We start from the raw sequence: 57,671 nt of genomic DNA, 5'->3' as shown, positions 1-57,671 counted from the left end.
TTTCTCTCTTTTAAACGGGGATAATGCACTCAACCCTTCAAAAAACCTAATCATTAGCTATCAAACCCTTTATATTTCTTTTCCAATTCTTTTAACTCTTTTCTATGTCTTTCTAGCTCATCCAAATATGCTTCATCGACATCACCTGTAATATAGTTACCAGAGAAAACACTATCTTCAAACTCTGTAATATCAGGATTTTGCTTTTGAACAATCTCTTTAAGATCAGTCAATGGCAAGTATATAAGGCCATCAACACCAATCCACTGGCGAATTTCCTCTAATGACTTACCATGAGCAACTAAATCTGACTTAACAGGCATATCAATACCATAGACATTTGGATAACAAACAGCCGGTGATACAGAAGCAAGATATACAGATTTTGCGCCTAAATCTCTAACCATTTCAATAATTCGCTTAGATGTTGTACCTCTAACTATTGAGTCATCAACCAGCAAAACATTCTTATCCTTAAATTCTGCTGGAATTGGATTTAGCTTTCTTCTAACGAAGTTCTTTCTATCAACATTTTCAGGCATGATAAAAGTTCTACCAACATAACGGTTTTTGACAAACCCCTCACGGTACTCAACACCTAATGCAGTTGCAATCTCCTGAGCAGATGCTCTACCTGTCTCCGGTACCGGGATTACAATATCAATCTCTTTATCTTTCCAAGTTTCTTTGATTCTTTGGCTTAAAACTTTACCAGCATCAACTCTAGCTTGATATACGCTTACGCCATTCATAACACTATCAGGACGTGCAAAGTATACATATTCAAATAAGCACGGTGCTAAAACTGGATTTTTTGCACATATTTTAGAATGGACCTGCCTATCTTCTGTGATAATTATCACCTCTCCTGGCTCAACATCTCTTAGTATCTTAAACCCTGATATATCCAAAGAAACGCTTTCACTAGCGACCATATAAGCTTTCTCGCCATTATCATACTCCTTGACACCTAGTATCAAAGGACGTATCCCATACGGATCCCTAAAAGCGACTAAGCCAAAATTCGCTATCATCGCAGTACAAGCATAACCACCCTTAGCATGCTCAAAAACAAACTCACATGCTTTATATACAGCTTCTGTAGTTGGACAACCTTTGGACTTATTCATACCACATGCAAAAAAATTCAGAAGCAATTCCGAATCGGAAGTTGTGTTTAGATGGCGTCTTTCGATATCATGTAACATCTGCGCAAGCTCATCAACATTCGTAAGATTTCCGTTATGTGCAAAAACTATACCATGAGGATTATTGACATAAAAAGGCTGACTATCTGCAGCTCCTAAGCTACCAGCTGTAGGATATCTCACATGTCCTATACCCATTTTACCTTTTGATTTTTCTAACTTCTCATCTGTAAATACATCACTTACAAGTCCTGTATTTTTGCGCATGAAAAAATGACCATCATCCATTGTTGCGATACCGGCAGCATCTTGCCCTCTATGCTGCAAAAGACTTAAACCATAAAATAATGCATAGCTAACCTGATTTGGTCCAGCGACTCCTATAACTCCACACATAAAACTACCAACTACTCTTAATACAATTTACTTTCATTAACAAACATATTATAGCAATATTTATCATGATAAATTAATCAAAATCTTCTAATACTACTAATGCGAAAAACTAGATCTTTCGATATCTTTAGATTTATTCTCTAAAGAATCAACAACATCTTTTAAGTCGCGAATCATTAACTCTGCCAAATCAAAGCTAAAACCTCTTCTAACTAGTACTCTCATAACAACCAAATCCTCTCTATGCTTTGGCATCGAATATGCGGCAATTTGCCAACCTTTGGCACGTATTTTTTCAGAGATATCAAACAAATCATAACTTTTGCTAGCTTTAAGTGACCAACTCACGGCTGGTATACCACCTTTACCAGCATGAATAATATCAAAGATACCCATATTTTTGATTTCTTTAGAGATATACTTTGAGACATCATAACTAAGCTTATGAATATTCTTATAACCTTCGAATCCAAGTTTGACAAAATTATAGTACTGAGCAACTATTTGTCCTCCAGGACGAGAGAAATTTAGAGCAAATGTTGGCATATCTCCACCAAGATAATTAACATTGAAAATCAAATCTTGCGGTAAATATTTCTTATCGGCCCAAACAACCCAACCTACCCCTAGAGGAGATAGTCCAAACTTATGTCCTGATGAGTTGATTGACTTGACTCTTGGTAACCTGAAATCCCATCTAAGCTTAGGCTCTATAAATGGTGCCAGAAACCCTCCTGAAGCAGCATCAACATGCACTGGAATATCTATACCAGTTTCTTTCTCAAATTCATCTAGAGCTTCGCAAATAGCCTCAACAGGCTCATACTGACCTGTAAATGTAACCCCCAAAGTAGGCACAACACCTATAGTATTTTCATCACAATACTCAAGCATCGTTTCTGGTGTCATTATTAGACTCTCTTTGGACATAGGGATTTCTCTAAGCTCGATATCCCAGTATCTAGCAAACTTATGCCAACATACTTGCACAGGTCCTGTAACAAGGTTAGGCTTTGAGTAATCTTTGCCTTGCGCCTTCATCTTATCTCGCCAGCGCCACTTCATTGCCATACCACCAAGCATAGCCGCTTCAGATGAGCCAGTAGTTGAACAACCGATAGCATTTTCTGCTGAAGAGTTCCATAAGTTTGCCAGTATATTGACACATCTTGATTCTATCTCTGCAGTTTGTGGATACTCATCTTTATCTATCATATTTTTATCAATACAATCATCCATAAGTTTGTGGATAAAATCATCCACTTGAGTTTGACAAAATGTTGCCAAATTTTGCTTTGAGTTACCATCCAACATCAACTCATCTTTGATTTCTTGATATGCTTCAAAAGCATTATTTGATTTTTTTGGAATCTCAAACTTTGGTAATGATTCTTTATACAACTTATCTTTTGTGCTCTTTTTAGCATGCAACGCCATAACTATCCCCCTAATAATTCTTACTTATAAAATTAAAATCCTGTATTTCATATAAATCTATCTTTTGATTCACAATATTTTGTGAGCAAATAGAAATTAATAACTCTTGATAGGTAAATGAAAAAAAATCCTCAGGATAGTTATTACTTACCCATTGAGTACTCTTCTTAGTAAATTTCGCATCAGAAAGCCCTCTAGCAATTCCAAGAGCATTTCTTTTGACTTGTGCTTCTTTGAGAGTCCATAATTTATAAAACTCGCTATAAACATCCTCACTATTTTCTATACTTTGATACTCCTGCTGAGTAAAATATCGCTCAGCTATCAAGAGAACATTTCTCTTTGCTGATACAATCTCAGCATCTATTCCAATCTCATTACAGGCAACAACCATTATCGCCTTGTTATGAGTATGACTTATATTAAAAAAAAATTTACTGCCATCAAGATATGGTTTACCATGCTTATATTCAAACTCTAGATTATCAATACCATAAAACCTTTCGAACACAAAGTAACGAATAAACTGTGAGAATATTTTTTGCTTATTAGTTAGCTTTTCTAAGTTGATATTTTTTTTAGAGGAAATATAGTTTTTAAGAGTCTCAGCTTTATATTTTTCAAAGTCTAAAATAAAAGCTGAAATTTGAGACATTACAATAATTACTCCGTAGCAATCTGCGAGATTATATCTGTTTTACCAAGGATATTATTTATATATTCAACATCCTTATAGGTCAAACCACCTTGCAACTGTTTCAACCTAACATAATCCTCAACATAATTAAATATAGCATCAGCGAATGAAAGCTGCGCCTGTACAAGTATCGCCTGTCGGTTAAGCAAATCAACAATAGTCTGTGTACCAGCCTCAAAACCGTCTAATATGGCTTTTACAGAAGCAATACCAGCATATACTGATTTCCTGAAGGCATCTATTCTCACAGCATCTAAAACAACTGTTTGATATGCTTCAACAGTCCCTGCATAAACTTCTCTTTGTGTTTGAAGTAGTGCGTAATTAGCTGCTTGATTATTATAGCTTGCCTGTTTAAGCTTCGCATAATCAGAGCCACCTCTCAATAGGTTCCAATTAGCCTCACCACCAATATTAGCAACATCATATTTAGTAGGAATTTTTTCTATCTGCTGTTGATTTCCAGAAAGAGCATTTCTTGACATCAACATACCACCTGTTAGGTTAACCTTAGGAAAGAAATTACCCCACTCTATGCCAACACCCTCTTGAGCTGCTTGATATTCAAATCTCTTCTGTGCAATATCAAGATTATACTTCTCTGCAGTATTCAGCCAATAGTTAATATCATCTGGTACAGGGTTACCAAATTCAGTATCTTTTGAAATATACAGAATCGAACTAATACGTTTACCTATAAGCTTTGCCATTACTGCTTTTGCATTAATGAAGTTCCTCTGAGCACTAACTCTATCAGCCACGGCTTGACGATACTGAGCATCTGTGGTCTTGAAATCCGCATAAGATACCATACCAGAATTATATTGATACTTTTGTGTCAGATATAGTTTTTTGTTCCATGCTTCGTTTGCAAACTGGAACTGTAACGCCTGCTCTGCTCTTAGAAGCTCAAAATATGCTGTAACCGTGTCTGTAATAAGAGTTTGCTCTGCTTTTGCGTAAATCATAGCATAAGATTTTTGCAAATATGTAGCTTGGGTATATGTCTTCCATTTACTCCAATCAAAAAGTACCTGTGAACCACTAAAATTAAGATTATTTGCAGTATCATTAACCCTACCACCAAACTGATTATATAGATCTCGTCTAAGGTTATAGTTAAAATCAATTTGTGGTAACAATGCACCCAAAGCAGCTGGTACTGTTTCAACATTAGCGGCAAAAGTTGATCTAGCGGCTTGGTAATCTGCATTATGTTCAGCAGCCAACTTATAAATATCGACTAAACTATAAAACTTATCTTCAGTATTACGAACCATCGCGACTTCATCAGCCTTTTTAAGATCATAAAACTTGTTATCCACCTTTATTTCATCAGCTTTCGCATATTGCTTTTCTACGCTATAGGGGTTTTGATTTATATTTGTACCAACAGGCCTTCCAGCATATTTATATTCTGGCACAGGAGTATCTTCGTTGGCAAATGCCGTAAACATCGAAAACAAACCAATAAAGCATAGAGTTAATTTTTTCATAATATTTTATCTATTATAAACATTAAAAAGAAAACTCTTTTGGTGCGTTTCTTTTACTGTTTTAGTTATAAGGTAAGCTTTGTCACACACATCAGTTCTTACAACAAAAACTAATCTACCACCAACCTCAAGAAGATCTAGCAGAGACTCATCCACCTCATTTTCTTCTACAACATTTGATATATATATACAATTATATTTCTTGGCATTCTTTATAATGTTTGTAAGATGCTCAGCGCTATTAAATTCGACATTATAAACATCTACTTTTGCTAAATTACGCCTTGCTATAGCTAGTCTTTCTTCATCATAATCAACAAGCTCAACGCTATTGCATAGATTTGCTATCAACGCTACTGGATATCCAGTTTCTAAACCAAGTTTTAATACATTATCAGTTTTTTTCATAGCCAAAGCTTCTATTAGCCTAGCTGTAAACATAGGGCTTCTAAGCTCTCTATCATCTATCACAAGATTAGTATCACAGTATGCTAAAGATTGATACTCCTTGGGTAGAAAAATCTCTCTAGGGATATCCGCCATAATCTCTGCAACACCATCTAAAGAAAGACCTTCCGTGAGGACTTGTTGCTTTACCATATTCTCTCTAGCAAGCTCAAAATTCATCATTAACCCCTGTTTATTAAGAAGTAAATTTCATCTACTATTTAGAAAAAGTATATTATCATAATACTACGGTAAAGGGAACTTGCTAATTTTTGCCATTTAATACTCTTAAGATACTTGAAAGAGATTTCCAATAGTATCAATCTTTGCAGACTCTTTTGTTTGATAAACATAATAGCTATAAAGACTGACTAACGATAACTCTGTATCCATATTAACTAAATCTTTACCCTCTTGAGATCTAACGAGAAATGTTGGTAAAAAACCATAACCAACTCCTTGGATAATAGCATTATAAACACTTAAACAACAATCAAAGCTTATTACATTTGATAGACGAAATTTATCTCGATATTTACTTTCTAAAATTAACACCGACTCTCTAAAAACTGTCTCTAAACTACTGTAACGCTTTAATAATTTTTTTGAAACATACATTCCAAAATCAATTCTATTGTATAACTTGACATTATAACCTTTACTCTTAAGGTCATGAACCTCTTCATCGCTCATTACTGTCAATACAACATCTAAACCATTATTCTCAAGCTTCTCTACTAATCGAGTTTTTTTACAAACTTTTAAATCATATTCAAATATAGTTTCTTTATCTATACATCTATTTATTGCATCAAAGATACTTTTTTCAAATATTGGTAACAGACCTATTCTAATCTTTGACTTTCTATTCCTCAAAATAGGTAGCTCTAATCTATTAACTTGATCTATTTTTTCAAGTATAGGCTTGACTAAATCATAGAAACGCTCTCCCTCATTGTTCAAATTTAGACTATTATTTTTTCTCTCAAAGAGCTCTAAATCTATGATATCTTCTAAATTTTGAAGTTGTTTAGTCACCGCAGGTGGTGTGATAAAAAGCTGTTCTGCTGCTTTTCTTAAACTCTTATTTTCAACCACAGCTGCAAATACTCTGAGTTGATGTAACGTATACTGCATAGACAAAGTAATTTAAAAACCCGGTGTTAACCAAAAGTTAACACAATGCTAAAAATTATTCAATTTATATGTTTAAGAATCTAATTTAAACTCTCAACACAACATAAACCTAGAGGTATTTAAAATGACTAAAACCAACCTTGAAATAATTCAAAACTTTATTGAGTATCAGCAAAATGGCAACCTAGATGCCGCACTAAACCTAATTGATGATAATGCAGAATGGCATTCCGATAGTATCAATGGTGCCTAGAGTGGCTCACACCTTGGCAAACAAGCGATCATTGAACACTTCAAAAACATCAAAAAAGATGTTAGTCAGTTTAATAAAACATCTATAGATTTAATAGCTAGTAAAAATACAAATCTTGTTTACGAATATGGGAAACTAAAGGTTATATTCTCACATAATAACCAAATCTTTGAAACTTACATTGTATCAATATATGAAGTAAAAAACCAGAAAATACTAAACTATAGAGTTCTTGAAGATTCTCACACTCTGTACCAGATCTACAATAGCAAAGCTTAAAACTTAAAAGCCTCAAAACTTATAAACAAATAGTGAACAATAGATTTTAATAGTGACTAAGTCTAATATCCAAACTCTTTTCAGGAATCTCACATGAGCAAAAATATTAAAACTCTTATTTACACATTAGCTTTTTTATCAATCTTAACAGCTAATATTTATTTACCAGCAATGCCAATATTACAGCACATTTTTTCGACAACAAAAGCAAGTATGAGTTTGACTATTAGCTTTTACATGCTAGGTCTCGCTATTGGTATTCCGATATATGGTGCATTATCTGATCACATCAAAACATCAAAGGTTCTAGCATTTGGGCTTATCTTGTATATTATTGCTAATCTTATAGCCATCTTATCACCTAATATTTCAACCTTCCTTATAGCTCGACTAACTCAAGGATTAAGTGCAGCAAGTGCATTGTGTCTATGGCAAGTTCTAGCATTTAGTTATTTTGAAAAGCATGCCGCACATATTATTGGTACAGGCTATATCCTCATTGGTTCAATGCCAGCTATAGCACCAGTATTTGGCGGTATAATTTTAACATTATCAACATGGTATGGGATTTTTATTTTTTTAATAGTAATAGCTGCAGTATTATTTTTAATAACTATAAAGCTACCTACCCCTCCGAAAAGTATCCATGATGTAAAAGAGCATAGCATTACTCAACAGCATATTATTTTAGCTGTACTAAATCAATACAGACACTTATTGAAAGATTTTAAATTTATCATCTTAACTTTAGCTAGTACTTCGATATATATATCTGTATATGTATACCTGTCTCAAGTTCCATTCTTGTTGACAAAACTTCATTTTGCGACAGGGGAATTTAGTTTATTTTTTATTCCGATATCGATTGCATTTATATTAGGTGGAATAATTTCTAAACTCATGTTGAGAAAGGGAGTTAAATTTGAAAATAGAATTATACTTCCTATTTGTCTATTCATAACATCTTTGACTATTGTTTTAGTTACCAAAATAATCAACCTACCTCTCTCTGGGTGGCTATTAGCAATACCATTTTTCATTTTCACAATAGGCTCTGGGATCGGAGCTCCTAACATAAGTAGTGAAGCACTATCTTTACATCCTCATAGACGAGGAACAGCAGCATCAGCATTAGGATTATTGCAAAACCTAGCAGCATTTACTTTTAGTGGTCTTGGAGCTTTTTTAACAAAGTATGGTTATGATGGACTAATAATATCTTATATTATATTAGCGGTCTTACCGACCTTTTGGATTATAATTTATAGGTTACTAATTTAGATATATCTAAATCTCCAAAATACCAGACTTTGACTGAATCCTACCATCTTATTTTTTTGTAAATTAGAATTAATTCAACAATTCTTTGTATCAAAATAAATCTTTATAGACAAAAAATAAAAAGTTAAAATATAGAGTTGAATCATTCGCTTTCTAAGAAAAAAGCTTAGTAAATATTAAGTCAAAGGATAAAAATACATGAAAAGACCTGAACTATTGTCACCGGCAGGCACCCTAAAAGCTATGCGCTATGCTTTTGCTTATGGGGCTGATGCAGTATATATTGGACAACCTCGCTATAGCCTAAGGGCTAGAAATAATGAGTTCTCAAAATTAGAGACTCTTGAGACAGCAATTACTGAAGCTCATGCGCAAGGCAAGAAGATAATGCTAGCTAATAATATAGCTCCACATAATGCTAAAATCAAAACTTACATCAAAGATATAGCTCCTGTACTTGCTCTTAAACCTGATGCGATGATTATGTCAGACCCCGGCATGATTATGCTAGTTAGAGAGAACTTCCCAGACCAAGAGATACATTTATCAGTTCAAGCCAATGCTGTGAACTATGAAACTGTTAGATTTTGGCAAAAATTTGGTATTACACGCGTTGTATTATCAAGAGAACTATCTCTAAAAGAAATCGCAGAGATCAAAGAGCATGTTCCAGATATGGAAATTGAAACATTTGTTCATGGCTCATTATGTATGGCTTACTCAGGTAGATGTCTACTATCAGGATACTACAGCCATAGAGATCCTAACCAAGGTGTATGTAATAATGCTTGTCGCAACAACTACAAAGTTGCTGAAGCAAAACAAAACGAGTGGGGAGATTTCGAACCTGTTGAAGTCAAATCAACTCTTGGAATCGGTACTCCATCAGATAAAGCAGTGCTTATAGAGAATGACAAAGAGCCAGGACAATATAACCCAATGTTTGAAGATGAGCATGGTACTTATATTATGAATTCAAAAGACCTAAGAGCTATACAGCATGTAGAAGCAATGATGAAAATGGATGTTGATTGCTTTAAGATAGAGGGGCGCACAAAATCATTTTTCTATGCTGCTAGAACTGCTCAGCTATATGATCAAGCTATCAAAGATGTTCTTGCAGGCAAACCTTTTGACATGACGCTTATGGATAAACTTGAAGGTCTCGCTCACAGAGGTTATACCGAAGGTTTCTATCGCCGCCATGTTCATGATGAGTATCAAAAGTATGAAAACTCAGACTCACGTAGTTCTACTCAGCAGTTTGTTGGTGAAATAACAAACTTCGATGAGCATACTGGCTATGCTGATATCAATGTCCGTAACAAAATGAAAATCGGCGATAGTATCGAACTTATGTTGCCATCTGGTAGTCGTGAGATAACACTAGACAATATGCTAGACAAAGATGGTAATCCTATGGAAGAGGCAAAAGGCAGTGGCTATCAAGCTAAAGTTAGATTTGATAATGTCACACCTGATGATATGAAGTTTGCCTTAATGATAAGAAATTTATGAAATAAATAGTGTCTAGATAGCTTTAGAGTATAGTTTTAATCATGGAGATTTTACGAGCAAACATTTTTTGATGGATCGTACTCTCTCCAAGGATCACCATTTCCTGGAGTATTTGAAGCATCTGCATACCAACAAGCTACATATGACATATAGTTCTTTCCTCCATCTACCGAATATATTACTTTAGGGTACAAAGTTGGATTATATTTGACTTGATATATTTTTGAACCATCCCAAACACCCGCATCGTAAGTATACTCAGCTATTGGCTCAGGAGCTTTACCTCCTGTGAGGGTAATATTAAGCTCGCTTGGTGCTACTTTTGATACTCTACAAGTAATGCCCTGCCCTTGGGTATCAATACTACATATGCCATTAGCTTGCTTTGGTGTTACAGTTTTGTATGAACCATTTGGAGATGAGATTTCAACATTCAAATTTTGATAATATTGTGGATTCATTGGAACACTCTGCATAGTAAAAAAGCTTGCATCTTGCTTCAATGATCCTATTATCTGAACATTTGGTATACGGATCTCATACTGATTTTGAGTATCAAGATTAAAAGTATTGATGCCTTTTTCAAGGTTCTTATCCCCATCAGTAGATGAATGAAGTTGCAATCCCTGTGCTTCAGATTGATTATCAATATTCAAAGTGAATGGTGTTGCTAAGGCTAATGTTGACGTAAATAGCGCCACTACAACAAGTGATGTTTTTTTCATAGTTTATTCCTTTGGTTTCTTATAAAATCAATTCTTGAAATTAGAGTATCTAACTTTTGCCTTTGATCTATAAGAACATCTATATTTATTCAAAAGGCAATAATTAAGGTTATGATGACTCAATACCAGTGATTCTAATTTATTTCAAAATAGATAAAAATATCTATATACGCATAGCTGTCATGCATATATGCATATTAAAGCTTAAAGATTGACAGAAACTAACCACAATTCATAAGACTATGCTTCACGAGCATTATTAAGTTAAGATTTAAAGAAAACTTCGTATATTATTATCAATATCATAAGAAAAATACCAAAGTATCTTATCGGAGTAATTCTTCTCCATGAATCCATATTCCAGTTCCAGTAAGAGCTCCATATCGATTTGACTGTACTAAATATAGTTTTTAATACTTTTAGCATAAGCAACTTCTAATACTTATAAGTACAAGCTATTCTTTTGTTTGTATGATTTTGACTAGAATTAACAATGAAGCCGCAATAATAGAAATAATAATCATTGTAATTGCTATTGGTAAAGAGCTAGTTGCTGGGAATAACATAGCTATGCTGCCTATAGTTCCACTAATAGCAAATTCCATAGTTCCAAATAATGCTGCTGCAACACCCGCCATTTCATAGAAAGGCTCCATGCTACCACTAGCTCCAGTACCTGCGGTAAGGGCACAACCAAATGTCGCTAAGAAACACGGAGCAAAAAAGCCCCATAAACTTAATCCCCATATTTCATATATACTAAATGACAAAACACCTGCAATAAATACACACACCACACCAAGAAAGGCGGTGTTATAGACACCAAGTGCATTAACAATAACTCCAGCAAATATTGAACCTATCAGAAATGCCACCCCTGCTGAGCCAAATACAATATATATCTCTGAGATTGGATAACCTAAATAGTTGATAATATATGGTGTCATTGAAAATAATATAAAAAATGAAACCATTCCTGATACCGCTGCTAAAGAGTACGCCCAAAATTGCAGAGACTTTAACACATGTAAATATCTCGCAAAAACACTCCAAGTCATCTTTTTGCGTCTTTCTACAGGTAAGCTTTCTTTGACAAAAAATACTATTATCAAAAATGCCACAAAAGCTAATATTGCTAGAAATATAAAAGCTGAATACCATGGAAAATGTATCGCCAACTGTACACCAATTAATGGCCCAATTATTGGCGAGACTGAAATTATCGCATTAATAAAACTATATATCATCGAACTAGTTTTACCAAAAAATGCATCTCTAATAATTGCAAAAGCACATACAGATAAACCACAACAGCCTACCGCTTGGATAACCCTCGAAAATATCAAAAACTCAATATCTTGAGAAATCGCACATAAAACTGATCCAACTAAAAATATAATTGAAGAAGTTAATATAACTTTGAACCTACCGAATTGATCAGATAGTGGACCTAAAATAAGCTGACCAATACCTGTAACAACCAAAAATAAAGACAATGTAACTTGTACCATTTGCTGAGTTGTATTTAGCGCTTCGCGCATATCTGGTAGAACGGGCATATAGACATCCATAGCCAATGCAAAAGCAAAGACCATAGGACCAAGAATAAGAATAGTTTTTATTGGAGAATATTTCCACATAGAAACACCCCTTGTATTTTATTTGTAAGTAGCGGGTTATTATATCAGAATAATATAAATATGTTACTCATTTAGTATAGTAGTGCTCCTGAAAGTAAAAGTATGTTTTATTCTTAACTCTCTAGCTGACAATGTTATAATAGCGCCATCAATAATTTTTGTTTAGATATGATGTATAAAAAACTCTCACTCATAATACTTATGAGTATCTTACCTATTTTGTCATTTGCCCAAGGGACAGAGTCTCTGAGTGCTGTGAGTGTTCATGCTATTGATCAGCCACTAGCTATAGCCGCAGTTGTGGTTTTTGTAATTGCTTACTTATTCGTTATGACAGAAGATTTCACAAAACTCAATAAGTCCAAACCTGTAATCCTCGCTGCAGGTATTATTTGGATACTTGTTGCAATAGTTGGAAAGTCACTTGGAGCGAACAATATTGTTCACTCAAACTTTGACCATATTATGACCGAGTATGGTGAGCTCTTATTATTCTTATTAGTCGCAATGGCATATATTAACCTAATGGAGGATCGCAATGTCTTTGCCAAGCTAAAAAGCACACTACTAAGAGCTGGTTTCGGATATCTTGCTACATTTTGGCTTACAGGTATTATATCTTTTTTCTTATCAGCAGTTGCTGATAACCTAACAACAGCACTAGTAATGAGCACTGTTGTGATATCTATTGGCAAAGACAATAAAAAATTTATAACAATGGCATGTGTGAATGTAGTTGTTGCAGCAAATGCTGGAGGTGCATTCTCGCCATTTGGTGATATTACAACACTTATGGTATGGCAAACAGGCATTGTTAAATTCACTGAGTTTTTCGCAATCTTTATTCCATCATTAGTAAACTTCCTTGTACCTGCCATTATCATGAGCTTCTTTGTGCCAAAAATGGAATCTCAATCGATAATAGAAGAAAAGGTAGAGCTAAAGCGAGGTGCCATTCCCGTTATTTTACTATTTATCTTAACGATCGCTACAGCTGTATCATTTGAGCATTTACTTCACTTACCACCATCTCTAGGAATGATGACAGGTTTTGGGTATGTAATGATATATAACTATATCTATGGATTGAAAATTGCTTATGAAAATAGGAATCCAAAGAAACACAAAATGCCTCCCCATGCTTTTGATATCTTTGATAAGGTCAAGGAAGCTGAATGGGATACATTGTTATTTTTCTATGGAATATTAGTTTCTGTACAGGGGCTAGCCGCTTTAGGTTATCTTGGCCTTGCTTCTCAATATATTTACACAGACATGCAGTCAATTGCTCCAAGCATATTCTCTGCTCACACTCAAGCCAATACCATCATTGGTATACTTTCAGCAATTATTGATAACATCCCTGTTATGTTTGCAGTACTTAGTATGAATCCAACAATGGAGCATGCCCAGTGGCTATTAATAACTCTAACTGCAGGAGTTGGTGGTAGCTTACTAGCTATAGGTTCAGCAGCGGGTGTTGCTGTGATGGGCAAATCCAAAGGTAAATATACCTTCATGGGACACCTCAAATGGACTTGGGTTATCGCCTTAGGATATTTTGCTAGTATTATTGTCCATCTTTTGATCAATCATTAGAAAAATCTAAAAAATTATTATGATACTCTCTTACTCTCTCACTATGACTTGTTGAAATATACGCAAAGCCCTTTTCTTGTAGAATTTCATATATTTTTCTTTCAGAGTTCACATCAATGTTTGAAGTTGCCTCATCAAGTAACAACAGATCATACTCCTTAACAAAAATCCTACAGAAATTGAGCTTTTGTTGTTCACCAGACGATAGAAAATTTCGCCAATCATTTATTGTATTTATATATTTGGTCAGGTAGCCAACATTTAATAATTCTAGTATCTCAATAAATCTATCATCTGATGGTAAACCTGTTTGTATTGGATAAAAAACAGCTCTCTTAAAATCATCTTCAGGATAGTAAGGCTTCTGAGGTAGTAAACAAATCTTGAGACACTTCCTAGCAAAGATAATATCTCCCTCATGACTACCACATCCTACCCCAGCAATGGCTCTTAACAAAGTACTTTTTCCAATCCCAGAATGTCCGCTTATAAGCAACCTTTCATGGTTCTTTAGCCTGAAACATATATTGTCTAACAAAAATGGCGAGTCTTGTGATTTCTGTAACGAAAAACTATTTACCTCTAAAATACTTTCTTCACAGTTTAGTAAATCTGTTTCATCATCACTCAGTTTTTCTGATGAAATTTCATGCTTTAACTCAGTAAGCCGTGACATACTAGCCCTTAGACTAGCTAATGTCTCATACACATATGTAAGATAAACCATAGGGAATATAACTTGCATTACTGCTGAGTTTACCTGCATCATCTGACCAAAACTTATCTGTTTTGCAAAATATCTAGGCAATGATAAGATTGTACCGATAATCGCATAGACTTGACTAAATAGCGTATTTACAACATCTATTTTTGCATTACGGAACATTAAACTATAGAAGTTAGTTACAATTGCTTTGAAATTCCTTCTAGAACGAGCATATTCATATCTTTCAGCGTTATAGTCTCTAACTGAAAGTCGATTGTTTCTAATGGTAGATAAGTGGTATCTAAAGTTAGCTTGTAACTTCTGCTTTTGATACACCAGTTTTTTCAAGGGTCTACCAACCCAAAATACTACAACAATATTCAAAAGACCTAATAAAAAAGCTACCCAAAAAAGATAGCCATAGATGGTAATATCTACACCTAAAATATTGAAAGTATAGTCTCCTGATAATCCCCACAAAACTACCGCAAATGAGAAAAAACTAAAAATACTTCTTGTAATTCCCAAAAATAATGACTGTGAATCGGTAATAAATCTTGTAACATCTTCATCAATCCTTTCTTCTGGATTATCAACCTGTTTACTTCTATAGTATGATCGTGAGTACAGCCAATTTTTAGTATAAAAATCAGTCATTGGTTTACGGATAAAAATAACAAAAAACTGCTTAACTAAATATGATAGAAAGAAGTTAAACATCATCAATGATATCAAGACTATAAAGATAATTAATTGATGTATCAGCAATGCTTTATTATATTCTTGAATTGAGTTATAAAACCCAACATTCCACGAGTTTAAGTAAACACTTAGAGCAACCCCCAAGCCCTCAAGGACCAGCAACAAAGCTACTATTGCCAGAGCTATTTTACCGTACTTACTTTTCCAGAAAAAATCAGATATATGCCAGAAATTTCCAAAAAATCTCAACATCAGCTACTCTGCCTTATACGGTACAGAGATAACCACTCTGGTAGCTGTCTTATTATCTTTTTTATCCATTGCAGCAATAGCTAGTTTAACCATTCGCGAATTTTGGTTATGTAATAAAAAGTGCCACCACTTTGTATTTACAACCTCAGGAATTATTACCACAGAATATCCTTTCTCAGGGTCTCTTAAATCATTCTTGTGTAAAATCTGCAGTACAGGTGTGATAAACGAATTATAAACTGGACGCATAACCAAGAGCTTTTCTTTAAAAGCAAGATTTTTCCACTCTGTTTTTATTTTTTCAATTTTCTTCTCATTTGCTGAAACAAATACTGGTGTTATATCATCAGAGATATTTCTCGCCAATGTCAACGCATCTATTGTACCCCGGTGAATACGAGATACTAATATAACTATCTTTGGCTTTAAGCTCTCATGTATACAAGCATTGACTATGGCCTCATCAACACTCTGCGCTAAGCTATGCTCTCTCTTGATATAATGCATTTTGATTGAATATAAGCCATACATTATTATCAATATAGCAATTATTACTATCCAAACACCTTCGAAAAACTTACTTTCAATAATAGTGATTAAGACAACAAAAGTTGCCACACAACCAAAAGCATTAACGAACGCTCTAATACCCCAGCTCTTGTAAGTACGTTTATTCTTATACCAATACTTAACCAAGCCAGCTTGACAAAGAGTAAATGCGATAAAAACGCCAAATGCATACAAAGGTATTAGCCTACTAACCTTAGCATCAAAAATAATAACTAAAATAGCTGACAGAACTGTCAAAATAAGAATACCATTTCTAAAAGCAAATCTATCGCCTAAACGCTGAAGCTGCTCAGGCAGATAATTATCTTTACTCATGATTGCAGCAAGAATAGGAAAACCTGTGAAACATGTATTAGCAGCCATAAGCAAAATCAAGCATGTTGATGCTTGTAAAAAATAATAAAAAAAGCCATTCCCTAATACTTGATGAGCTACTTGAGATAATACGCTTTCAGAGAAGTTAGGAAGTATCTCAGTTTTTGCAGCAATAAAAGTAACTCCTGCGAACATCACTATAGACAAAAAAACCATTAATAATAGGCCAATAATAGCCTTAGATAGTCCTGGAGACTTATAAGCAGCGACTCCATTAGCATAGGACTCTATACCAGTCAAAGCAGCACTTCCTGAAGAAAAAGCTCGAAGAACAAGAGTTATTGTTAAAACACCCATCGATGCTTGCATTTGATTAAGATAGTCTTGTTGGTAAGCAAATGTCTCTAAAGTGCCTTGATTATATTGATATATACCCACTATTATCATCACAATTATTGAGACAATAAACATATATGTTGGCCATACAAATATTTTAGCTGTAGACTTTACCCCTCTTAGATTCATAATCATCAAAAAAACCAAGAAAAATAATGCTAACTTAGTGCTATAATTTTCTAAGGCTGGGAATGCTGAGCTAATTGCTACCGCAGCTGTTGATACTGATACTGCTACAGTAAGTATATAATCAATAATCAATGATGCTGAGGTCAATAAAACTAATTTTTCACTAAAGTGTGCTTTTACTATTGAGTAAGACCCACCACCCTCTGGATGAGCTTTTATGACTTGAGCATAAGAAAAACCCATCAGTAACATTAATAATATAACCATCACAGATACTCCAATAGAGTACTGTGAAACAGCCGCAGCACCTGCCGTGGCTAAAACTATAAATACCTCTCCAGTGGCATAAGAGACTGAAGATAATGCATTTGATGATAATATTGCAAACCCAGCAAATAAGCCAATTTTTTGATCCTGTTGCTTTGCATTAGGAATTGGTGAGCCAAATATAAGATTCTTTATTTTCATCTACAGCCTATTCTTGTTTTTGTAAAAACTCATTAAGCTTTTTCGCTAACTCTTGTGTTCCTTTTTTCATAGCTGCTGATATCGTGTAATAATTACCTTCATAACCTATCTGTTTGACAAATTCTTGGCACCTTTCTTCTACCTCATCAGCAAGCAAATCAATCTTATTAATAACTAAAAATCTAGGCTTATCATATAGTTCTTCACTATATTTTTTAAGCTCTTTCTCAACTGCAAAATAGTTCTCTACAGGATCAGACTCGTTAAATGGACAAATATCTACAACATGCAACACGCATCTTGCTCGAGTTAAGTGCTTCAAAAATCTAAGACCAAGTCCAGCGCCTTCAGCGGCACCCTCAATAACTCCTGGGATATCTGCCATCACAAAACTATCTACACCAACCTTGACTACTCCTAAGTGTGGATACATTGTTGTAAATGGATAGTCTGCAACTTTTGGCGTAGCTTCAGATACAGAACGAATAAGTGTTGATTTTCCAGCATTTGGCAATCCTAGCAATGCAATATCTGCCAATAAATTTAACTCTAGGCGAACTTCTTTATATTCGCCTTCCTCTCCTAAGGTGAACTTTCTTGGAGCTTGATTTGTACTACTCTTGAAGTGCGTATTACCTATCCCTCTTTTACCCCCAGAAACTAGCTTGAAGATTTCACCATTATTTAGAACTTCGCCAATTTTTTTATTGGTTTCAGCATCAAATACGCTAGTACCAACGGGCACTACAAGATATAAATCTTCTCCAGCTTTACCATAGCAATTACGACCTTCGCCAGGACGTCCATTTTCAGCGTAGTACTCTCTTTTGTAACGATAATCAATCAGAGTGTTCACATTCTCATCTGCCTTGAGATAAATGCTACCACCATGACCACCATCACCACCATCTGGCCCACCACGAGGGACATATTTTTCTCTACGGAAGCTCACACAACCATTACCACCCTTACCGGCTTGAAGCTTAATAACGACTTCATCTACAAATCTCATAACTCTATAATCTTATACTTACAAAAATGCTTATCACACATTATATATGTTCTAGCCTAAATTATCATCGACTATTTAGAAACCAGTAAATGGATTAATATCAAAACACAAATTAAAAATTTGAAAAAGTATTACAATGCTTCCCATCGCAATCACATAAATATTTGAATAATATATTTTAAGGTCTGCTCTTCTACTTAAAAATGAAGGCGTGTACACGAATATTATCACAGCAAATATTGCTGCATACTGTAAAGCGAGTATAAAACCTCTGGGATAAAAAACTGTAAATATTAAAGGCGGTATAAAACAGATTAAGCCTAATACAATATTACCAACTTGCTTATTATAACGAGAGAATAAATCACGAATATAATGTAGTAAAGAAATTCCTACTCCAATAAAAGACGTAATAATTGCTATGTGCATAAATACATTTAATCCAACCTCTAAGGAAGCAGACTTTGAGACTTGTCTAATCTCTGAAGCAAGACCCATAGGTGTATTATTACCAGAGCTAAATAATATTTGATAGCTGTGTAAACCTTGCTGAGGAATAAGGGCTAAAGCTAAAAGAATCCATATTATATATATGACTAAAACACATAAACTGCCTATAAGTATACTTTTTTTTAAACTTTTAACATCTCCTTTTTGATACTCATAAATAACTGGAATTATATTATGAAAACCAAAAGATGGTAATAATGTCGGCCACGCAAAGATAAATGCTGAAAAGCTAAGAGGTGCTCTCTCCAAATAACCTGTATTGATATAAAACAGCATAATCACTATAGCAACCGCAAAAAACAGAAATTTAAGCATCACAAACAATCTATTAGCATAATCACTGACTCTGTAGCTGAACATTAATGCACCAAAAATTAGTGTAAAAATAATGGCTGCTATCGCTACTGATGTCTTAGAAGAGTCACCAACACCTCCAAGTGTGGCAACTAGTGATGAGCCCTGTGTGGTATATGCAGACATAAGTGAATAAAGTAGTAACAAATAGATAATACTAAAAAATATTAGATATCCCTTAGACACTCGAGCTTGCATCATTGTTGTGAAATTAACCCCTAACGGATACTCGGCACAAACTCTCAAAAGCTTAAGAGCAGTTGTGTACATCACACTCCAAGAAAGTATTAAGAGAATTACAGCCATGGTAAAGCCACATGAAGCAACTATCAAAGGCAAAGATAGCATTCCTGCTCCAATAGTAGTACCTATTATCAAAAAAACTGAGCCGATAGATCTGGAGTTCATAAGGTTTATTATAATTTCTTATTAAGCGCTAAAATAATAACTCTATTTTAACAACTAAGCAAATAATGCTGACTTATCCAAACATTTTTTCATTATAATCTATATTCATAAAAACCAAATTTACTAATACTATGGAACTATTCTCTAAGCTACTTAATATACGGCACTTTAAGTATGAATCTAAGAGTGGCCAAAACTCTCAAACAGGCTGGAATGGAGATGGATATGGTACTGTCATAACTCAACAAAAAGATAATTGTATATACTTCAAAGAAGAAGGTTATTTTATACTTGATAGCTCAAACAAACCTATAAATATTTCTAACGAATATATCTGGCAAAAGATAAATTCACAGCGTATAAGCTTATCTCATGCTCGATTTGGTTATAATAATCTTGTCAAACTTTTTGATTTAATACATATAGATGATAACTTATGGCAAAGTGAGCAGGCTCATGTATGTGTTGATGATTTATATTTAGCCCAACTTTACAATTTAGAGAGTGAGATTAGTCTAGTATGGAAAATATCTGGACCAAAAAAAGATGAAATCATAAGCTATAAGTATACTTCCTAATCAGCTGGTATAAAGCGATAACCTATGGCATTCTCTGTAATAATTAATGGTTGCTTTTTACAGGCAGAAAGCTTCTTCCTTAACTGTCCAATATACACTCTTAGATACTGAGCCCCGTCTCCATAGCAATCTCCCCAAACCTCATGTAAAAGAGTATTCTGCATTACCAACTTACCTGAATGTTTAACTAAATAGCTCAAAATCGAAAATTCTTTTTTTGATAAGTGAATTTCTTGATTATCCAAAATAACCTTATGATCATTTAAGTCAACTATGAGATTATCAAAGCTATATACATTAGCTATTTCAAGATCTTTTTTAATAACAGCAATCAACTGTCTTCTAACTCGAGCAATCAGCTCAGGCATATCAAAAGGCTTTTTAACGTAATCATTTGCACCATTTTCTAAAGCTTTGACAACCTCTTCTGTATCATTTCTTGCTGACACTACAATAATAGGTACGTCATTACTAACTCTTACAGCTTTAAGCCAATCTTGACCATCCTGATCAGGAAGTCCAAGATCAAGAATAACAACATCAGGATGATATTGCCCTAGCAGGCTAGTCGCTATTGAAGCTGTTGATGCACTCTCAACATCATACCCTAGTACCAAAAAGGTTTTTTCTAAAAGCTTCTTAATTTGAGGTTCATCTTCTACTATTAGTATTTTTTTTATCATTTCTAAAGCATCTATCTTTTCTTATTGTCTAATTTTGATTGCAAAGGCAATGTAACTTTAAAAACACTTCCTTTACCCTCGCCATCACTATAAACACGTATTTTACCATTATGTGCAGTAACAATCCCTTTACATATAGCCAAACCTAAACCGTTACCATGGGTATAGCTGTCTCTTTTTTCGATTCTATGAAAAATTGTAAATATCTTCTCCATATCAGTCTCTTTCAAGCCAATACCTTGATCTTTTACTTCAAAAAGACAAGCTTCGTTACCCTTTCTTACAAGAGAAACCATTACTTCTTTATCAAAATCAGCTGTAAATTTAACCGCATTATCAACCAAATTAAGAATAACCTGCTGGAATAGGATAGGATCCAACTGTATTTTAAATGATTCACGTGGGACTATAAATTTGAATTTCTGCTTGCTATAAACTCTTTTACAAACCTGTTCAATTTCTACAAGGAAATCATTACTATCAACATCTCTTATACTCAAAGAGAGTTTTCCTGAGTCGACTTTTAACATCTGGATTATATTATCTATATAGTTATCTAATCTTTTAGACTCTGTCAAAGCTAAGTCAATCATTTCATCTTGTTGCTCTTGAGTAAAAGATTCTTTAAATGATTTAACACTACTTAAGGCTCCCATTATAGACGCTAGAGGAGTCTTTAGGTCATGAGAAACAGAAGATAGCATCGATTTTTGTAGTCTTCTCTGCTCATCTAGAACTAGAGACTTTTTCTCTTCCTTTTCAAAATTTCTTTTAAGTAGTAAGTGCGATATATGAGATAGCATGCTACTTAGAATTACACTATCTGTGACTATTCTCTCTACAGCTTCTTCTGAACTTAGATAAACAGCTATTACACCAAGAACTCTACTCTCTATAACTAGTGGCTCAACCGCCCAGTCCAATCCCGCGAAAGTATTAGTCCCCTTACCGCAACTATCTTTATACTTAAAACTCCACTTTGCTGCTGCTAACTCTTTTTGGTTAAAATTTGGATGTTGTGGAAATGCTGAAGATTCTAATTCACCATTTGAAACACTTAAAAATACAAAATCACACTTAAAATATTCTTCCAAAGCATTTAAAAATATTGGACGTAAATCTTTATCTAAACTTTTCTCATTAAATATCTTTGTAAATCGATATAATACAGAAATATTATTTTCTCGCTCTTGGAGAAGATTGAATGCTCTTTTTGTACGTAGAATCACATGACTAGAAAAGATAACGATAGCCATAAACAAAGCAAATGTAATTATTCCCGCTAAGCTAGATATATGAAATACAAAGTTAGGCTCCAGGTATAAATACATATATAAGAACAGTCCCACTAGAGAGGATAATATAGATGGTATCAAACCATACCTATATGCAGAAGCGGCAAGAACTAACAAAAAACAGAGAGTCTGTGATACTAGTCCAGCCATATTCAAACTAAAAAATATAAATATTCCCGATATTGCAGTTATCGAGACCGACCTTATAGTATCTAGAACTAACTCTTTTATGTTTGCCTTATTATGTGGCTGTGGCTCTTCAGCCTTACATTCTTTTTTGTTTATTGAAACAATATGGATTTGCATTCCCGTATTGTTATTACGAACAACATCATAGACAAGAGATCCAAAAAACCTATCTTTCCACTTAGGGCGTATTGACTTGGCTATAACTAAATCAGTAGCGCCTATAGACTTTGCATATTCTAGTATCGTATCAGAAATCCTATCCCCAAGAATATGCTCAATATTATAACCTAAACTATTTGCTAACATCTTATAGCGTCTAATAACGGCAAAATTTAATCTAGTCTTTGTAACTTTATTTGGTTTTTGGACAAATATAGCTATTAATCGAGCATTTAATGTTGTAGCTAAAAGCTTACCTTTACGCAGTAAACTAGGGGTTGCTTCATCATAACCACAACAAACTAATACGTATGGTGATGTAGGTATCGCACTGCCATTTTGATACAACTTTCTATATTGTTGAATATCTTGACCAACATGGTTTGCTGCCATCCTAAATGTATAGTCTCTCAATATAGTTAAGTTCGTATACTGAAAATATCTTTCTAACGCCCTATTTATTGCATCACTTTTATAGACTTTACCTTGTTTTAATCTCTTGATAAGCTCTTCTGGGCTAACATCTACAACAACAAGCTCATCTGCAGACTGAATAAAATCATTAGGAACAATCTCATTCACATTAGCCTGTGTTAATTGAGTAACTTCATAAGATAAGCTAGCAATATGCTGAATATTTATCGCAGTATAAACAGAAATGCCTTCATCAAGAAGCTCTTCGATATCAATATATCTTTTTTTATTTCGCGATGTCGGCAAATTTGAATGTGGTAATTCATCGATTATTACTATATCTGGCTTTCTTGCTTTTATTGCATCTATATCAAGCTCTTCAAACGCCTTACCCCTATATGTCACTTTTTTAAGTGGCATTACCTCTAATCCCTCTAATAGCGCTTGCGTATCAGCTCTACCGTGACTAACAAGAAGCCCAACTACCACATCTTTATTATCTTTTTGTAGAGCTCTAGCATTATTAAGCATCGCATAGCTTTTACCAACACCAGGGGCATAACCTAAAAAAATCTTTAGCTTACCTTTCTTAGATTCTTGACTTTTATTTGCTAGATTTAGTAGTGCATCTACTTTTTGCTGATTATCCATAGAGGCCTTAAGCAATGCTATTAAAGTTGTTGAGAATATTCACAGAATATAATTATATCAGACTAGATATACCTTGAGAATTTTTACCTATCAGTTGTAAAAGAGCTATATTTAATGGTAAAACATTTACAGTAGCCACATTAAATAGATGCTCTTTAGTATTCTCTTTGATAAGTTTATTAACCTGATCTATAGAAAGGTTATTCTTTTGAGCTATATATGCTGATTGATATATCGCAGCTTGCACACTTATCTCTGGATCAACTCCACTACCAGATGCAAAAACTAAATCTTCTGGAATAGGCTTAACACCATACTTAGCTTGTAAGTCTTTAATTCTACTTTTAACATCTTGTAACTGTGTCTGATTATTAACTGCATAATTAGTACCTCCCGTAGCTAATGGATTATATCCTGATGCTGATGGTCTAGACTGGAACAGATTATCTGGCATAGTTTGTCCAATCAACTCTGAACCAGCTACATTACCATTATAATAAACTTGTGATCCTGTAGCTTGATCATGTGCGACACCATATCCAATTGCCATTATAAAAAATGGATAAACTAAACCAAGCACAATGGTAAGGAAAAACATCGCCATAAAAGATTTAAATAAGTTTTTCATAAGATTAACTCCTTGCTTAAACTATATGCATAGCTGTTATAAGCATATCTATCAGCTTAATAGCTATAAAAGGTACGATCACACCGCCTAAACCATAATATAGAAGATTTCTTCGTAATAAGGTTTGTGATGATGCTACAACACTCTTCACGCCAAGCAATGCCATAGGTATCAGAAAGATAATGATTAGAGCATTAAATATAACTGCTGAAAGTATTGCACTTGTTGAAGAATGTAACCCCATAAAATTAAGCGCACCAAGACTAGGAAATGCTGTCACAAATAGTGCTGGAATCACCACAAAATACTTAGCAATATCATTAGTTATACTAAATGTTGTCAATGCTCCTCTAGTTACAAGTATTTGTTTACCAATTTTAACTATTTCAATTATCTTCTTAGGATCTGAGTCTAGATCAACCATATTACCTGCTTCTCTAGCTGCAGACGTCCCTGTTGCCATAGCGATACCAACGTCAGCCTGTGCAAGAGCCGGCGCATCATTAGTACCATCTCCACACATTGCAACTGTTTTGCCATCTTTTTGTGCTTTGATTATAAAATCTAGTTTATCCTGAGGAGATGCTTGAGCAACGAAATCATCAACACCCGCCTCTGCAGCTATCGCAGCGGCTGTTAATGGGTTATCTCCTGTTATCATAACAGTTTGCACTCCCATTTTACGTAGCTCTTCGAAGCGCTCTTTGATATGTGGCTTTATAATATCTTTGAGATGGATTACACCCAAAAGCTTATCTTTATGAGCCACCGCTAGAGGAGTCCCGCCTTGCTCAGATATCTGCTCTGTTACTTTTCTAAACATTTTTAGAAGACCTTTATCAAGCTTATCTTTAAGATAATTTTCTATTGATGAAATCGCCCCTTTTCTTACTTCAAGACTTTGGTAATTTATGCCACTCATTCTTGTATATGCTGAGAAAGGTATGATTTCAGCTTTAGATATATCTACAGAGGATTGTTTAAACCCAAAGCGCTGTTCTGCTAACTTAACTATAGATTTACCTTCTGGTGTTTCATCAACAAGTGAACTTAACCAAGCAGCATGCGCTAACTCATCTGGAGATGTTGCTCCTAAAGCAATAAAATCCGTAGCAAAGCGGTTACCCAAAGTTATCGTACCTGTTTTATCTAAGAGTAATAAATCAATATTCCCAGAAGACTCAACAGCTCGCCCAGATAATGCCACAACATTAAACTTTAGAAGTCTATCCATACCAGATATACCAATAGCTGATAGTAGGCCTGCTATTGTAGTTGGTATCAATGTCACAAAAAGTGCAATCAAAACAACAGCTGATAAAACTGTATTACTATACATTGCCATGCCATATAAAGAGCAAATCGCAAATATAAAGATTAGTGTTAATCCTGACAATAAAATAGTTAAAGCAATCTCATTTGGAGATTTAAGACGCTTTGCCCCCTCAACAAGCTCTATCATTTTATCCAAGAAGCTCTCACCTGGATTAGATGTAACTCTAACTTTGATAGCATCTGAAAGAACTTTTGTACCTGTAGTCACAGCAGAATTATCTGAGCCGGCTTCTTTAACAACAGGTTCAGATTCACCAGTAATAGCAGATTCATCAATTGTTGCCATTCCTTCAATAACATCACCATCACAAGGAATTAGAGTATTTGCTTCAACAATAACAGTATCACCTATCTTTAAACTCTCTGCATCTACTTTTGTGACATTACCATTACTTTCAACTCTTAGAGCAAAAAGCTTAGATTTTGCAGCTTTTAGAGTATCAGCTTGAGCTTTACCTCTTCCTTCAGCGATGCCTTCAGCAAAGTTTGCAAATAGTATTGTAAACCATAACCATATTACAACTTGTAATGTAAAGCCAATATCTTGTTTATGTACAATTTCTGAAACTAGATACAGTGTACACAAAATAGTCACAACTTCGACACAGAACATTACTGGATTTTTGATCATTTGACGAGGATCACATTTTGTAAAAGACTTCTTTATAGCTGGAACTACAAGTTCTTTTGACAATAAATTAGGAGATTTTTTTGTACTCATAACTATCACCGATTAGAAATTTAAATTTAGTTGATCTAATATTGGTCCTAAGCTTAAAGCTGGGAATATAGTTAGGCCACCTATTAGCACTATTGTGAAAAACACTAAGACCGAGAAAATAAAACTAGTTGTATCAAGTGAACTTATTTCACTCATTTGTGAACTACGTTTTTTCTTAACTAATGATCCTGCTAGCATCATTACAGCAAATATTACTCCAAAACGTCCAATAAGCATACTCAATGCTATTGTAATATTCAGATAGCTAGTATTTGATGCTAAACCTGCAAAAGCACTACCATTATTATTAGATCCTGAGATATAAGCATAAAGTATCTCTGAAAAACCATGCGCACCACTATTAGTTAATGCTTGATGCACACTTGGAATAACTGCTGCCAAACCTGTAAATACTAATACACAACATGGTGATATAAGTAGAGCAAACATTGTCCATTTCATATCATTAGCTTCGATACGCTTACCCAAAAAGCTTGCTGCTCTACCTATCATCAATGATCCAATAAATACAGCTAACATCAAGAACATAAAGAAGCCATAAAATCCAGCACCAATACCACCAAAGATAACTTCACCAATAGCCATATTCAGCATCGTCATCATTCCACCTATAGCAGAATAACTATCCATGACACTATTTACACCGCCATCTGAAGCAGATGTTGAAACAGTATTATATAAAGTTGAGTTAAATATCCCAAAGCGAGTCTCTTTACCTTCCATATTTGATAAATGACCAACTTGCCCATAGATATCTTGGATATTTTTGCTATGTAAAAAATCTAAGCCATGAAGCTCTGATATTGTCATAACCATTAGAGATATCACAAATAGTACTAACATTACTGCAAATATCATCCAACCTTGCTTGGTGTTGCCAACCCACTTACCAAAGGTATAAGTTAATGCCGCAGCTATAGCAAATATTGAAGCCATCTGAATATAGTTTGTAATTATAGTTGGATTCTCATAAGGATGAGCAGAGTTTGCATTAAAGAAACCTCCACCATTTGTACCTAAAGACTTAATAGCTTCTTGTGATGCTATAGGTCCCTGAGCAATGATTTGATCACTACCAGCTAAAGTATGTACATGTAAATATGCCATAATGTTTTGTGGCACACCTTGGAATATATATACAATAGCGATTATGATAGATATTGGCAGTAAAATCCAAAATATAGCTTTACCCAAATCATTCCAAAAGTTACCAACTTTAGTAGCCTCATGCCTTGCTACAGACCTTATCAAGACTATTGCAACACATAACCCAACTGCTGCTGAAACAAAGTTCTGGACAGCAAGGGCAAGCATCTGTGAGAAATAGCTAACACCTGTCTCACCACTATAGCTCTGCCAATTAGTGTTGGTAACAAAACTTACTGCGGTATTAAATGCTTGAGAAAAACCCATTCCCTTAATTTCTTGTGGATTAAAAGGTAATAGGCCTTGCAAAAGTAATACTACAAAAACAAAGATAAACGCCATAATCGAAAAGCTTAGCAAACTAAAAAAATAACTTTTCGCTGATTGTTCTTTTTTTGAGCTCTCCCCAAGTATTAATAGATATACTCTTTGAAAAGGCTTTGCAAACCAATCAAGCCATGTTCTCTCATTATTAAATACTTTAAATATATAAGTTCCTAGTGGTTTAGTAATAATCACTAATGTAAATATAAAAACCACAAACAAAATAAAATTATAACTCATAGCTATACTCTCCTATAAGCTAAAATTTCTCTGGATATATAAGCGTAGCTGTCATATATATCGCCAAACTTATCATTGTAATTGCTGAAACAATAATCATATCAACCTCTTTAAACATATATTTTTAGGAGATAAATTATAATTTCAAGTGATATAAAGATTCTATTATGAACTTTAGCAAAGATATAAAAATTTTATAAAAATTAGTTACTTGCTTACAATTACTTTGAATTTAATTTGTTAAAGTCCACATTAGCTTGTTCAATCTTATTTTGATTTTCTTCTACCCAACGTATTATGTTTTTCGTATGAATTAGTAAAGATTTTCCAAGATCTGTAAGGGAATAAAAGACACTAGGTGGAACGGTAGGTTCAACCTCGCGAAATACTAATCCACACCTCTCTAGTTCTCTAAGCTTTAGCGATAATATTCTTGGGGATATTTCTCTAAGGTCTCTCTGAATCTGACTATATCTTTTAGTGCCATCTTCAAGTATTGATATTAATATAATACTCCATTTATCACCTATTAAACCTAAGATTTCTCTAAAAGGTTTACAAGAATCTCTAGAATATCCATCTTCAGTTACATTTTTGTTAGTAGCTATCATAGTTGTGCATTCTTGTTTTATTTGGTAAATACAGTGATAATTATAAGTATATATTTTTTTTAACCTCAGGCATGGAAATAAAATGAAAAAAGTACTACATATTAGATCAAGTATTAAAGAAGAAAATTCAGTTTCAAGAAAAATTGGTGATGATTTAATTAGCCATTTAAAAAGCAGTGACAAGGTGAAAGTTTCAGAGAGAGATCTTGTAGATAATTCTGTAGAACATATAAATCCAGACTTTATTAATGCCATGGCAAATAATAATCAAGATAGACTTGCTACCTCAAACAAGCTTATAGAAGAGCTTTTTGAAAATGATATTATTGTTATTGAATCGCCTATGTATAACTTTAGTATCCCTTCGACACTAAAATCTTGGATTGATAATATAATGATTGCAAGAAAAACATTCTTATATACACAGAATGGACCTGAAGGCTTAGTAAAAAATAAAAAAGCTATCCTTGTTCTTAGTAAAGGAAATATCTATAGTGAAGGAGCTGCAAAACCTTTAGATTTCCAAGAAAACTATTTAAAAACAATTCTTAATTTTATTGGTATAAATGACATAACTGTGATCTGTGCTGAAGGAGTTGATTTAAATGCTGAAATACGAGAAAAATCTTTAAAACAAGTTGAGCAACAAATAAAAGATCTAACCCTTTAATAAATATGGAGAGTTGTATGAGGAAGTATATCTCATTAGGAATTTTAGCCACTCTAATGCCTACAATATTATTAGCAGATAAACAAGATAATCCCGTACCAGAAATAATACCTAAATCTAATATTATCAAATGTAAATATAATGAAAAAAATGTTAACACTGTAATTGATTTTGAGAATGCTGTATTAAATGTAATATTTAATAAAGGTAGTGTAGATGAGGTCTCTAAATATTTAGGAAAAACATACATTCAACATTACCCTTCAGCAGAGGATGGACCAGATGGTTTAATTACCTATCTTAAAGGACTTGGTGATAAAAAAGTATTTACACGGGTTGAGACAAGAAAAATATTTGCTTGTAATGATTATGTAATATTAGAAAATATTTTTTACTCATCAAAAAATGATTTAGGAACAGCTGCAATTAACACATTTAGAGTAAAAGATGGAAAGATTATCGAACATTGGGAGCTTATGGAACCTATTCCAAAAGAAGCTAAAAATAATAATGGTATATTCTAGATCTCTATTTAGTTATGCCTTAGAATAATACTCTTTATTTCTTTTAATTTTTTTCTCTTCTGCAATAGCTACAAACATCATTAGCACGAAACATACAATCGCAGCTAAATATAATGCTATAAAAGTTCCATACCAACCATCAAATCCAAATAGACTAATTTTTTTATCGGCAATCATACCCAAGCCAAGTTTAGCAAAACTATCGCCTAGCAAGTAAGCAAAAGTACCTTTTATACCATCTGCTACTGCAATCCCCTGTTTTGGAACAAATCCCACAGCAGCTACACCTATAAGAAGCTGTGGCCCAAACACACAAAATCCTAAAAGAAACATAACCGTTAAATATACATACTGATTAGTAGCGGACTGATATAAAAAAATTAAAATAATAGTAGCTATAAGACATATAATGGCTGTCAATCCACGTCTACCATTAATAAGATCTGATAGTAATCCCCATAATAATGTCCCAGTTAAAGCTCCTGATTCAAATAATGCGTAACTCCATGCCGAAGTTTCTTTTGTAAAACCTAAAACTTCATGAGCGTAAACAGGTGACCATTGATCCACACCAATTCTAACTACATATAGAAAGACATTTGCAAAACACAAAACCCAGATTATCTTATTAAAAACCACATATTTCTTAAAAATTTCCCACTTTGAAATTTGTACTTTTTTAACATAAGCATCTTCTTCACTAATAGGTTCATCAAATATTTCTTCAACAGGTCCAAGGCCATATGATTCAGGAGAGTCATTACCAACCCTCAATCCAATAAAACCAATAATTAAGCAAAGAACTGATGGAAATATAAACATACCAACCACATTGCCATCAAATACTACATGTGCCCCAAAAAGTGCTACAGCCGCAGCTAATGCTCCACCAATATTATGAGACATATTCCACAGTCCCAAAAAAAATCCTCTTCTATTTCTAGGCGTCCATTTAGTAATAGTAGAATAACTACAAGAGCCTCCGGGACTTTGAAAAAAACCACTCATAGCATAAAAGGCAATCATAAGAAATATACTATATGTACTACTCCCTAAGCTTAGACCAAAGCCTATCATACATATCGCAGATAATATAAGCATAAAAGGCAATACTTGCTTAGTATTTTTACCATCAAAATAATAAGTTGTCATAGTCTTACCAAGACCATAAGTAATCGAAAAACCTAAGCCAATCAATCCTAAATCAGTAAAAGAAAGACCATAATCTTGAATCATATCATTCTGAGCTATATTAAAATTCTTACGAATCATGTACATACTAAGATAGCCTATAAATACAACCAAATATGATTTAATAAACTTATTTAGCCAAATTTTCTTTCTTATTTCTTTAGATAATTCCATAGTAGGAATTCTTTGTTGCTCAAATATTTTTGACAGAATCATAGTACATAAGTTATAAAGATAAATGTCAGGAGATTATAGATGAAAGTTGCTGTTTAATATAGGTGACATAAGTATTTAAATTTGGTAGTTATAAAAACACAAAGCCCCATATTTCTATGAGGCTTTTTGTATTGCTTATCACGATAAGTCTTTGATATTTGAATAAGATGGCGATTACCTACTTTCACCTGGCCGGAGCCAAACTATCATCGGCGTTTTGTAGTTTCACTTCTGAGTTCGGAATGGGATCAGGTGGTTCCTACAAGCTATTATCGCCAAAACTGTGTTTTGGATAATATATCTTATAAAGATATTTAACAATTCAGCATAGAAATAGACTTAAGTCTCTCGGATCATTAGTACTGGTAAGCTTCATACATTGCTGTACTTCCACACCCAGCCTATCAACGTCGTAGTCTCCAACGTTCCTTACTGATTTACATCAGAGAGATCTAATCTTGAAGGAGGCTTCCCGCTTAGATGCTTTCAGCGGTTATCCCTTCCGAACGTAGCTACCCGGCAATGCTTCTGGCGAAACAACCGGAACACCAGTGGTTCGTTCACTCCGGTCCTCTCGTACTAGGAGCAACTCTTCTCAAATCTCTAACGCCCACGGCAATAGGGACCGAACTGTCTCACGACGTTCTGAACCCAGCTCGCGTACCACTTTAAATGGCGAACAGCCATACCCTTGGGACCTGCTTCAGCCCCAGGATGTGATGAGCCGACATCGAGGTGCCAAACTCCTCCGTCGATATGAACTCTTGGGAGGAATCAGCCTGTTATCCCCGGAGTACCTTTTATCCGTTGAGCGATGGCCTTTCCATACAGGACCACCGGATCACTAAGACCTACTTTCGTACCTGCTCGAGCCGTCACTCTCGCAGTCAAGCGCACTTTTGCCTTTATACTCTTGGCACGATTTCCGACCGTACCGAGTGCACCTTCGTACTCCTCCGTTACTCTTTAGGAGGAGACCGCCCCAGTCAAACTACCCACCATACACTGTCCTCGAATTTCTCCTGAGTTAGAACTTCAAATATTCAAGGGTGGTATTTCAAGGACGACTCCACAATCACTAGCGTGACTGCTTCAAAGTCTCCCACCTATCCTACACATAAATATTCAAAGTCCAGTGCAAAGCTGTAGTAAAGGTTCACGGGGTCTTTCCGTCTAACCGCGGGTACACTGCATCTTCACAGCGATTTCAATTTCACTGAGTCTCTGGTGGAGACAGTGTGGCCGTCGTTACGCCATTCGTGCAGGTCGGAACTTACCCGACAAGGAATTTCGCTACCTTAGGACCGTTATAGTTACGGCCGCCGTTTACTGGGGCTTCGATCCAGAGCTTCGCTTGCGCTAACCCCTTCAATTAACCTTCCAGCACCGGGCAGGCGTCACACCCTATACTTCATCTTACGATTTAGCAGAGTGCTGTGTTTTTGATAAACAGTCGCAGCCACCTGGTATCTGCAACCCCCAACAGCTCAGAGAGCAAGTCTCATCACCATCAAGGGCACACCTTCTTCCAAAGTTACGGTGTCATTTTGCCTAGTTCCTTCACCAGAGTTATCTCATAGCCTTAGTATTCTCTACCTACCCACCAGTGTCGGTTTACAGTACGGTCACTTATACAATATACTTAGAAGCTTTTCCGGAAGCATGGTATCAATAGCTTTGTCAAACAAGTTTGACTTCGTCTCGTATCTCAGATCAACAAGATGCCGGATTTGCCTAGCACCTCTACCTACATACTTTCACTGGACAACCATCCGCCAGGCCTACCTAACCTTCTCCGTCCCTCCTTCGTTTATATAAGCGGCACAGGAATATTAACCTGTTTCCCATCGACTTCACTCTTCAGCTACGCCTTAGGGGCCGGCTTACCCTACGTTGATTAACATTGCGTAGGAAACCTTGGGTTTTCGGCCAATAAGAATCTCACTTATTTTACGTTACTCATGTCAGCATTCGCACTTCTGATACCTCCAGCAAACTTCTCAATTCACCTTCATCGGCTTACAGAACGCTCCCCTACCAATATACTAAATATATTCCGCAACTTCGGTGCATAGCTTAGCCCCGTTAAATCTTACGTGCAGGCCGACTCGACCAGTGAGCTATTACGCTTTCTTTAAAGGGTGGCTGCTTCTAAGCCAACCTCCTGGCTGTCTGGGCCTTCCCACTTCGTTTCCCACTTAGCTATGACTTGGGGACCTTAGTTGGCGGTCTGGGCTGTTTCCCTTTCCACTACGGACCTTAGCACCCGCAGTGTGTCTCCCGTGATTGAACTTCATCGTATTCTGAGTTTGCATCGAGTCAGTAAGGTCGTAAAACCCCCATCGTCGAAACAGTGCTTTACCCCAATGAGTTATACACGAGGCACTACCTAAATAGTTTTCGGGGAGAACCAGCTATCTCCGTGCTTGATTAGCCTTTCACTCCGATCCACAGCTCATCCCATACTTTTGCAACAGTATTGGGTTCGGTCCTCCAGTTGGTATTACCCAACCTTCAACCTGGCCATGGATAGATCGCGCCGGTTTCGGGTCTACTCCTAGCAACTATTCGCCCTATTAAGACTCGCTTTCGCTACGGATCCCTTATTCAGTTATCCTCGCTACTAAAAGTAACTCGCTGACCCATTATACAAAAGGTACGCAGTCACATGACTAAATCATGCTCCTACTGCTTGTATGCAAGCGGTTTCAGATTCTATTTCACTCCCTTTATAAGGGTTCTTTTCACCTTTCCCTCACGGTACTAGTTCACTATCGGTCATTCAGGAGTATTTAGCCTTGGAGGATGGTCCCCCCATATTCAGACAAGGTTCCACGTGCCCCGTCCTACTTGTTCATATGCTTAGTTCCACTGTGATTATTTCGTATACGGGACTATCACCCTCTATCGTCAAGCTTCCCAACTTGTTCTACTATAATTACAGCTAAATCATACCAGGCTCTTCCCACTTCGCTCGCCGCTACTATGGGAATCTCAATTGATTTCTTTTCCTAAGGGTACTTAGATGTTTCAGTTCCCCTCGTTCGCTCTACACTCTATGTCGAGTGAGTACCTAACTTGTGTTAGGTGGGTTCCCCCATTCGGAAATCTCCGGATCAAAGTTTATTTACCAACTAACCGAAGCTTATCGCAGATTATCACGTCCTTCATCGCCTCTGAATGCCAAGGCATCCACCGCTTGCACTTATTTTCTTAAGTCTATTTCTATACTAAATTGTTAAATATCTCTATCTTCATGTAAATAAATATGGTGGAGCCAAGCGGGATCGAACCGCTGACCCCCTGCGTGCAAAGCAGGTGCTCTCCCAGCTGAGCTATGGCCCCAAAAAACTGGTGGGTCTGAGTAGACTCGAACTACCGACCTCACCCTTATCAGGGGTGCGCTCTAACCAACTGAGCTACAGACCCGTATTTTACTTACACTAAAATATATTATCTACAAACACTATGCTAAATCACTTGAATATGTAATTAGAGCTTATTTCTATTTTTTCGTATTTCCGTTAAGGAGGTGATCCAGCCGCAGGTTCCCCTACGGCTACCTTGTTACGACTTCACCCCAGTCATGAATCACTCCGTGGTAAACGCCCATTCGTTAAGCTATCTACTTCTGGAGCAACCCACTCCCATGGTGTGACGGGCGGTGTGTACAAGACCCGGGAACGTATTCACCGCAGTATTCTGACCTGCGATTACTAGCGATTCCGACTTCATGCAGTCGAGTTGCAGACTGCAATCCGGACTAAGAGTACCTTTCTGAGTTTCGCTCCAGCTCGCACCTTCGCAGCCCTCTGTAATACCCATTGTAGCACGTGTGTAGCCCTGGTCGTAAGGGCCATGATGACTTGACGTCGTCCCCACCTTCCTCCGCCTTGTCAGCGGCAGTCTCAATAGAGTACCCAACTTAATGATGGTAACTATCAATAGGGGTTGCGCTCGTTGCGGGACTTAACCCAACATTTCACAACACGAGCTGACGACAGCCGTGCAGCACCTGTCACTGCGTTCCCGAAGGCACCAATCTATCTCTAGAAAGTTCGCAGGATGTCAAGACCAGGTAAGGTTCTTCGCGTTGCATCGAATTAAACCACATGCTCCACCGCTTGTGCGGGTCCCCGTCAATTCCTTTGAGTTTTAGCCTTGCGGCCGTAGTCCCCAGGCGGAGTACTTAACGCGTTAGCTGCGCCACTAGATCCTTTACACCGAATCCAACAGCTAGTACTCATCGTTTACAGCGTGGACTACCGGGTATCTAATCCTGTTTGATCCCCACGCTTTCGTCCCTCAGTGTCAGTATTGGTCCAGAATGTTGCCTTCGCCATTGGTGTTCCTTCTGATCTCTACGCATTTCACCGCTACACCAGAAATTCCCCATTCCTCTACCATACTCTAGTTTGCCAGTATCAAATGCAGTTCCAAGGTTGAGCCACGGGCTTTCACATCTGACTTAACAAACCACCTACAGACCCTTTACGCCCAGTAATTCCGATTAACGCTCGGACCCCCCGTATTACCGCGGCTGCTGGCACGGAGTTAGCCGGTCCTTATTCTTTGGGTAACGTCCTTCTTATGAGCTATTAACTCATAAGCTTTCCTCCCCAACTAAAGTGCTTTACAACCCTAGAGCCTTCTTCACACACATGGCATTGCTGGATCAGGCTTTCGCCCATTGTCCAATATTCCCCACTGCTGCCTCCCGTAGGAGTTTGGGCCGTGTCTCAGTCCCAATGTGGCTGATCATCCTCTCAAATCAGCTATGGATCGTAGCCTTGGTAGGCCTTTACCCCACCAACAAGCTAATCCAACGCAGGCTCATCCATCTGCGGCAGCACAAAGGCCACCTTTAATCCGCAGATATTATGCGGTATTAACAGTCGTTTCCAACTGGTATCCCCCACAGATGGGCAGATTCCTACGCGTTACTCACCCGTCCGCCACTCGTCAGCAAGAAGCAAGCTTCTCCTGTTACCGTTCGACTTGCATGTGTTAAGCATGCCACCAGCGTTCAATCTGAGCCAGGATCAAACTCTTCAGTTTAATTCTCAAATTCTGACTCTAACTACTGATACTCAAATTCTTTAACAAAGTGTTTGTATATAATATATCTCTTAAATATCTTAGAAGCCTTAGCTCCCAACCGTTAACATCACTCGTCAGCCGGTGAAGACATATAATACGCATCACTCTCACAAAATGCAACTACTTTCTTCAAAAAAATTAAAGTTTTTACAACTTTTTTATTTCAATAGCTATTCCAACCCCAAAAACTACCATCTACATAGCCTTTTTAAACCATCTTAAAGCTTATCCACTATGCTTTAGAACAAAAAAATCGCCTCTTCTTTTAAACTTTATTTAATCATTTCTTTTTCAATAAATATGCTTAATCTTCTCATTGCACCTTCTAAAGTGTTTAAATTATCTGCACAACTTATTCTTATACAATTTTTTAAACCAAAATAGCTTCCTGGAGTTATAGCTAAGGCCTGATCTTTTAATAAAGCTAAACAAAACTCTGTATCATCTTTAAATTTAGTTTTTTGTAACAACTTCTCTATTTTTGGAAAAAGGTAAAAGGTTCCTAATGGTTTAACTATTTCAAAATCCTCTAAACTCTCTAAATAATTATAAACATACATCACTCTTTCTTGATAAATAGATGTATATCTTTTTAAATACTCATTATCTAAGGATAAAGCTTGTATAGAAGCTATTTGAGATATTGAGCAAGCACCTCCAGTAGTTTGAGATTGTAGTTTTGCTATCGCATCTTTTAAAATCTCTGGAGCTATAATATATCCCACTCTCCAACCAGCCATCGCATAACCTTTTGACACTCCACTAGCTATAATAAACCTATTTGATAAATCTGGAGCAACTTGTAACAAAGAAATAGCATTACTATCAAATAAAGTTTGATCATATATTTCATCTGAAATAATCCATATATTTGGATATTTCCTGATTAACTGTGCAAAATATGCCAATGTTTCTTCTGAATAAACAACACCTGTAGGGTTGTTAGGGGAGTTTATAATAATAGCTTTTGTTTTGGATGTTATAGCTTTTTCAATTTCTTTAATATCTAATTGGAAATTATTTTCAGCATAGGTTTTTACTATAACTGATTTTGCTCCAGCCAATTTTAGCTGCTCTGGATAACATACCCAATACGGTGCGAAATAAATAGCTTCATCTCCATCATCAAAAATACATGTAAAAATATTATGTATACTTTGTTTAGTTCCACTAGTTACACAAACCTGGCTTTTATTAAAGTTTAAACCATAATCTCTTTTATATCTCTTAACTATGGCTTCTTTTAATTCAGAAATTCCATCTATTGGAGGGTACTTAGTAATATTATTATCTATAGCTCTTTTAGCAGCCTCTTTGACACAGTCCGGTGAGAAAAACCCTGGCTCCCCTATAGAAAGAGATATTACATTTCTTCCCTGCTGCTTTAACTCCGCTGCTAATTCAGACATTACAACAGTAGCTGATACCTCAATACTGTTTACTTTATTACTAATTTTTAGCATTATTCGACCTTATATTTTTTATACTAACCAGCTAGAAGATTTTTTACTTTGTCTTACAGTCTGAAGCTGTCCTTTATAACAGACTACTTCAGCGGGTAAACTATGACACAAGAAAAAAGGCATACTCTCAGTAAAACCATAAGCTCCAGTTTGTTTAAATACTAAATAATCATTTGGTTCGATATCTTTTGGTAAGTTTACTACACCAACTTTATCTAGACTTGTGCATAAAGGTCCATGGATTTGAAAGTCATTAGTCTCGCTACAAGATTCTTCTCTGAGTAACTCTATTGGAAAGCTTTCTCCAGTTAATGCTGGTCTGACTAAATGTTGAGCACCACCATCAGTTACTAGTAAATTAATATTATTTACTGACTTCCTATCGATAACCTTAGTTACATAGACTCCTCTTTCTGCAACAGCATATCTACCAAGCTCTAACCAATACTCTATGTCAGGAAATTCTTTTCTAAGATTATTAAAACAAGATATTAAATCATTGATTGACACCGCTTTTTGACTAGAGTTGTAAGGAACACCTATTCCGCCACCTAAATCTATAATTTTTAAAGAAACATTAATAGCCTCACTTAAATCTAGCAAAGCCTTAGTTATTGTCTTCCATATTTGAGATAGTTTATCTAAACAAAGAATATTTCCCCACTGAAAACAATGCATTCCAATTATAGACATATTATTAGAAATATCTGGAGCACTATCAAAAAAGTCTTTCCAATCATTTATTGATAATCCAAAAGGAGTTACGCAACCTCCTCCTCCAAGAACATTACTTTCTTGATCATTCCATACAAGCTGTATTCTCAAAAGAACTTCAACATTTATATTATTTTTTTCTACAAGGTCTGATAAATCTTTAAATTGATTTATGCTCTCGATTACAAAAATTCTAACGCCTTGAGCTAGAAAATATTCTAGTTGAGAATATGACTTAGCTGGACCAGTATGCAAAATATTCTTAGGATTTACTCCTTGAGCTAAAACCTGGTCCAACTCACCAATACTAGCAACATCAAAACTTATTTTTTGCTCATCGAAAATCTTAATCATTCTAGATAATGGATTTGCTTTTAGTGCATACCATAATTTTACTGGTAGTTTTTTCAGTTCTTTAGCATGTGTCTCCAACATATCCAAATCATAATAAAAAAAAGGAGCATCACATTCTTTAGAGATAATCTCCAAATTATCTCTATATGCTTCTATATTCATTAAACTACCTCAATATCTCTTCTAGTGTTAATGAAGCGTCACTTTTCTCATCTCTATATTTAATAATGATTGGACAATAAGCTTGAAGACCATTTTCTTGAGCCCAACTAGTTCTAATTGGTCTACTACCTGGAATGATTACTGCATTTTCTGGAATTTCTGAGCCTTTGGGTAAAACCTTATCATTCACAGCATCATAAACAGCTACACCTTTTGATAAAACAACAGATGGCGCTATAACAGCACCTTTCCCAACTACAATACCCTCAACGATAACAGCACCTGCGCCAACAAACACATCATCCTCAATAACCACGGGATTCATCCCTATCGGCTCTAAAACACCACCTATTTGAACTCCTGCCGATAAATGTACATTTTTACCAATTTGAGCACATGAACCAACTAGAGCATGGCTATCAACCATAGTTCCAGAATCAACGTATGCTCCTATATTAATATAAGCTGGAGGCATAATAATAACAGATGATGCTACATATGCCCCTGCTCTAACTGACGAACCTCACGGGACCAATCTAACACCATCGTTAGCACTAAATCTTCGCGCCGGCAGGTTATCCTTATCAACAAATCCATTATAGATTCCAGAAAGCTCAGTATTACTACCAGCTCTAAAAGCAGCTAATATACCTCTTTTTACTTCTTGATTTGCGACCCAATCTCCATTTTCCAATTTAGTTGCTGCTCTTAATGTGCCCTTTTCTAACTCTTTAATAATATTTTTCCAATCCATTTTAAATCTATCTCCTCTACTTATATATGACTAAACCAATCTTTAACTAAACTATCAGCTCCTATTAATAAACTTAAATCCTGAAGTTCATTAGCTAAAAGCGGTGCTCTTAAAGTGTTTGTCGTAATGACACCACTATATGCTAGCCATGCCTTAACAGGTATTGGATTTGAGACACTAAAGCAAGATCTCGCAGCAACTTCCCAGATTACCTTATCCGTTATTGCTATTTGATGAGCAAGACTTTGCTTAACATACTCTTTTGTTTGTTCTGGCCATATATTGGATATAACTGAAACAAGACCTTTTGCACCAACATTTGCCAACTCTGGCAATAAACTGTCCTCTCCACTATATATAATTAGATTTGGAGCTAGCTCATGATAACGAGCACATCTTTGGATATCTCCAGAAGCCTCTTTTAATGCCCAAAGATTTGGGTGATCTTTTAAATTGACCAGAACTTCTTCAGCTAAGTTAACACCGGTCCTTGAAGGAACGTTATATAACATACAAGGTCTGTCAGCTTTATCCAAAATAGTTTTAAACCAAATGGTTTGACTAGCAGAGCCTGGTTTTGCGTAAAGAGGTGTAACAACAAGAAAAGAATCTACCCTCTGTGTTTGACAAAACTCTACCCACTCAAGTTGCTTAGCAAGCTGAAATCCTCCTACGCCAATCATAATTGGAACATTAAGATTTAAGCTAGTAACAAATCTTACAACGTCACACTGCTCATCAAAGTCTAAAGCCAATGCCTCTCCAGTGCTTCCTAAAATCAGAACACCACATCCTTGATACTCTTGAATTCTTAACAACTTCTCAAAACCATCCCAATCAACTGAACCATCTTCAAGCATTGGTGTAATTAATGCTGTATATAATCTATTATTAATATCTATAGACATAACCTTTCTCCAACTAACTCATCAAAATAAACAAAACCGGTAATAGCTCTTTCAACAGCTTCTCTTGCCGCCCATATAGCTCCTTCAGCAAAGAGACTTCTATTATGAGCAGTATGCTTAAGCTCTATTGTTTCATGAGGTGTATTTACCTTCACTTGATGCTGTCCTTTTATGTCCCCCTCCCTAATAGACTCTATAGATACATCTCCTATACTTAACCAACTTCTCCAAGATACTGCTGTACCGCTAGGAGAATCAACTTTGTGAATATGGTGCTTTTCTGTAATAGAATAGTTTATTCCTTCATTTAATTGCTCTAACTGCCCCAGTGATGCCAACATGTTTTTTATAATTACCATTGATAAGCTGAAATTGTTCGCAACAACCCAAGTTTTTTGATTCTGATTTACAAAATTAATAAAGTTTTGATCCCAGTTATATCCTGTTGTACCACAGATTACAGGAACATTTGATTCTAGTAATGTAGGTAAAAGCTCTTGCAACACTTTTGCATTAACAAAAACTATAGCTATATCTATATTTTGCAAAGCTTCTAGCGTTAATATATTTTTTGAATCATATATACCAGCAACTTCTTCTTGTGATAATAAGTCTGATACTGCTGAACCAGTTTTTCCATTACCAACTATAGCCACTCTCATATTATCTCCCCCTAGCTAAAAAAACTGTTATAAACGTTATTAACTACCTTTTGAGCATCCTGGCTAGCAACTAACATACATATACTATTCTCACTAGCTCCGTGACTAAAAAGTCGAATATTATAATCCCTTAGGCTACTGAATAGCTCTCCACTAACTCCACTTATCTGATGCAGATCACTACCAACCACACTCACTAGAGACAAGTCATTCTCAACTTTAATATTTACATTACCTATAGACTCTATATCTTTTAAAAGTTCTGGAGTTACCAAATCATCTCCCATAGATTGACTCCCTAACTTATCTAAAGTGATCGCAATACTAACCTCACTAGTAGAAACCAAGTCAACAGCAATATTATGATTAGCAAGTATGTTAAAAACTTTCACTAAAAAGCCTTGTGAACCAAACATATTAAAGCTTTTAATAGTTAATAATGTTTGATCTTTTCTCTCAGCTACAGCAATGATATTTCTATCTTCATCCATTTTCTGTGTAATTAGTGTTCCACCAAGCTCTGGTTGAAAGGTAGATCCAATGTATATATCAAAGTTACTAGTCATCGCGGGCCAAAAAGTTTTTGGATGAACAACTTTCGCACCAAAAGTAGCTAACTCAGCAGCCTCACTAAAACCTAAAGTACTCAACGAACTTGCATTAGGAATAACTCTTGGATCAGCCTGATAGATACCTGTTACATCTGTGAAAATTTTCAATTGATTAGCTTTTATCGCTTGAGTATATAAGGAAGCTGAATAGTCACCACACCCCCTTCCTAAAGTAGTAGTGTTACCATAACTATCTGAACCAATAAAGCCTCCCATGACACAAACATATCCTTGATCAATTTTAGGTAAGATATGCTCAATAACATTAGTTTCTAAAGCAAGCAAATCTGGACTAGCACAACCAAAGTGACTATTGGTCTTTAAGATTTCTCTTGAATCCAAATGATAAGCATTTATGCCACTTTGATTAAATACATTTGTAACTAATATAGAAGAGATTATTTCACCGAAAGCTAGAATGGAATCAGATAATTGTTTACCACTAAAATAAGCAGCCATATTTGCAAACATTCTAAGCTCTGAAATCATATTATTAATAGAGCTCGTTACATCATTTGAGTTTATGGACTCTAATATTGGATTAATTATAGTTTCTATTTGCTCTATAATTTTTTCTGCTTCAGAGCCATCTTTACTATTATTTGCTAGCTGAATTAATAAATTAGTAATACCCGACTGAGCACTTACAATTACTAATTTTATCCTATTATCTGAATTAACTATATTAGCACACTGCCTAATAGTTTGTTGATTTGCTACACTTGTGCCACCAAACTTGGCGACTATTGTTTCTGACATATTAGCTCTCCTATCTAATAGCTACATATCAGACGAGAGAACATAAAATTTGAGAAATACATACACAAATAAAGCACTCCACGTCGATATAAACTTTAAACGACATGACAGTTCTGCTACCTTTCAATATCAGAACCAAGACTACCAATCATAAACTTGGATAATCTTTCGGCATTGGCTCTATCTGTTCTAGTGATCATAGGGGTTTATGCGCCTAACACTAGAGATATAACAAATGCACCTCTTTAATTACACTTTTGACTAAGTGTTGAAATTGAGTCTAACATCGCACTAATCTTAGATAAAAGCTTTTTATAGCAAAAGATTAGTTTTTCTCATAGCACTTAACAAAACTTCAGAACAATATATAATTACCCCATATCCCGTAGCAAAGAGATTAAAAATGACTCATGAATATTTATTATGGATAGCGCTTGCTGCATACTCAGTACATGTACTAGAAGAGCTAAGCTTCAATTGGAAAAAATGGGCTAACTCGACTCTCGGACTTAAAACATTAGAGTGGAACCACTTCTATGTTGCCAACAGTGTAGTTATGTTTATTGCTATTGCTGCTGCGATGGTTGGTTGGAAGCTTCCTGCTTTTGGTTTAATTATCGCTGCTCTTATGTATATAAATGGAATTTTTTTCCATATTCTACCAACAATAGTTCAACGTAAAATATCTCCGGGCGTAATAACCGCGACAGTACTTTTCTTACCAGTTGCATCATGGATTTATTATGGAGCATATCTAGACGGAGTTCTATCATTAGCTAACCTAACATTATCATTAGTGCTTGGCGGATTATTAATGGCTTCGCCCATTGTATTTATAAAACTAAATCAAAAGCTCAATCCTGAATAAAGGTTAATCTGCAAATTTATCTGTTGCTCTGACTAAAGCTTCCAGAATTCCCGGTTCGCTGATAGAGTGTCCAGCATCTGCTACAATATCTAGCTCTGCCTTCGGCCAAGCTTTATGCAAATCCCAAGCACTTACTGCTGGACAAACCATATCATAACGGCCTTGTACTATCACACCGGGAACATCCTTGATTTTATGAGCGTCTTTCAATAACTGAGCCTCTTCAACAAATAGCTTGTTTTTGAAATAATGACACTCAATTCTTGCAAAAGCTAAGCTAAACTTATCCTCTCCATATCTATCTATAGATTTCTTATCCACAAATAACTTACTTGTTGATGCCTCCCAAACGCTCCACGCTATAGCAGCCTTTTGCTTCATCTCTTCATCATCACTTGTAAGTATTGCATGATACGCTGATATAAAATCTTTTCTTTGCTCTACAGGAATCGGCTCTATATATTTCTCCCACATATCAGGAAATACCATACTAGCACCATGCTGATACAACCACGACAACTCTTTTTCTCGCCCAAGAAATATACCTCTTAGAACAAGCTCTGTTACAACCTCTGGGTAAGCCTGAGCATAAGCCAACCCTAGAGTACTACCCCAAGATCCGCCAAAAAGCATCCACTTATCAATATTCAATTTTTTACGAATTTTTTCAAAATCTTCAATTAAGTCTTGAGTGGTATTTTCTCTAAGCTCAGCAAATGGAGTACTTTTACCACAGCCGCGCTGATCTACTAATATTACTCGATATTTATCTGGGTTAAAGTATTGCCTATAACTTGGTTGAATACCACCTCCTGGACCACCGTGAATAAATAGTGCAGGTTTCCCACTAGGGTTGCCACACTCTTCAAAATATATTGTATGGATATCTGAAACTTTTAAAAACTCTTGATTGAATGGTTCTATTTCTGGATACAATGGCATGATACACCTATAACTCTTAAACCTCATTAACTAAAAGTATCTACCAAAAAAAATAACTAAGCAAATCAGAATTTAGCTAAAGTAAAATATTTTTCTGATTCACATCTAATATTTTTAGAAAATCATCTGTCGAAATTTGCTTAACTTCACAAATTTTATTGATCACTTTAAATAGTAAGGTTGGCATCCCATCATTTTGTTCTCTACCCATAAGCCATGAATATGATGAAGGGTTATCTGTCTCTATCAAGATCCTATCTAACGGTATTCGTCTAGTTATCTCTCTAATATGTTCACTAAATAGAATCTCAACACCTATTGAAAAATGGCCACCTAATGCCAAATATTTATCTAACACATCAAGATCTCCTGCATACCAGTGGACAATAAACCTATGTCGCTTATATCTTTCTAAAGTTTGCAAAACTTCTAGCTCTGCTCCACTTGTATGTAAGTTTAGTAATTTATTATCTACAGCTGAGTGCGAGACTATATACTCAAATACTTGCTGCTGATCATCAAATGGAGCCGCATAATCCAAAAACCTCTTATCTAAACCAATCTCTCCTATGTACTTACTCTCAAACAAGTATTTATCTAAAGACATTAGATCATGTACATATATATCCGCCTTCCATGGATGAATACCAAATGATGGAATAATAAAATTATACTTATCGCTTAAAGCTTTTATTAAAATATAAGAAGGAATACACATCGCTACAGATAAGAGCTTTATATTATGAGTTCGACACTCTGTAGCTACTTTACTTAAATCTTCTGATGAATATTTATCTGTATGAACATGCGCATCTAATATCATTTATATATACATTAATTTTTTCCAATGAATATAGCCGTATATTGCCACAATTAGATATATAAATGTAGTAATAGCAGCAAATGCTAAATCTTTGTACATATATAACAGCACATAAGTAGAATCAACAACCATCCATATCATCCAGTTATCTATTATTTTTCTGCTTGCTAGAAAAACACAAACAAGTGATGCCACACTTGTAAAACCATCCATATATGGCGTTGTTGAGTCTGTATAGTTTATGAGTAGCTGAGAAACCACCAAACCAAACACTCCAATACTTACTAAAACTTTTAACCAGCCAATAATTTTAAGTCTATGAACAACTACCTTTTTGTGACTAAAGTTAGGTTGCCAACTATACCAACCATACCCAAAACTAAATAAAAGAATTATCTGCAATATAGCATCAGCATACAATCCACTTATCGAAAACAATCCCGCACTCATAATCAAACCAACAATACCCACAGGCCAACCAATAACGTATAGCCCTGCCAATAAAAAAGTACACAAAAGATTGATAATCATAGTACAAAAATCAAGAAGATGAATCATGGCTCTATTAAAGATGAATTTTTAAACATTATAATAACTTGTATTTTTGAATAAAAAAACTGATGATCTAAATAATACAAATAACTAGCGTAAGCTATTAGTAAGATAAAGAAATAATTGACTATGTCTAAAAGCAGATATATTATCACTTATGCTTGTTATAACATATTTAATGTGAGGATCAAATCATGAAACTAAAAAAAATACTAACTGCATCTTTACTTGCAGCATCAGCATTATCACTAAGTAGCTGTTGGTTAGTTGTAGCTGGTGCAGTAGGTGCTGGTACAGTTGCTTATGTTGATGGTAAGTATTCAATGAACCTAGATGGTAGCCTAAAAGATGTTACTAATGCAACTCTTAAGGCTATTAGTGAAAATGATAACTTAGAAATCACTAAGAAAAATATAGCCCCAACTAAAACTGATATCAAAGGTAAAACTAAAGTAGGCTCTACTGATTTCTATGTTGAAATACGTGAAATTACTAAGAATGCATCAAAAGTAACTATCAAATTTGGTACATTTGGTGATCAAGCAATGTCAGCAACGCTAATGGGACAAATCCAAAAAGATCTATAATTTAAAGGTTAAACGATATGAATATCTTTAAAAAAATACTAGTTGTAACAGCAATATCCTTTTCAACATTAGCTCTTAATAGTTGTATCGTAACTGCTGTTGCTGTTGGTGGTGGTACTGTCGCTTATGTAGAAGGTAACTATTCTATGAATATAGAAGGTAACTATATTGCTGTATATAAAGCTGCTCTTAAGGCAATAAAAGATAACAACGACTTTGTTTTAGTATCTAAAGACACCGACACAACCAAACAAACAGCTGATATCGAAGGTGCTACAAAAATAGATAGCACAAGCTTTACAATAAAAATAGAAAGTCTTACAGATAAAATAGCTAAAGTAACTATTAAGTTTGGTAATTTTGGCGACCAAGCAATGTCATCGAAACTTATGGATCAAATTCAGGCTAACGTATACAAAGCTTCTTAGTAATGTTCAAAAAAGCTCGCTTTATTATTCTATCAGCTATCATTCTAATATCTCTTAATAGCTGTGTTGCTACTGCTGTTATAATAGGTGCTGCAGTTGTTGCAGGTGGCGCTGTATACTATGTAAATGGTGACTATATAATTGAAGTGCCCAAAGATATTCGCTCTGTATATAATGCAACTATCAAAACAATGCAAATGGATAAACAATATTCACTACTTAGCCAGTCATATAAAGATAAAACAGCAGAGATTAAAGCTTCACAAAATGGTAATGATGTAACGATTAAGTTAACTAGTCTAAGCACCCGCTCTACTGAAATAAAAATTCGAGTCGGAACTCTCGGTGATGAAAAGGATTCTATAAATATAGCAAATGCGATCACTAAAAATATAACCTAGATAAGTATTTATCCAATTTTGGTCAACTTTTACTTTTTAAAAACTTTCAAATATGTATAATTTGTGTTAATTCAGAAACCACTCAGTATTACTGTATTATCATGAGTAATAAAGTACTAGACACATATTACAAAAACAATCGCCATATATGGGTGTTGGTATTATCTGGAGCTATTATAGGTACATTGGTAGGCCTATTTGCAACATTTTTCCAACTAATCCTAGACTCTATTACTGAACTTAAAAAAATGCTGTTCTCTTTAAGTGGTGGTAATCTATTTGTTGAAATTATAATGTCTGTTACGCTAACTATAACTATGGTAGTGATATCAATTCTTATAGTTAGAAAATTTGCCAAAGAAGCTGGTGGTAGCGGTATCCAAGAAGTAGAAGGAGCGCTAAAAGGATGTCGAAAGCTCCGTAAAAGAGTAGTTCCTGTAAAGTTTGTGAGTGGACTTTTCTCTTTAGGTTCTGGTTTAAGCTTAGGTAAAGAAGGTCCTTCAATACACATGGCTGCTGCATTAGCTCAGTTCTTTGTAGATAAGTTTAGGCTTACCAAGAAATACGCAAATGCTGTAATATCTGCTGGTGCTGGTGCCGGTTTAGCTGCTGCATTCAACACCCCTCTTTCAGGGATTGTCTTTGTAATTGAGGAAATGAATAGAAAATTCAGATTTAGTGTTTCTGCAATAAAATGTGTTTTAGTAGCCTGTATAATGAGTACTATTGTTTCTAGAGCTATTATGGGCAATCCCCCTGCAATACGTGTCGAGACATTTAGTGCAGTTCCACAAAATACTCTTTGGTTATTTATGGTGCTGGGCATTATCTTTGGATATTTTGGACTACTATTTAACAAATCAATTATCAGAGTCGCTAACTTCTTTTCAGATGGGTCTAAAAGAAGATACTGGACTCTAGTTATAACTGTTTGTATCGTATTTGGTGTCGGTGTAGTACTTTCTCCAAATGCTGTAGGCGGTGGCTATATCGTAATAGCAAATGCCCTAGACTACAACTTATCTATCAAAATGCTTTTAGTTTTATTTGCGCTTCGTTTTGCCGGTGTAATTTTCTCATATGGGACTGGTGTTACAGGTGGTATATTTGCACCGATGATTGCTCTTGGCACTGTTTTTGGTCTTGCTTATGGTCTATCTATCGCTCAGCTTTTCCCTGAGTATAATATTGATGCTGGTGTCTTTGCTGTAGCTGGAATGAGTGCCTTATTTACTGCGACAGTAGGCGCGCCATTGACTGGTATTGTGCTAGTAATGGAAATGACTTGGAACTTCCACCTTTTACTTCCTTTAATGATAACCTGCTTTAGCGCATCGATGCTGACATATATCCATCATCAAAAACCAATATATGATACTCTATTAAGACGTACTATTTCTAATGAAAGAAAGCAGCAGGCAAAGGAAAAAAATGAGCGAAACCAAAAACCAGCTCCAAATACTCAAGGACAAACTATCACAAAAGAAGAAGTATAATCACGCAATTTCTCTAATGCATTGGGACTTGGAAACAGAGGCCCCTAAAAACTCAATCAACACCACATCTGAAGTTATTGGTTTTTTCAGTGAAAAAATCTATGAAATAACTAATAGTGAAGAAATAACTAAAAGCTTAAAGTGCTTAAATAACAACTTGTCAGCACTTGATGAGACTAACAAAAGGATTGTGTATCTAACAACAAAGCAAAAAGATAGACTAAGCAAAATACCAAAAGATGAGTATGTCGCATACAACAAACTACTATCACAAGCTCAAAATATTTGGACAAAAGCTCGTAAAGATAATGACTTTGAAGTATTTACTCCATATTTAGAAGAGATTATAAAGTATCAAAAAAAGTATGTCGAAAGAATTGGCTATAATGAGCACCCCTATGATGTGCTTCTTGATGATTATGAAGAGGGTATGACTGTTGCAAAATTAGAACCTTTCTTTGACAGTCTAAAAGAAAGAATTGTACCTCTTCTAGAAAAGATAAAAGATGCTAAACAAGTTAATACTAGCTGTATTGATAAACCGTATGATATCGATAAGCAAAAAGAGTATTCTCACAAAATAGCTAAGCAACTAGGATTTAACTTTGATAGCGGTATTCTAAAAGAAAGTGCTCATCCATTTACTCTAAACTTCAATAAATATGATGTCAGAATGACAACACGCTATATTGAGGATCTTTTTACTTCTTCATTATTTGGTACTATCCATGAAACTGGTCATGCCATGTACGAGCAAAATATCGGTGATAATATTTATGATACTATATTAGGCACTGGTGTTAGCTTAGGCATACACGAATCACAGTCACGATTTTATGAAAACTTAGTCGGTAAAAATAAAGCATTTTGGGATAGTAATTTTAGTGAATTAAAAAGCTTATTTGCTGAAAATTTGACTAGTGCTAATGAAGAAGACTTCTATAGAGCTATTAACAAAGTTAGCCCTAGCCTAATCCGTGTAGAAGCAGATGAATTAACATACTCTCTACATATACTAGTACGCTTTGAAATAGAAAAAGAAATCTTTGAAAAAAATCTCGATGTTAGCGAGCTACCAAAGTTATGGAATGATAAATATCAAAAATACTTAGGCATAATTCCAAATAACTTCTCTGATGGAATATTACAAGATGTACATTGGTCTGCTGGACTATTTGGTTATTTCCCAACTTATGCTCTTGGTAGTGCGTATGCTTCACAGATTTTTTACTACATGAATAAAGAATTTGATGTAAATGCTGCAATTAGAGAAAATAAGCTAGAGCTTATATTAAACTTCTTAAGTAAGCACATACACCGATTTGGTAGTCTAAAGCCCGCAGATGAAATAATATACAACATGTGTGGAGAGTGTCTAAACGCTAAATACTATATTAGTTATTTAGAGAAAAAATTCTCCAATATTTATAAGCTCTAACACATCTTAACTATCACTATACAAATCTACTTCTTTGGCAAGGTAAAAAGCAATATCTTTCTCATAGTACGCAGACTCATTTATAAATATAGGGTACCATTCTCCTTCAATATCTAGCAATCTATCTCCTCCATCTATTAACTCAAAAATAGGGCTACCACTACTAATAATCTGAAAATCTTTACCATGAAGAGCTTTATGAATTACTGCGTTGATATTACCCTCACTATCTCGCGGGTATTGAATAGTCTTAAATGGCTCGTACGCCTTACACTGCTTGACTTCAGGAGCATTACCATTATTTGATAATTCAATAAACTTTATTACTCCATTAACAATCTCTGTAGTTACCTCAATTGCATTGGGATCATAAATACTCGTATTAACAGAGCCTATTTCTATAGTTAAAGACATAGGAGCGATATTATTCATTGCCACACTTGTAATACTCCCGTGTTTAATTACTCTAAGATCATCTATTTGCTCAACTAAATAAGAGCATAGGTTATTAACAAATTGACTTTTACCGTCAGTAATAATAGTTTTGCCAAGATTTGAAGTTGTTGTATGCAGATCGACTAAAAAATCAACTGGAAAATTAGATTCTGAGCCATACATTTGATTAATTTCTCGAGCTCTTTGCATCTCATAACTATTCAACGAGATCTTTTTTAAGTCTTCCTCTGAAAAACAACGGTTTAGATCTTGATCTTTATATCTCTTACTTATCTCAAAAGCTTCTGGATTTGCCAATAATGGTATAACATCTAAAGACTTGGTTTTAGGAGGGTATTTCTCCATACGCTTGACTATATATATTCCAGTATATTCATTTCCATGAGTCCCACCAGACACTAGTAACTTATTAATTTTCATATTTAGGCAATATTTACCATTAAGTAAAACTATTATACATACAATTTTGTTATGAAAAGAACTGATTAAGTTTTTGAAGTCACAATGCTAGCCTTTGTAAGAAATATTAGCGATAATATAAAGCATTAAAATTCAATCATAGTATTTAAATGTCAAAACTAAATGCTTATTTTGGTGAGTATGGAGGTCAATTTGTACCACAAATACTTGTACCCGCTCTTGATCAACTAGAGCAAGAATTTATAAAAGCACAAGCTGATGAGGTTTTCAAACAGGAGTTTAGAGAGCTTTTAAAAGAGTATGCGGGCAGGCCCACAGCTCTGACAAAAACTAGAAATATAGTCAAAAACACAAAAACCAAACTATATTTAAAGCGTGAAGATCTACTACACGGTGGTGCTCACAAAACTAACCAAGTACTTGGTCAGGCTCTACTTGCCAAGAGAATGGGTAAAAATGAGATAATTGCAGAAACAGGTGCTGGGCAACATGGTGTTGCTACTGCTTTGGCTTGTGCACTACTTGATCTAAAATGCAGAGTATATATGGGTGCTAAAGATGTGGAACGTCAAAGTCCTAATGTCTTTAGAATGAAGTTAATGGGTGCTGAAGTCATACCTGTACATAGCGGTTCAGCAACACTTAAAGATGCTTGTAACGAAGCACTAAGAGATTGGTCTGCAAACTATAATAAAGCTCACTATTTATTAGGTACTGCTGCAGGACCCCACCCTTTTCCGACAATTGTTAGAGAATTTCAAAGAATGATTGGTGAAGAAACCAAACAACAGATCCTTGCCAAGGAAGGTAGATTACCTGATGCTGTGATTGCCTGTGTTGGTGGTGGTTCAAATGCTATTGGAATGTTTGCTGATTTTATTGATGAAACCAGTGTAAAACTGATAGGTGTAGAACCTGCTGGTAAAGGTATCGAAACTGGTGAACATGGAGCGCCTCTCAAGCACGGTAAAACTGGTATATTTTTTGGCATGAAAGCACCATTGATGCAAAATACTGATGGTCAGATTGAAGAATCATACTCTGTATCAGCCGGACTAGATTTTCCATCTGTAGGCCCACAACACGCCCATTTACTAGCAATAGGTCGTGCTGAATATGCATCTGCTACTGATGATGAAGCGTTAGATGCTTTTAAATTGCTCTGTAAGAAAGAGGGAATTATCCCAGCTCTAGAATCATCTCACGCCTTAGCATATGCTCTTAAACTTGCTTATAAAAATCCTGATAAAGAGCAACTTTTGGTTGTTAATTTATCTGGGCGTGGTGATAAAGATATTTTTACAGTGCATGATATTTTAAAAGAAAAGGGAGAGATTTAATGACAAATAGATACACAACCCTTTTTGCAAATTTAGAGAAAAGAAATGAAGGAGCTTTTATACCTTTTGTAACAATTGGAGACCCGAATAAAGAACTCTCTCTTGAAATTATCGATACTCTAGTTAGCTCAGGTGCTGATGCTCTTGAGTTGGGTATACCTTTTTCAGATCCCTTAGCAGATGGGCCAACAATTCAAGAAGCAAATATTCGTGCTCTGGAGAGTGGAATAACCCCTAAAGATTGTTTTGATATTCTCACAAAAATAAGAGTAAAATACCCTCATATCCCCATTGGCTTATTGCTTTATGCTAATTTAGTTTATGCAAATGGTATAGAGAATTTTTATCAAAAATGTTTAGCTGCAGGTGTTGATTCTATACTTATAGCTGATGTACCAGCTCATGAATCTAAAGAGTTTCGTGATATTGCTAAAAAAGTAGGTATCTCTCAGATATTTATTGCTCCACCTGATGCTAGTGAGACTACTCTTAAACAAATTTCTGAACTTGGAAGTGGTTATACGTATTTACTATCGAGAGTTGGTGTAACAGGTGCGGAAACTGCAGCAAATATGCCAGTGGAAGATGTACTGTCTAAACTTAGAGAATATAATGCGCCTAAGCCAGTTTTAGGCTTTGGTATCTCTAAACCTGAGCAGGTACAACAAGCTATCAAAGCAAGTGCTGCTGGTGCAATTTCAGGTTCTGCAACAGTAAAAATAATTCAAACCAATCTCTCAAATAAAGAAAAAATGCTTAGCGAGCTTGAATGTTTCGTTAAAGAAATGAAAGCTGCAACTAAAAATAATTAAAGACTACTTTGTTTCTGTAAATTATAATTCTTTCTCCAAGTTATATAGCCATAGATAGCATTTATTAATGCTACAATTTTGGTAATAATAACAGGAATAATTGCAATAGTAATTGCTGAATCCAAAATCCCATCAACCCAAATTGAAATTGTCAAAACATCTACAGCCAACCACAATATCCAAAATTCTTTAAATAACAATACTGTAAGTATAAAAGCTATAATTGAAGTAACTTCAACAATAGCATCTGCGACCAACCCCACATTTTGACCAAAATATAGATGTAAAACAAAGTACCCATATATAGTAGATACCACAGCTATAAAAGCCAAAATACTTATAAACTGTAATCTCGTTAATTTTTTAATTTTTATATGTTTTTCTTTAGTTGTGTTTTTGGGTCTAGTCCAGTTATACCAACCATAAAACTGTATTGGACACAAAAAAAGTACCGCAAGAAGTAATTGACCATAAACTTGATTTTGATACGAGATTACAGCGTACATAATTGCTGCTATAAGCCCTAAAACATAGTTAAAAACCTTCCCTTTAGCTGCCAATATCAGGTTTGTAATGCTGATAACAGAAAATACTAGTATAAATGCGCTACTCCCACTGATAGATGCCGCAACAACAGTTAATACTATACAGCTAACTAGCCAGCTAACCTCTCTTTTGCTCCAGCCAGTAAAAGTATTTTGTAACATACTCATTTTATAACTTAATAGAATATTTAGGATTGTATTTTAGAACTCTTGATATCAAGCTACAAGGATTATTTCATAGCTATAGATAGAAACTTGTCTATTTATTTATGAAACTATAAATATACTTAGACAAAACTTTATGAGTATAGCTAGTTGGATGCACCTGTCCGGCAAAAAGATATTTATCATATCTACCACTGACATAATCTTTTGGAATACAAGTAAGAGCATTTGGACCATCAAAGTCACACGCAGAGTGTGTTACATCAGAGAAGTTATACTCCACACCTTTTACTTTTATTTTTCTATCTTTAACAATAGTATTGAAAAACTTTTGAGCATCAATGATACTTACAGAATCAGGCAGGATATTGCTTGCAAGCTTCTCATTAAATGCTCTAGATAGTGAGTTGAATAACTCCACTTTAAAACTCTTAGCATCTATTCCATTTTCTGTTGCGGCTGGAGTTATACCTAAATCAGGCAAGTTAACTACAAATATATTTCTAGGTTTTGCTCCATGCTTAATCAAATATCTTACATCACTTGCTATATCTTCAGCAGCGCTTTCTACTTTTATTATCTCATGGTCAGGCAATACTTCACCTGTGACTTTATATTTCATAAGATAGTATATCTTTGACAATATTGAGCGATTATCTGCGAAATATCCTAATTGAATAAAAAGATTATTAGCTCCTCCCCAAATAATATAAATACTATCAGGATCTGCCTTGTTCTGATGTTGCTTCAGATAACTATCAATTTGGTTATGCTTTTGAATATCCTCTTGTCCAACTGGACAGTTTTCACCCTCTCTCAAAGGTCCTAGTGGAGGTGGAGTATAGTCACCCTTATTACCAAGCCCTTTACAAACTGTCGTAGCTCCTCCAGCAGCATAGTTGTTGCCATCTAAAACAGGTTTCACTGATCTGTTGATGTTTTCACTTGGTGTATAAATATTATTTGGTGTAGATGAAATCTGATTATCTTGAGACAAAAACTGTATCCAAACAGTGTTACCTTTATCTGGACTTGTGAAGGTCGGTTGTTTAATCTCTTTCAAGTCGCCGGGAATTAGTGGCCAGCCACTATCTATATTGTGAAAATTATTTGCATATCCAGAGTCACTCAAACTATCACCAAAGATAACTATATTCTCTAGTTCTTGTGCAAAAGCTCCACTGTAAAAAAAATAGCAAATAATCAAAGTAAAGAAAGCTTTTTTATTCATATTTTATATAAAACTCTATAACAGGTATGGATAATAGTACCTAAACAAAGCTTGTAAAGCCATATGGAGAGCCTCATCAAAACAACACTAAAACTTATATATATTTTTTTTCCAATAAGCATAATTTATTACTTGAAAAACAGCAAAGTATCCTTAAATATATAACAGATACTATTTCTTAGGGGGAAATAATGGATATAAATAAATTTACAATAAAACTACAGGAAGCATTAGCAGAAGCTCAATCTTATGCTTTTCAGCAGAAAGCGACTGAGTTTACATCAGCACATATGCTGAAAGCTCTTTTGGAGCAAAATGATAGCGTTGCTATAGCTATATTAAGCGTTTGTGGCGTTGATACACAGAAGTTTGTAAAAGCTGTCAATGATATGGTTGATGGCGTTGCTGTATTATCTGGAGAAGGTAATCCTCAAATCACGCCATCTAGAGATCTGATAGCCACACTACATAAAATGCAAGATTTAGCTAATAAGAATGGTGATGAATTTATCTCAAGTGAGATTTTCCTATTAGCTTCTATAGAAGACAAAAGTTTAACTGGACTGTACAGTAAGTTTGGCATTACAAAAGAAAAACTTATAAAAGCAGTCAATGATTATCGTGGAGGGGAAAAAGTGAGTAGTCAAAATCAAGAAGATATGAAAGGTGCATTAGACAAATACACAGTAGATCTAACAGATCTAGCTAAAAAAGGCAAAATCGATCCGATTATCGGTAGAGATAGTGAAATACGTAGGACTATACAAGTATTACAAAGAAGAACCAAGAACAACCCTGTGCTTATAGGTGAGCCTGGTGTTGGTAAAACTGCTATTGTAGAAGGTTTAGCTCAACGAATAATTAATAATGAAGTCCCTGAAGGCGTCAAAGGCAAGAAAGTATTATCTTTGGATATGGGTGCATTATTAGCTGGTGCTAAATTTAGAGGAGATTTTGAAGAGAGATTAAAATCTGTACTAAAAGAACTATCAAAGCAAGAAGGTAATGTAATTCTATTTATAGATGAGTTACATACTATGGTTGGAGCAGGTAAAGCAGAGGGCTCTATGGATGCTGGCAATATGCTTAAACCAGCTTTGGCTAGAGGTGAGCTAAAATGTGTTGGTGCAACGACTTTAGATGAATATCGTGAGTATGTTGAAAAAGATCCTGCACTTGAAAGAAGATTCCAAAAAGTGCTTGTTGATGAACCAACTGTTGAAGATACTATTGCTATACTTAGAGGTCTGAAAGAAAGATATGAGTTGCACCATGGTGTAAACATTACAGACTCTGCTATTGTGAGTGCTGCTACATTATCACATAGATATATCACAGATAGACAACTGCCTGATAAAGCTATTGATTTAGTGGATGAAGCAGCTAGCCAAATTCGTATGGAAATAGACTCTAAACCTGAAAAAATGGAGAGCTTGTACCGTAGAATTATTCAGCTAAAAATGCAACGTGAGCAGTTAAAAAAAGAAAAAGATGACGCTACCAAGAAGCGTTTAGAAATACTAGAGGCTGAAATCAAAGGCTTAGAGTCTGAGTATCAAGGCTTTGAAGAACTTTGGAAAGCTGAGAAGCTTAAAATGCAAGGCACAAGCAAGCTAAAAGAAGAACTTGAAAAAGCCAAGTTTGAGCTTGAGAAATATCAAAGAGCTGGTGATCTAAGCAAAATGGCTGAGTTACAATACGGTAAGATACCAGAGCTTGAAGCTCAAATTAAACAAATTGAAGATACTGAAGCAGAACCTTCTGAAAATAAACTAGTCAGAACATCTGTCACAGAGAATGAAATTGCCGATGTCGTTTCTAAAGCTACGGGGATACCTGTATCTAAAATGATGGAAGGTGAAAAAGATAAACTTTTAAATATGGAAAGCTTCCTGCATAAGAGAGTAATTGGTCAAGACCAAGCTATAAAAGCAGTATCCAATGCTGTGAGAAGATCTCGTTCTGGCTTATCTGATCCAAATAGACCAATAGGCTCATTTATGTTCTTAGGTCCAACAGGTGTAGGTAAAACAGAGCTTACAAAAGCCTTGGCAGAATTCTTATTTGATGATGAAGATGCAATGCTTAGAGTTGATATGTCTGAATTTATGGAGAAGCACTCTGTAGCTAGGCTAATCGGTGCACCTCCGGGATATGTAGGTTATGAGCAAGGTGGTTATCTAACTGAGCATGTTAGAAGAAAGCCTTA

The 57,671-nt window shown here is 35.2% G+C and carries 47 protein-coding genes, 2 tRNA genes, 3 rRNA genes, 1 pseudogene and 1 riboswitch (2 of these 54 only partly in view); of the genes and pseudogenes, 16 read left to right on the top strand and 37 right to left on the bottom strand.

Annotated features, from left to right (window positions below):
* The 7 genes from purL to F0R75_RS09345 form a co-directional block, all read right to left on the bottom strand.
* Positions 1–54: the 5' end (the start) of a phosphoribosylformylglycinamidine synthase gene (purL, locus tag F0R75_RS09375; RefSeq protein ID WP_149377291.1), read on the bottom strand. It extends 3,822 nt beyond the left edge of the window; the window shows 54 of its 3,876 coding nt (coding positions 1–54); the start codon lies at positions 52–54; the stop codon falls past the left edge of the window.
* On the bottom strand, positions 54–1,544 hold the full coding sequence (gene purF, locus F0R75_RS09370; protein WP_146420943.1) for an amidophosphoribosyltransferase: 1,491 nt from the start codon (positions 1,542–1,544) through the stop codon (positions 54–56). Before purF ends, purL begins: the two co-directional genes overlap by 1 nt.
* 96 nt (positions 1,545–1,640) lie before the next feature.
* On the bottom strand, positions 1,641–2,981 hold the full coding sequence (gene gad / locus F0R75_RS09365) for a glutamate decarboxylase (protein WP_149368904.1): 1,341 nt from the start codon (positions 2,979–2,981) through the stop codon (positions 1,641–1,643).
* Between the two features lie 10 nt (positions 2,982–2,991).
* Complete coding sequence (locus F0R75_RS09360) at positions 2,992–3,636, bottom strand: 4'-phosphopantetheinyl transferase family protein (protein ID WP_149368905.1); 645 nt, start codon at positions 3,634–3,636, stop codon at positions 2,992–2,994.
* An 8-nt stretch (positions 3,637–3,644) separates the two neighbouring features.
* On the bottom strand, positions 3,645–5,174 hold the full coding sequence (locus F0R75_RS09355; RefSeq protein ID WP_149368906.1) for a TolC family protein: 1,530 nt from the start codon (positions 5,172–5,174) through the stop codon (positions 3,645–3,647).
* A 6-nt stretch (positions 5,175–5,180) separates the two neighbouring features.
* On the bottom strand, positions 5,181–5,801 hold the full coding sequence (locus F0R75_RS09350) for a protein-L-isoaspartate O-methyltransferase family protein (protein WP_149368907.1): 621 nt from the start codon (positions 5,799–5,801) through the stop codon (positions 5,181–5,183).
* Between the two features lie 108 nt (positions 5,802–5,909).
* Positions 5,910–6,758, bottom strand: coding sequence for a LysR family transcriptional regulator (locus tag F0R75_RS09345; protein WP_149368908.1), 849 nt, complete (start codon positions 6,756–6,758; stop codon positions 5,910–5,912).
* A gap of 124 nt (positions 6,759–6,882) precedes the next feature.
* Between F0R75_RS09345 and F0R75_RS10310 the strand changes: the two genes are divergently transcribed.
* From F0R75_RS10310 to trhP, 3 genes are all read left to right on the top strand, one after another.
* Positions 6,883–7,011, top strand: a complete 129-nt coding sequence (locus F0R75_RS10310; RefSeq protein WP_262875372.1) for a nuclear transport factor 2-like protein — start codon at positions 6,883–6,885, stop codon at positions 7,009–7,011.
* A gap of 372 nt (positions 7,012–7,383) precedes the next feature.
* Positions 7,384–8,571 carry an MFS transporter gene (locus F0R75_RS09340; protein WP_149368909.1) on the top strand — a complete coding sequence of 396 codons (1,188 nt, stop codon included), beginning with the start codon at positions 7,384–7,386 and terminating at the stop codon, positions 8,569–8,571.
* Between the two features lie 198 nt (positions 8,572–8,769).
* On the top strand, positions 8,770–10,089 hold the full coding sequence (trhP, locus tag F0R75_RS09335; protein ID WP_149368910.1) for a prephenate-dependent tRNA uridine(34) hydroxylase TrhP: 1,320 nt from the start codon (positions 8,770–8,772) through the stop codon (positions 10,087–10,089).
* Positions 10,090–10,139: 50 nt separating this feature from the next.
* Here trhP and F0R75_RS09330 read toward each other — a convergent pair whose 3' ends face one another.
* Together F0R75_RS09330 and F0R75_RS09325 are read right to left on the bottom strand one after the other, a co-directional pair.
* Entirely contained in the window at positions 10,140–10,814 is a 675-nt protein-coding gene (locus F0R75_RS09330; protein ID WP_149368911.1) for a hypothetical protein, read from the bottom strand.
* 455 nt (positions 10,815–11,269) lie between these two features.
* Complete coding sequence (locus F0R75_RS09325; protein ID WP_149368912.1) at positions 11,270–12,454, bottom strand: multidrug effflux MFS transporter; 1,185 nt, start codon at positions 12,452–12,454, stop codon at positions 11,270–11,272.
* A 171-nt stretch (positions 12,455–12,625) separates the two neighbouring features.
* On the opposite strand from F0R75_RS09325, the gene nhaD reads away from it, so the two are divergent.
* Positions 12,626–14,053 carry a sodium:proton antiporter NhaD gene (gene nhaD / locus F0R75_RS09320; RefSeq protein WP_013922270.1) on the top strand — a complete coding sequence of 476 codons (1,428 nt, stop codon included), beginning with the start codon at positions 12,626–12,628 and terminating at the stop codon, positions 14,051–14,053.
* Here nhaD and F0R75_RS09315 read toward each other — a convergent pair.
* The 4 genes from F0R75_RS09315 to F0R75_RS09300 form a co-directional block, all read right to left on the bottom strand.
* Positions 14,043–15,713 (bottom strand): ABC transporter ATP-binding protein/permease, encoded by a 1,671-nt coding sequence (locus tag F0R75_RS09315; RefSeq protein ID WP_149368913.1) that lies wholly within the window; start codon positions 15,711–15,713, stop codon positions 14,043–14,045. The two genes, nhaD and F0R75_RS09315, sit on opposite strands and share 11 nt — an antisense overlap.
* 3 nt (positions 15,714–15,716) lie before the next feature.
* Entirely contained in the window at positions 15,717–17,591 is a 1,875-nt protein-coding gene (locus F0R75_RS09310; RefSeq protein WP_146420952.1) for an APC family permease, read from the bottom strand.
* Positions 17,592–17,598: 7 nt separating this feature from the next.
* Complete coding sequence (gene cgtA, locus F0R75_RS09305) at positions 17,599–18,603, bottom strand: Obg family GTPase CgtA (RefSeq protein WP_149368915.1); 1,005 nt, start codon at positions 18,601–18,603, stop codon at positions 17,599–17,601.
* 75 nt (positions 18,604–18,678) lie between these two features.
* On the bottom strand, positions 18,679–19,875 hold the full coding sequence (locus F0R75_RS09300) for an amino acid permease (RefSeq protein ID WP_149368916.1): 1,197 nt from the start codon (positions 19,873–19,875) through the stop codon (positions 18,679–18,681).
* Between the two features lie 131 nt (positions 19,876–20,006).
* Between F0R75_RS09300 and F0R75_RS09295 the strand changes: the two genes are divergently transcribed.
* Positions 20,007–20,453 (top strand): DUF6314 family protein, encoded by a 447-nt coding sequence (locus F0R75_RS09295; protein WP_149368917.1) that lies wholly within the window; start codon positions 20,007–20,009, stop codon positions 20,451–20,453.
* Here the strand turns inward: F0R75_RS09295 and F0R75_RS09290 are convergent.
* The 6 genes from F0R75_RS09290 to F0R75_RS09265 form a co-directional block, all read right to left on the bottom strand.
* A complete protein-coding gene (locus F0R75_RS09290; RefSeq protein WP_149377290.1) occupies positions 20,450–21,136 on the bottom strand; it encodes a response regulator transcription factor in 687 nt (228 codons plus the stop codon). The genes F0R75_RS09295 and F0R75_RS09290 overlap by 4 nt on opposite strands.
* 11 nt (positions 21,137–21,147) lie before the next feature.
* Positions 21,148–23,844, bottom strand: coding sequence for a sensor histidine kinase (locus tag F0R75_RS09285; protein ID WP_149368919.1), 2,697 nt, complete (start codon positions 23,842–23,844; stop codon positions 21,148–21,150).
* 52 nt (positions 23,845–23,896) lie between these two features.
* Positions 23,897–24,472 (bottom strand): potassium-transporting ATPase subunit C, encoded by a 576-nt coding sequence (locus F0R75_RS09280; RefSeq protein ID WP_149368920.1) that lies wholly within the window; start codon positions 24,470–24,472, stop codon positions 23,897–23,899.
* 16 nt (positions 24,473–24,488) lie between these two features.
* Positions 24,489–26,528 carry a potassium-transporting ATPase subunit KdpB gene (gene kdpB, locus F0R75_RS09275; RefSeq protein WP_149368921.1) on the bottom strand — a complete coding sequence of 680 codons (2,040 nt, stop codon included), beginning with the start codon at positions 26,526–26,528 and terminating at the stop codon, positions 24,489–24,491.
* A 12-nt stretch (positions 26,529–26,540) separates the two neighbouring features.
* Entirely contained in the window at positions 26,541–28,259 is a 1,719-nt protein-coding gene (kdpA, locus tag F0R75_RS09270) for a potassium-transporting ATPase subunit KdpA (RefSeq protein WP_149368922.1), read from the bottom strand.
* Positions 28,260–28,480: 221 nt separating this feature from the next.
* Positions 28,481–28,870 carry a winged helix-turn-helix transcriptional regulator gene (locus F0R75_RS09265; protein ID WP_149368923.1) on the bottom strand — a complete coding sequence of 130 codons (390 nt, stop codon included), beginning with the start codon at positions 28,868–28,870 and terminating at the stop codon, positions 28,481–28,483.
* Between the two features lie 82 nt (positions 28,871–28,952).
* On the opposite strand from F0R75_RS09265, the gene F0R75_RS09260 reads away from it, so the two are divergent.
* Positions 28,953–29,540 (top strand): FMN-dependent NADH-azoreductase, encoded by a 588-nt coding sequence (locus tag F0R75_RS09260; protein WP_149368924.1) that lies wholly within the window; start codon positions 28,953–28,955, stop codon positions 29,538–29,540.
* A gap of 17 nt (positions 29,541–29,557) precedes the next feature.
* Complete coding sequence (locus F0R75_RS09255; protein WP_149368925.1) at positions 29,558–30,064, top strand: nuclear transport factor 2 family protein; 507 nt, start codon at positions 29,558–29,560, stop codon at positions 30,062–30,064.
* A gap of 12 nt (positions 30,065–30,076) precedes the next feature.
* Here F0R75_RS09255 and uhpT read toward each other — a convergent pair whose 3' ends face one another.
* From uhpT to lysC, 12 genes and pseudogenes are all read right to left on the bottom strand, one after another.
* Positions 30,077–31,429: a hexose-6-phosphate:phosphate antiporter gene (uhpT, locus tag F0R75_RS09250; RefSeq protein WP_246145954.1), complete on the bottom strand. Its 1,353-nt coding sequence runs from the start codon at positions 31,427–31,429 to the stop codon at positions 30,077–30,079.
* Positions 31,430–31,636: 207 nt separating this feature from the next.
* Positions 31,637–31,751 (bottom strand): 5S ribosomal RNA (gene rrf, locus F0R75_RS09245).
* A 55-nt stretch (positions 31,752–31,806) separates the two neighbouring features.
* Positions 31,807–34,690, bottom strand: a 23S ribosomal RNA gene (locus F0R75_RS09240).
* Between the two features lie 50 nt (positions 34,691–34,740).
* Positions 34,741–34,816, bottom strand: a tRNA-Ala gene (locus F0R75_RS09235).
* A gap of 7 nt (positions 34,817–34,823) precedes the next feature.
* Positions 34,824–34,900: transfer RNA gene (locus tag F0R75_RS09230), tRNA-Ile, on the bottom strand.
* 96 nt (positions 34,901–34,996) lie between these two features.
* A 16S ribosomal RNA gene (locus F0R75_RS09225) occupies positions 34,997–36,529 on the bottom strand.
* The 16S, 23S and 5S rRNA genes sit together here with 2 tRNA genes alongside, the layout of an rRNA operon.
* A 314-nt stretch (positions 36,530–36,843) precedes the next feature.
* Positions 36,844–38,034, bottom strand: a complete 1,191-nt coding sequence (locus tag F0R75_RS09220; protein ID WP_149368927.1) for a pyridoxal phosphate-dependent aminotransferase — start codon at positions 38,032–38,034, stop codon at positions 36,844–36,846.
* 18 nt (positions 38,035–38,052) lie between these two features.
* Entirely contained in the window at positions 38,053–39,264 is a 1,212-nt protein-coding gene (locus tag F0R75_RS09215) for a PLP-dependent decarboxylase (protein WP_149368928.1), read from the bottom strand.
* 4 nt (positions 39,265–39,268) lie between these two features.
* A pseudogene (locus F0R75_RS10335) lies at positions 39,269–40,018 on the bottom strand (2,3,4,5-tetrahydropyridine-2,6-dicarboxylate N-succinyltransferase).
* 20 nt (positions 40,019–40,038) lie between these two features.
* Complete coding sequence (gene dapA / locus F0R75_RS09205) at positions 40,039–40,926, bottom strand: 4-hydroxy-tetrahydrodipicolinate synthase (protein ID WP_149368930.1); 888 nt, start codon at positions 40,924–40,926, stop codon at positions 40,039–40,041.
* Positions 40,917–41,588, bottom strand: coding sequence for a 4-hydroxy-tetrahydrodipicolinate reductase (locus tag F0R75_RS09200; protein WP_149368931.1), 672 nt, complete (start codon positions 41,586–41,588; stop codon positions 40,917–40,919). The genes dapA and F0R75_RS09200 overlap by 10 nt, the downstream gene beginning before the upstream one ends.
* A gap of 11 nt (positions 41,589–41,599) precedes the next feature.
* Positions 41,600–42,958, bottom strand: coding sequence for a lysine-sensitive aspartokinase 3 (gene lysC, locus F0R75_RS09195; RefSeq protein WP_149377289.1), 1,359 nt, complete (start codon positions 42,956–42,958; stop codon positions 41,600–41,602).
* Between the two features lie 63 nt (positions 42,959–43,021).
* Positions 43,022–43,212: riboswitch (Lysine riboswitch) on the bottom strand.
* Positions 43,213–43,361: 149 nt separating this feature from the next.
* On the opposite strand from lysC, the gene F0R75_RS09190 reads away from it, so the two are divergent.
* The gene (locus F0R75_RS09190) at positions 43,362–43,826 is read left to right on the top strand and encodes an HXXEE domain-containing protein (protein WP_149368933.1); all 465 of its coding nucleotides are present in this window, start codon (positions 43,362–43,364) and stop codon (positions 43,824–43,826) included.
* Positions 43,827–43,829: 3 nt separating this feature from the next.
* Here the strand turns inward: F0R75_RS09190 and pip are convergent, their stop codons facing one another.
* The 3 genes from pip to pnuC (F0R75_RS09175) all read right to left on the bottom strand — a co-directional run bounded on the left by pip (position 43,830) and on the right by pnuC (F0R75_RS09175) (position 46,149).
* A complete protein-coding gene (pip, locus tag F0R75_RS09185; RefSeq protein WP_149368934.1) occupies positions 43,830–44,768 on the bottom strand; it encodes a prolyl aminopeptidase in 939 nt (312 codons plus the stop codon).
* A 76-nt stretch (positions 44,769–44,844) separates the two neighbouring features.
* Positions 44,845–45,591, bottom strand: coding sequence for a TatD family hydrolase (locus F0R75_RS09180; RefSeq protein WP_149368935.1), 747 nt, complete (start codon positions 45,589–45,591; stop codon positions 44,845–44,847).
* Complete coding sequence (pnuC, locus tag F0R75_RS09175; RefSeq protein WP_149368936.1) at positions 45,592–46,149, bottom strand: nicotinamide riboside transporter PnuC; 558 nt, start codon at positions 46,147–46,149, stop codon at positions 45,592–45,594. It abuts the gene before it with no gap.
* A 188-nt stretch (positions 46,150–46,337) separates the two neighbouring features.
* Here pnuC (F0R75_RS09175) and F0R75_RS09170 point away from each other — a divergent pair, with 188 nt between their 5' ends.
* The 5 genes from F0R75_RS09170 to F0R75_RS09150 all read left to right on the top strand — a co-directional run bounded on the left by F0R75_RS09170 (position 46,338) and on the right by F0R75_RS09150 (position 50,493).
* Positions 46,338–46,730: a DUF3568 family protein gene (locus F0R75_RS09170; RefSeq protein ID WP_146421497.1), complete on the top strand. Its 393-nt coding sequence runs from the start codon at positions 46,338–46,340 to the stop codon at positions 46,728–46,730.
* A gap of 17 nt (positions 46,731–46,747) precedes the next feature.
* Positions 46,748–47,158, top strand: a complete 411-nt coding sequence (locus F0R75_RS09165) for a DUF3568 domain-containing protein (RefSeq protein ID WP_149368937.1) — start codon at positions 46,748–46,750, stop codon at positions 47,156–47,158.
* 2 nt (positions 47,159–47,160) lie between these two features.
* Positions 47,161–47,559 (top strand): DUF3568 family protein, encoded by a 399-nt coding sequence (locus F0R75_RS09160; RefSeq protein ID WP_149368938.1) that lies wholly within the window; start codon positions 47,161–47,163, stop codon positions 47,557–47,559.
* 101 nt (positions 47,560–47,660) lie between these two features.
* A complete protein-coding gene (gene clcA, locus F0R75_RS09155; RefSeq protein WP_149368939.1) occupies positions 47,661–49,055 on the top strand; it encodes a H(+)/Cl(-) exchange transporter ClcA in 1,395 nt (464 codons plus the stop codon).
* The gene (locus F0R75_RS09150) at positions 48,991–50,493 is read left to right on the top strand and encodes a carboxypeptidase M32 (RefSeq protein ID WP_149368940.1); all 1,503 of its coding nucleotides are present in this window, start codon (positions 48,991–48,993) and stop codon (positions 50,491–50,493) included. The genes clcA and F0R75_RS09150 overlap by 65 nt, the downstream gene beginning before the upstream one ends.
* Before the next feature lie 6 nt (positions 50,494–50,499).
* Here the strand turns inward: F0R75_RS09150 and F0R75_RS09145 are convergent, their stop codons facing one another.
* Positions 50,500–51,369, bottom strand: coding sequence for an aspartoacylase (locus F0R75_RS09145; protein WP_149368941.1), 870 nt, complete (start codon positions 51,367–51,369; stop codon positions 50,500–50,502).
* A 149-nt stretch (positions 51,370–51,518) separates the two neighbouring features.
* Here F0R75_RS09145 and trpB point away from each other — a divergent pair, with 149 nt between their 5' ends.
* Together trpB and trpA are read left to right on the top strand one after the other, a co-directional pair.
* Entirely contained in the window at positions 51,519–52,709 is a 1,191-nt protein-coding gene (trpB, locus tag F0R75_RS09140) for a tryptophan synthase subunit beta (RefSeq protein WP_149368942.1), read from the top strand.
* Positions 52,709–53,521, top strand: coding sequence for a tryptophan synthase subunit alpha (gene trpA, locus F0R75_RS09135; RefSeq protein ID WP_149368943.1), 813 nt, complete (start codon positions 52,709–52,711; stop codon positions 53,519–53,521). The genes trpB and trpA overlap by 1 nt, the downstream gene beginning before the upstream one ends.
* On the opposite strand, the gene pnuC (F0R75_RS09130) is transcribed toward trpA, so the two are convergent.
* Positions 53,518–54,234, bottom strand: coding sequence for a nicotinamide riboside transporter PnuC (gene pnuC / locus F0R75_RS09130; protein ID WP_146421505.1), 717 nt, complete (start codon positions 54,232–54,234; stop codon positions 53,518–53,520). The genes trpA and pnuC (F0R75_RS09130) overlap by 4 nt on opposite strands.
* A gap of 91 nt (positions 54,235–54,325) precedes the next feature.
* Complete coding sequence (locus F0R75_RS09125) at positions 54,326–55,462, bottom strand: SGNH/GDSL hydrolase family protein (protein ID WP_149368944.1); 1,137 nt, start codon at positions 55,460–55,462, stop codon at positions 54,326–54,328.
* A gap of 191 nt (positions 55,463–55,653) precedes the next feature.
* On the opposite strand from F0R75_RS09125, the gene clpB reads away from it, so the two are divergent.
* On the top strand, positions 55,654–57,671 hold the 5' portion of the coding sequence (clpB, locus tag F0R75_RS09120) for an ATP-dependent chaperone ClpB (protein ID WP_149368945.1). 562 nt of this gene lie beyond the right edge of the window; 2,018 of the gene's 2,580 nt are visible here — the first part of the coding sequence; it begins with the start codon at positions 55,654–55,656; the stop codon falls past the right edge of the window.

It is taken from the genome of Francisella marina, from assembly GCF_008369785.1.
Taxonomy (GTDB): domain Bacteria; phylum Pseudomonadota; class Gammaproteobacteria; order Francisellales; family Francisellaceae; genus Francisella; species Francisella salimarina.
Note: the sequence above shows the minus strand (reverse complement) of the source record. Positions and strands in the feature narration are given on the sequence as shown.

Excerpts from the sequence above, each read along its gene's own strand:
- F0R75_RS09160 (WP_149368938.1), top strand. The coding sequence starts at position 47,161 with ATGTTCAAAAAAGCTCGCTTTATTATTCTATCAGCTATCATTCTAATA.
- nhaD (WP_013922270.1), top strand. The coding sequence starts at position 12,626 with ATGTATAAAAAACTCTCACTCATAATACTTATGAGTATCTTACCTATT.
- F0R75_RS09345 (WP_149368908.1), bottom strand. The coding sequence starts at position 6,758 with ATGCAGTATACGTTACATCAACTCAGAGTATTTGCAGCTGTGGTTGAA.
- F0R75_RS09355 (WP_149368906.1), bottom strand. The coding sequence starts at position 5,174 with ATGAAAAAATTAACTCTATGCTTTATTGGTTTGTTTTCGATGTTTACG.
- kdpB (WP_149368921.1), bottom strand. The coding sequence starts at position 26,528 with ATGAGTACAAAAAAATCTCCTAATTTATTGTCAAAAGAACTTGTAGTT.
- F0R75_RS09255 (WP_149368925.1), top strand. The coding sequence starts at position 29,558 with ATGAGGAAGTATATCTCATTAGGAATTTTAGCCACTCTAATGCCTACA.
- pnuC (WP_149368936.1), bottom strand. The coding sequence starts at position 46,149 with ATGATTCATCTTCTTGATTTTTGTACTATGATTATCAATCTTTTGTGT.
- F0R75_RS09260 (WP_149368924.1), top strand. The coding sequence starts at position 28,953 with ATGAAAAAAGTACTACATATTAGATCAAGTATTAAAGAAGAAAATTCA.
- F0R75_RS09150 (WP_149368940.1), top strand. The coding sequence starts at position 48,991 with ATGAGCGAAACCAAAAACCAGCTCCAAATACTCAAGGACAAACTATCA.
- F0R75_RS09180 (WP_149368935.1), bottom strand. The coding sequence starts at position 45,591 with ATGATATTAGATGCGCATGTTCATACAGATAAATATTCATCAGAAGAT.
- F0R75_RS09300 (WP_149368916.1), bottom strand. The coding sequence starts at position 19,875 with ATGAACTCCAGATCTATCGGCTCAGTTTTTTTGATAATAGGTACTACT.
- F0R75_RS09290 (WP_149377290.1), bottom strand. The coding sequence starts at position 21,136 with ATGATAAAAAAAATACTAATAGTAGAAGATGAACCTCAAATTAAGAAG.
- uhpT (WP_246145954.1), bottom strand. The coding sequence starts at position 31,429 with ATGGAATTATCTAAAGAAATAAGAAAGAAAATTTGGCTAAATAAGTTT.
- F0R75_RS09360 (WP_149368905.1), bottom strand. The coding sequence starts at position 3,636 with ATGTCTCAAATTTCAGCTTTTATTTTAGACTTTGAAAAATATAAAGCT.
- F0R75_RS09315 (WP_149368913.1), bottom strand. The coding sequence starts at position 15,713 with ATGTTGAGATTTTTTGGAAATTTCTGGCATATATCTGATTTTTTCTGG.
- trhP (WP_149368910.1), top strand. The coding sequence starts at position 8,770 with ATGAAAAGACCTGAACTATTGTCACCGGCAGGCACCCTAAAAGCTATG.
- F0R75_RS09215 (WP_149368928.1), bottom strand. The coding sequence starts at position 39,264 with ATGAATATAGAAGCATATAGAGATAATTTGGAGATTATCTCTAAAGAA.
- F0R75_RS10310 (WP_262875372.1), top strand. The coding sequence starts at position 6,883 with ATGACTAAAACCAACCTTGAAATAATTCAAAACTTTATTGAGTATCAG.
- F0R75_RS09165 (WP_149368937.1), top strand. The coding sequence starts at position 46,748 with ATGAATATCTTTAAAAAAATACTAGTTGTAACAGCAATATCCTTTTCA.
- F0R75_RS09350 (WP_149368907.1), bottom strand. The coding sequence starts at position 5,801 with ATGAATTTTGAGCTTGCTAGAGAGAATATGGTAAAGCAACAAGTCCTC.
- pnuC (WP_146421505.1), bottom strand. The coding sequence starts at position 54,234 with ATGAGTATGTTACAAAATACTTTTACTGGCTGGAGCAAAAGAGAGGTT.
- F0R75_RS09145 (WP_149368941.1), bottom strand. The coding sequence starts at position 51,369 with ATGAAAATTAATAAGTTACTAGTGTCTGGTGGGACTCATGGAAATGAA.
- F0R75_RS09125 (WP_149368944.1), bottom strand. The coding sequence starts at position 55,462 with ATGAATAAAAAAGCTTTCTTTACTTTGATTATTTGCTATTTTTTTTAC.
- F0R75_RS09190 (WP_149368933.1), top strand. The coding sequence starts at position 43,362 with ATGACTCATGAATATTTATTATGGATAGCGCTTGCTGCATACTCAGTA.
- F0R75_RS09330 (WP_149368911.1), bottom strand. The coding sequence starts at position 10,814 with ATGAAAAAAACATCACTTGTTGTAGTGGCGCTATTTACGTCAACATTA.
- F0R75_RS09295 (WP_149368917.1), top strand. The coding sequence starts at position 20,007 with ATGGAACTATTCTCTAAGCTACTTAATATACGGCACTTTAAGTATGAA.
- F0R75_RS09280 (WP_149368920.1), bottom strand. The coding sequence starts at position 24,472 with ATGAAAAACTTATTTAAATCTTTTATGGCGATGTTTTTCCTTACCATT.
- clcA (WP_149368939.1), top strand. The coding sequence starts at position 47,661 with ATGAGTAATAAAGTACTAGACACATATTACAAAAACAATCGCCATATA.
- dapA (WP_149368930.1), bottom strand. The coding sequence starts at position 40,926 with ATGTCTATAGATATTAATAATAGATTATATACAGCATTAATTACACCA.
- gad (WP_149368904.1), bottom strand. The coding sequence starts at position 2,981 with ATGGCGTTGCATGCTAAAAAGAGCACAAAAGATAAGTTGTATAAAGAA.
- lysC (WP_149377289.1), bottom strand. The coding sequence starts at position 42,958 with ATGTCAGAAACAATAGTCGCCAAGTTTGGTGGCACAAGTGTAGCAAAT.
- F0R75_RS09200 (WP_149368931.1), bottom strand. The coding sequence starts at position 41,588 with ATGAGAGTGGCTATAGTTGGTAATGGAAAAACTGGTTCAGCAGTATCA.
- kdpA (WP_149368922.1), bottom strand. The coding sequence starts at position 28,259 with ATGAGTTATAATTTTATTTTGTTTGTGGTTTTTATATTTACATTAGTG.
- trpB (WP_149368942.1), top strand. The coding sequence starts at position 51,519 with ATGTCAAAACTAAATGCTTATTTTGGTGAGTATGGAGGTCAATTTGTA.
- F0R75_RS09340 (WP_149368909.1), top strand. The coding sequence starts at position 7,384 with ATGAGCAAAAATATTAAAACTCTTATTTACACATTAGCTTTTTTATCA.
- purF (WP_146420943.1), bottom strand. The coding sequence starts at position 1,544 with ATGTGTGGAGTTATAGGAGTCGCTGGACCAAATCAGGTTAGCTATGCA.
- F0R75_RS09325 (WP_149368912.1), bottom strand. The coding sequence starts at position 12,454 with ATGTGGAAATATTCTCCAATAAAAACTATTCTTATTCTTGGTCCTATG.
- F0R75_RS09265 (WP_149368923.1), bottom strand. The coding sequence starts at position 28,870 with ATGATAGCTACTAACAAAAATGTAACTGAAGATGGATATTCTAGAGAT.
- cgtA (WP_149368915.1), bottom strand. The coding sequence starts at position 18,603 with ATGAGATTTGTAGATGAAGTCGTTATTAAGCTTCAAGCCGGTAAGGGT.
- F0R75_RS09220 (WP_149368927.1), bottom strand. The coding sequence starts at position 38,034 with ATGCTAAAAATTAGTAATAAAGTAAACAGTATTGAGGTATCAGCTACT.
- F0R75_RS09170 (WP_146421497.1), top strand. The coding sequence starts at position 46,338 with ATGAAACTAAAAAAAATACTAACTGCATCTTTACTTGCAGCATCAGCA.
- pip (WP_149368934.1), bottom strand. The coding sequence starts at position 44,768 with ATGCCATTGTATCCAGAAATAGAACCATTCAATCAAGAGTTTTTAAAA.
- F0R75_RS09310 (WP_146420952.1), bottom strand. The coding sequence starts at position 17,591 with ATGAAAATAAAGAATCTTATATTTGGCTCACCAATTCCTAATGCAAAG.
- F0R75_RS09285 (WP_149368919.1), bottom strand. The coding sequence starts at position 23,844 with ATGGATAATCAGCAAAAAGTAGATGCACTACTAAATCTAGCAAATAAA.
- trpA (WP_149368943.1), top strand. The coding sequence starts at position 52,709 with ATGACAAATAGATACACAACCCTTTTTGCAAATTTAGAGAAAAGAAAT.